General features: G+C 54.8%; 50 protein-coding genes and 2 tRNA genes (2 of these 52 running past the window's edge). 27 read left to right on the top strand and 25 right to left on the bottom strand.

What is annotated here, in order from left to right; genetic code table 11:
• The 4 genes in view from tilS to cysS are tightly spaced (at most 46 nt apart) and all read right to left on the bottom strand, a layout consistent with a single transcriptional unit that may run on beyond the window.
• Window positions 1-1,048, bottom strand: partial view of a tRNA lysidine(34) synthetase TilS gene (gene tilS, locus INT32_RS04310; RefSeq protein ID WP_193087484.1) — the 5' portion only. It extends 41 nt beyond the left edge of the window; the window shows 1,048 of its 1,089 coding nt (coding positions 1-1,048); it begins with the start codon at window positions 1,046-1,048; its stop codon lies beyond the left edge, outside the window.
• Window positions 987-1,946, bottom strand: a complete 960-nt coding sequence (locus INT32_RS04305) for an acetyl-CoA carboxylase carboxyltransferase subunit alpha (RefSeq protein ID WP_193087483.1) — start codon at window positions 1,944-1,946, stop codon at window positions 987-989. The genes tilS and INT32_RS04305 overlap by 62 nt, the downstream gene beginning before the upstream one ends.
• 46 nt (window positions 1,947-1,992) lie before the next feature.
• Window positions 1,993-2,616 carry a DNA-3-methyladenine glycosylase gene (locus tag INT32_RS04300; RefSeq protein WP_193087482.1) on the bottom strand — a complete coding sequence of 208 codons (624 nt, stop codon included), beginning with the start codon at window positions 2,614-2,616 and terminating at the stop codon, window positions 1,993-1,995.
• An 11-nt stretch (window positions 2,617-2,627) separates the two neighbouring features.
• Complete coding sequence (gene cysS / locus INT32_RS04295; protein WP_193087481.1) at window positions 2,628-4,079, bottom strand: cysteine--tRNA ligase; 1,452 nt, start codon at window positions 4,077-4,079, stop codon at window positions 2,628-2,630.
• A gap of 196 nt (window positions 4,080-4,275) precedes the next feature.
• On the opposite strand from cysS, the gene INT32_RS04290 reads away from it, so the two are divergent.
• The 3 genes from INT32_RS04290 (at window position 4,276) to INT32_RS04280 (ending at window position 6,411) form a co-directional block, all read left to right on the top strand.
• The gene (locus INT32_RS04290; RefSeq protein WP_193087480.1) at window positions 4,276-4,989 is read left to right on the top strand and encodes a tetratricopeptide repeat protein; all 714 of its coding nucleotides are present in this window, start codon (window positions 4,276-4,278) and stop codon (window positions 4,987-4,989) included.
• A 122-nt stretch (window positions 4,990-5,111) separates the two neighbouring features.
• Window positions 5,112-5,621 carry a peptidylprolyl isomerase gene (locus INT32_RS04285; protein WP_193087479.1) on the top strand — a complete coding sequence of 170 codons (510 nt, stop codon included), beginning with the start codon at window positions 5,112-5,114 and terminating at the stop codon, window positions 5,619-5,621.
• Window positions 5,608-6,411 carry a UDP-2,3-diacylglucosamine diphosphatase gene (locus tag INT32_RS04280; protein WP_226816494.1) on the top strand — a complete coding sequence of 268 codons (804 nt, stop codon included), beginning with the start codon at window positions 5,608-5,610 and terminating at the stop codon, window positions 6,409-6,411. Before INT32_RS04285 ends, INT32_RS04280 begins: the two co-directional genes overlap by 14 nt.
• Before the next feature lie 88 nt (window positions 6,412-6,499).
• Here the strand turns inward: INT32_RS04280 and INT32_RS04275 are convergent, their stop codons facing one another.
• The gene (locus tag INT32_RS04275) at window positions 6,500-7,300 is read right to left on the bottom strand and encodes an enoyl-CoA hydratase (RefSeq protein WP_193087477.1); all 801 of its coding nucleotides are present in this window, start codon (window positions 7,298-7,300) and stop codon (window positions 6,500-6,502) included.
• A 316-nt stretch (window positions 7,301-7,616) separates the two neighbouring features.
• Here INT32_RS04275 and INT32_RS04270 point away from each other — a divergent pair, with 316 nt between their 5' ends.
• The 6 genes from INT32_RS04270 to INT32_RS04245 all read left to right on the top strand — a co-directional run bounded on the left by INT32_RS04270 (window position 7,617) and on the right by INT32_RS04245 (window position 12,979).
• Window positions 7,617-8,015: a Zn-ribbon domain-containing OB-fold protein gene (locus INT32_RS04270; RefSeq protein ID WP_193087476.1), complete on the top strand. Its 399-nt coding sequence runs from the start codon at window positions 7,617-7,619 to the stop codon at window positions 8,013-8,015.
• Window positions 8,012-9,184: a thiolase gene (locus INT32_RS04265; RefSeq protein ID WP_193087475.1), complete on the top strand. Its 1,173-nt coding sequence runs from the start codon at window positions 8,012-8,014 to the stop codon at window positions 9,182-9,184. Before INT32_RS04270 ends, INT32_RS04265 begins: the two co-directional genes overlap by 4 nt.
• A gap of 168 nt (window positions 9,185-9,352) precedes the next feature.
• Window positions 9,353-10,027 carry a 3-oxoacid CoA-transferase subunit A gene (locus tag INT32_RS04260; protein WP_193087474.1) on the top strand — a complete coding sequence of 225 codons (675 nt, stop codon included), beginning with the start codon at window positions 9,353-9,355 and terminating at the stop codon, window positions 10,025-10,027.
• Window positions 10,020-10,718 (top strand): 3-oxoacid CoA-transferase subunit B, encoded by a 699-nt coding sequence (locus INT32_RS04255; protein WP_193087473.1) that lies wholly within the window; start codon window positions 10,020-10,022, stop codon window positions 10,716-10,718. The genes INT32_RS04260 and INT32_RS04255 overlap by 8 nt, the downstream gene beginning before the upstream one ends.
• Before the next feature lie 223 nt (window positions 10,719-10,941).
• On the top strand, window positions 10,942-11,925 hold the full coding sequence (locus INT32_RS04250; protein WP_370540168.1) for a Bug family tripartite tricarboxylate transporter substrate binding protein: 984 nt from the start codon (window positions 10,942-10,944) through the stop codon (window positions 11,923-11,925).
• 79 nt (window positions 11,926-12,004) lie between these two features.
• Window positions 12,005-12,979, top strand: coding sequence for a tripartite tricarboxylate transporter substrate binding protein (locus INT32_RS04245; protein WP_193087471.1), 975 nt, complete (start codon window positions 12,005-12,007; stop codon window positions 12,977-12,979).
• A 104-nt stretch (window positions 12,980-13,083) separates the two neighbouring features.
• On the opposite strand, the gene INT32_RS04240 is transcribed toward INT32_RS04245, so the two are convergent.
• From INT32_RS04240 to INT32_RS04230, 3 genes are all read right to left on the bottom strand, one after another.
• Window positions 13,084-14,082 carry a tripartite tricarboxylate transporter substrate binding protein gene (locus INT32_RS04240; protein ID WP_226816492.1) on the bottom strand — a complete coding sequence of 333 codons (999 nt, stop codon included), beginning with the start codon at window positions 14,080-14,082 and terminating at the stop codon, window positions 13,084-13,086.
• Window positions 14,083-14,287: 205 nt separating this feature from the next.
• Entirely contained in the window at window positions 14,288-14,509 is a 222-nt protein-coding gene (locus tag INT32_RS04235; protein ID WP_193087470.1) for a hypothetical protein, read from the bottom strand.
• 293 nt (window positions 14,510-14,802) lie between these two features.
• Window positions 14,803-15,711 carry a LysR family transcriptional regulator gene (locus INT32_RS04230; RefSeq protein WP_193087469.1) on the bottom strand — a complete coding sequence of 303 codons (909 nt, stop codon included), beginning with the start codon at window positions 15,709-15,711 and terminating at the stop codon, window positions 14,803-14,805.
• A gap of 154 nt (window positions 15,712-15,865) precedes the next feature.
• Here INT32_RS04230 and INT32_RS04225 point away from each other — a divergent pair, with 154 nt between their 5' ends.
• The gene (locus INT32_RS04225; RefSeq protein ID WP_193087468.1) at window positions 15,866-16,780 is read left to right on the top strand and encodes an SDR family NAD(P)-dependent oxidoreductase; all 915 of its coding nucleotides are present in this window, start codon (window positions 15,866-15,868) and stop codon (window positions 16,778-16,780) included.
• Between the two features lie 17 nt (window positions 16,781-16,797).
• Window positions 16,798-17,664 carry a MaoC/PaaZ C-terminal domain-containing protein gene (locus tag INT32_RS04220; RefSeq protein WP_193087467.1) on the top strand — a complete coding sequence of 289 codons (867 nt, stop codon included), beginning with the start codon at window positions 16,798-16,800 and terminating at the stop codon, window positions 17,662-17,664.
• A gap of 122 nt (window positions 17,665-17,786) precedes the next feature.
• On the opposite strand, the gene INT32_RS04215 is transcribed toward INT32_RS04220, so the two are convergent.
• Together INT32_RS04215 and INT32_RS04210 are read right to left on the bottom strand one after the other, a co-directional pair.
• Window positions 17,787-18,644, bottom strand: coding sequence for an undecaprenyl-diphosphate phosphatase (locus INT32_RS04215; RefSeq protein WP_370540171.1), 858 nt, complete (start codon window positions 18,642-18,644; stop codon window positions 17,787-17,789).
• 25 nt (window positions 18,645-18,669) lie between these two features.
• On the bottom strand, window positions 18,670-19,464 hold the full coding sequence (locus INT32_RS04210) for an inositol monophosphatase family protein (RefSeq protein WP_193087465.1): 795 nt from the start codon (window positions 19,462-19,464) through the stop codon (window positions 18,670-18,672).
• A gap of 111 nt (window positions 19,465-19,575) precedes the next feature.
• Here INT32_RS04210 and INT32_RS04205 point away from each other — a divergent pair, with 111 nt between their 5' ends.
• Complete coding sequence (locus tag INT32_RS04205) at window positions 19,576-20,436, top strand: RNA methyltransferase (RefSeq protein WP_193087464.1); 861 nt, start codon at window positions 19,576-19,578, stop codon at window positions 20,434-20,436.
• 225 nt (window positions 20,437-20,661) lie between these two features.
• Here the strand turns inward: INT32_RS04205 and INT32_RS04200 are convergent, their stop codons facing one another.
• Window positions 20,662-21,501 carry a mechanosensitive ion channel family protein gene (locus tag INT32_RS04200; RefSeq protein ID WP_193087463.1) on the bottom strand — a complete coding sequence of 280 codons (840 nt, stop codon included), beginning with the start codon at window positions 21,499-21,501 and terminating at the stop codon, window positions 20,662-20,664.
• A 254-nt stretch (window positions 21,502-21,755) separates the two neighbouring features.
• On the opposite strand from INT32_RS04200, the gene INT32_RS04195 reads away from it, so the two are divergent.
• The 4 genes from INT32_RS04195 to INT32_RS04180 all read left to right on the top strand — a co-directional run bounded on the left by INT32_RS04195 (window position 21,756) and on the right by INT32_RS04180 (window position 25,946).
• A complete protein-coding gene (locus INT32_RS04195) occupies window positions 21,756-23,249 on the top strand; it encodes an AMP nucleosidase (RefSeq protein ID WP_193087462.1) in 1,494 nt (497 codons plus the stop codon).
• Window positions 23,250-23,257: 8 nt separating this feature from the next.
• The gene (locus tag INT32_RS04190) at window positions 23,258-24,187 is read left to right on the top strand and encodes an AEC family transporter (RefSeq protein WP_193087461.1); all 930 of its coding nucleotides are present in this window, start codon (window positions 23,258-23,260) and stop codon (window positions 24,185-24,187) included.
• A gap of 149 nt (window positions 24,188-24,336) precedes the next feature.
• Window positions 24,337-25,290 carry a D-2-hydroxyacid dehydrogenase family protein gene (locus tag INT32_RS04185; protein WP_226816490.1) on the top strand — a complete coding sequence of 318 codons (954 nt, stop codon included), beginning with the start codon at window positions 24,337-24,339 and terminating at the stop codon, window positions 25,288-25,290.
• Window positions 25,290-25,946, top strand: coding sequence for a nicotinamidase (locus INT32_RS04180; RefSeq protein WP_193087459.1), 657 nt, complete (start codon window positions 25,290-25,292; stop codon window positions 25,944-25,946). The genes INT32_RS04185 and INT32_RS04180 overlap by 1 nt, the downstream gene beginning before the upstream one ends.
• A 160-nt stretch (window positions 25,947-26,106) precedes the next feature.
• Here INT32_RS04180 and ehuA read toward each other — a convergent pair whose 3' ends face one another.
• From ehuA to ehuB, 4 genes are all read right to left on the bottom strand, one after another.
• Window positions 26,107-26,970 carry an ectoine/hydroxyectoine ABC transporter ATP-binding protein EhuA gene (gene ehuA, locus INT32_RS04175; RefSeq protein ID WP_226816488.1) on the bottom strand — a complete coding sequence of 288 codons (864 nt, stop codon included), beginning with the start codon at window positions 26,968-26,970 and terminating at the stop codon, window positions 26,107-26,109.
• A gap of 8 nt (window positions 26,971-26,978) precedes the next feature.
• On the bottom strand, window positions 26,979-27,671 hold the full coding sequence (gene ehuD / locus INT32_RS04170; protein ID WP_193087458.1) for an ectoine/hydroxyectoine ABC transporter permease subunit EhuD: 693 nt from the start codon (window positions 27,669-27,671) through the stop codon (window positions 26,979-26,981).
• A gap of 2 nt (window positions 27,672-27,673) precedes the next feature.
• A complete protein-coding gene (gene ehuC / locus INT32_RS04165; RefSeq protein ID WP_193087457.1) occupies window positions 27,674-28,345 on the bottom strand; it encodes an ectoine/hydroxyectoine ABC transporter permease subunit EhuC in 672 nt (223 codons plus the stop codon).
• A gap of 177 nt (window positions 28,346-28,522) precedes the next feature.
• Window positions 28,523-29,386, bottom strand: coding sequence for an ectoine/hydroxyectoine ABC transporter substrate-binding protein EhuB (ehuB, locus tag INT32_RS04160; RefSeq protein WP_193087456.1), 864 nt, complete (start codon window positions 29,384-29,386; stop codon window positions 28,523-28,525).
• Window positions 29,387-30,505: 1,119 nt separating this feature from the next.
• Between ehuB and mutS the strand changes: the two genes are divergently transcribed.
• Window positions 30,506-33,139, top strand: coding sequence for a DNA mismatch repair protein MutS (mutS, locus tag INT32_RS04155; protein ID WP_226816486.1), 2,634 nt, complete (start codon window positions 30,506-30,508; stop codon window positions 33,137-33,139).
• Window positions 33,136-34,323: a JmjC domain-containing protein gene (locus INT32_RS04150; protein WP_226816484.1), complete on the top strand. Its 1,188-nt coding sequence runs from the start codon at window positions 33,136-33,138 to the stop codon at window positions 34,321-34,323. The genes mutS and INT32_RS04150 overlap by 4 nt, the downstream gene beginning before the upstream one ends.
• 75 nt (window positions 34,324-34,398) lie before the next feature.
• On the opposite strand, the gene bamC is transcribed toward INT32_RS04150, so the two are convergent.
• The 3 genes from bamC to INT32_RS04135 all read right to left on the bottom strand — a co-directional run bounded on the left by bamC (window position 34,399) and on the right by INT32_RS04135 (window position 37,274).
• On the bottom strand, window positions 34,399-35,520 hold the full coding sequence (bamC, locus tag INT32_RS04145) for an outer membrane protein assembly factor BamC (protein WP_193087454.1): 1,122 nt from the start codon (window positions 35,518-35,520) through the stop codon (window positions 34,399-34,401).
• Between the two features lie 15 nt (window positions 35,521-35,535).
• Complete coding sequence (gene dapA / locus INT32_RS04140; RefSeq protein WP_193087453.1) at window positions 35,536-36,441, bottom strand: 4-hydroxy-tetrahydrodipicolinate synthase; 906 nt, start codon at window positions 36,439-36,441, stop codon at window positions 35,536-35,538.
• Window positions 36,442-36,644: 203 nt separating this feature from the next.
• Window positions 36,645-37,274 carry an L-threonylcarbamoyladenylate synthase gene (locus tag INT32_RS04135; RefSeq protein WP_193087452.1) on the bottom strand — a complete coding sequence of 210 codons (630 nt, stop codon included), beginning with the start codon at window positions 37,272-37,274 and terminating at the stop codon, window positions 36,645-36,647.
• 93 nt (window positions 37,275-37,367) lie between these two features.
• Between INT32_RS04135 and INT32_RS04130 the strand changes: the two genes are divergently transcribed.
• A tRNA-Arg gene (locus tag INT32_RS04130) sits at window positions 37,368-37,444 on the top strand.
• Between the two features lie 382 nt (window positions 37,445-37,826).
• On the opposite strand, the gene INT32_RS04125 is transcribed toward INT32_RS04130, so the two are convergent.
• Together INT32_RS04125 and INT32_RS04120 are read right to left on the bottom strand one after the other, a co-directional pair.
• The gene (locus INT32_RS04125; RefSeq protein WP_193087451.1) at window positions 37,827-39,347 is read right to left on the bottom strand and encodes a tripartite tricarboxylate transporter permease; all 1,521 of its coding nucleotides are present in this window, start codon (window positions 39,345-39,347) and stop codon (window positions 37,827-37,829) included.
• Window positions 39,348-39,350: 3 nt separating this feature from the next.
• Complete coding sequence (locus INT32_RS04120) at window positions 39,351-39,806, bottom strand: tripartite tricarboxylate transporter TctB family protein (protein WP_193087450.1); 456 nt, start codon at window positions 39,804-39,806, stop codon at window positions 39,351-39,353.
• 246 nt (window positions 39,807-40,052) lie between these two features.
• On the opposite strand from INT32_RS04120, the gene INT32_RS04115 reads away from it, so the two are divergent.
• The 3 genes from INT32_RS04115 (at window position 40,053) to INT32_RS04105 (ending at window position 42,857) form a co-directional block, all read left to right on the top strand.
• Window positions 40,053-40,739 (top strand): response regulator transcription factor, encoded by a 687-nt coding sequence (locus tag INT32_RS04115; protein WP_193087449.1) that lies wholly within the window; start codon window positions 40,053-40,055, stop codon window positions 40,737-40,739.
• Between the two features lie 372 nt (window positions 40,740-41,111).
• Window positions 41,112-42,269: an SMP-30/gluconolactonase/LRE family protein gene (locus INT32_RS04110; RefSeq protein ID WP_226816482.1), complete on the top strand. Its 1,158-nt coding sequence runs from the start codon at window positions 41,112-41,114 to the stop codon at window positions 42,267-42,269.
• A gap of 195 nt (window positions 42,270-42,464) precedes the next feature.
• Entirely contained in the window at window positions 42,465-42,857 is a 393-nt protein-coding gene (locus tag INT32_RS04105; RefSeq protein WP_193087448.1) for a VOC family protein, read from the top strand.
• 183 nt (window positions 42,858-43,040) lie between these two features.
• Here the strand turns inward: INT32_RS04105 and INT32_RS04100 are convergent, their stop codons facing one another.
• Window positions 43,041-43,943: a LysR substrate-binding domain-containing protein gene (locus INT32_RS04100; protein ID WP_193087447.1), complete on the bottom strand. Its 903-nt coding sequence runs from the start codon at window positions 43,941-43,943 to the stop codon at window positions 43,041-43,043.
• 105 nt (window positions 43,944-44,048) lie between these two features.
• Here INT32_RS04100 and INT32_RS04095 point away from each other — a divergent pair, with 105 nt between their 5' ends.
• The gene (locus INT32_RS04095) at window positions 44,049-44,687 is read left to right on the top strand and encodes an FMN-dependent NADH-azoreductase (RefSeq protein ID WP_193087446.1); all 639 of its coding nucleotides are present in this window, start codon (window positions 44,049-44,051) and stop codon (window positions 44,685-44,687) included.
• A 109-nt stretch (window positions 44,688-44,796) separates the two neighbouring features.
• Here the strand turns inward: INT32_RS04095 and INT32_RS04090 are convergent, their stop codons facing one another.
• Together INT32_RS04090 and INT32_RS04085 are read right to left on the bottom strand one after the other, a co-directional pair.
• Window positions 44,797-46,788, bottom strand: a complete 1,992-nt coding sequence (locus INT32_RS04090; protein WP_193087445.1) for a BCCT family transporter — start codon at window positions 46,786-46,788, stop codon at window positions 44,797-44,799.
• 258 nt (window positions 46,789-47,046) lie between these two features.
• Window positions 47,047-48,501, bottom strand: a complete 1,455-nt coding sequence (locus tag INT32_RS04085) for a phospholipase D-like domain-containing protein (protein WP_193087444.1) — start codon at window positions 48,499-48,501, stop codon at window positions 47,047-47,049.
• A gap of 117 nt (window positions 48,502-48,618) precedes the next feature.
• Between INT32_RS04085 and INT32_RS04080 the strand changes: the two genes are divergently transcribed.
• Window positions 48,619-48,694, top strand: a tRNA-His gene (locus INT32_RS04080).
• Window positions 48,695-48,971: 277 nt separating this feature from the next.
• Here INT32_RS04080 and INT32_RS04075 read toward each other — a convergent pair.
• A complete protein-coding gene (locus tag INT32_RS04075) occupies window positions 48,972-49,175 on the bottom strand; it encodes a hypothetical protein (protein WP_193087443.1) in 204 nt (67 codons plus the stop codon).
• 364 nt (window positions 49,176-49,539) lie between these two features.
• Between INT32_RS04075 and INT32_RS04070 the strand changes: the two genes are divergently transcribed.
• The 3 genes from INT32_RS04070 to gdhA all read left to right on the top strand — a co-directional run bounded on the left by INT32_RS04070 (window position 49,540) and on the right by gdhA (window position 55,524).
• Window positions 49,540-53,100 (top strand): indolepyruvate ferredoxin oxidoreductase family protein, encoded by a 3,561-nt coding sequence (locus INT32_RS04070; RefSeq protein ID WP_193087442.1) that lies wholly within the window; start codon window positions 49,540-49,542, stop codon window positions 53,098-53,100.
• Between the two features lie 296 nt (window positions 53,101-53,396).
• Entirely contained in the window at window positions 53,397-53,804 is a 408-nt protein-coding gene (locus INT32_RS04065) for a heme-binding protein (RefSeq protein ID WP_193087441.1), read from the top strand.
• 367 nt (window positions 53,805-54,171) lie between these two features.
• Window positions 54,172-55,524, top strand: coding sequence for an NADP-specific glutamate dehydrogenase (gdhA, locus tag INT32_RS04060; protein ID WP_193087440.1), 1,353 nt, complete (start codon window positions 54,172-54,174; stop codon window positions 55,522-55,524).
• Between the two features lie 204 nt (window positions 55,525-55,728).
• Here the strand turns inward: gdhA and pnp are convergent, their stop codons facing one another.
• Window positions 55,729-57,671: the 3' portion of a polyribonucleotide nucleotidyltransferase gene (gene pnp / locus INT32_RS04055; RefSeq protein WP_193087439.1), read on the bottom strand. Its footprint extends 220 nt past the window's final position; 1,943 of the gene's 2,163 nt are visible here — the last part of the coding sequence; its start codon lies off the right edge, out of view; its stop codon occupies window positions 55,729-55,731.

Raw genomic sequence — 57,671 nt, 5'->3', positions numbered from 1 at the left:
GGCATACGATATGGCACCCCTGGTGCTTCAGCAGAATGTTGCGATCGTGTCCAAGCGCATGCACTTGCCGCAGTTGCAGCAGCCACTGGTTCAGTCGCGCTTCAGTAGGCATGGCAATATGCAGGCGATGCAACCACTGGCGCAGCACGTTGGCCTGGCGATGTTGCGGCAGTTCGCGCCAACGGGCCAGAGAAAAGCCAAGTCCGTCTTCAGAAAGCAGACAATGCTGCAGATCCATATCGCCCAGGTCTTGCAGCAGCAAGGTGCTTTCTGCCATCACGCGCGCATGACGCAGCAGATTCCCCTGCCACTGGGGCCAGCGCTTATTCAGGACCGGTGTAAGCAGGGTGCGCACGGCGGCTCGGGTATATTTTTCATCCCGATTGGTCGGGTCCTGCACGGCCATCCATCCGGTCTGCGCTTCATAACGGGCAGCGGCGTCCAGGATCCGGTTGCGCCCCACAGCCAGCCATGGACGGGATAACCGCAGGGACCCGCGCCGGGTCTGGGCCGCCATCCCTGACATGCCCTGCACGCCGGCTCCGCGTAACAGGCGCAGCAGCATGGTTTCGGCCTGATCGTCACGATGATGGGCAAGCAGCATATGATGGCAATCGTGATTTAACGACCAGTGTTCGAATGCGTTATAGCGCGCCAGTCGAGCCGCCGCTTCAATACCTTTGCCTGAATCGGATGCGACCTGCACCGGCAGCAAATGAAATGCCACGCCAACCTGTTGTGCCAGTTGTGCCGTATGCGCGGCCCAGGCGTCAGCCGCCGCCACCAACCCGTGGTGTACATGAACAGCATGTATGGTTTTTTTTTGCTGCGTGGCAATCTGGGCTGCGGCAACCAGCAGCATGGCCGAATCGGCGCCGCCGCTTACCCCAATTGCAATATTGCCTGCGTCTATCGTGCAAAGAACAGCATGCAAGGGCTCAAGAAGCGTGGTGTCTTCAAGCCAGCCCGGCTGCTGCAAGAAAGAATTATTTGTCCTGGACACGACCATAAGACATGAGTCGCTCCAGTCTTCTATCCAGAAGCTCATCAACGTCCATACCAGACACCTGCCGCAGCGCTTCGGAAAGCGAGCGCTTCAGGGTTTTGGCCATGGTCACGGCATCGCGTTGCGCGCCACCCACCGGCTCGGGTACAACTTTATCGATCAGACCAAACTCCAGCAGCCGTGGCGCGGTAATGCCCAGTGCTTCGGCCGCCACAGGTGCCTTGTCGGCACTGCGCCAGAGAATGGAGGCACAGCCTTCAGGGGAAATGACACCATAGGTGGAGTATTGCAGCATCTGCACGACATCACCTACTGCGATGGCAAGCGCGCCACCCGAGCCGCCTTCGCCAATTATCGTGGCAATAATGGGAACGCGCAATTCTGCCATGGCATACAAATTGTGCCCGATGGCTTCAGATTGCCCGCGCTCTTCGGCGCCAATACCAGGATAGGCGCCCGGTGTATCCACAAAAGTGAATATCGGCAATTGGAATTTTTCTGCCAGACGCATCAGACGCCGCGCCTTGCGATAGCCTTCGGGGCGTGGCATGCCGAAATTGCGCTTGGCGCGCTCTTTGGTGTCGCGCCCTTTCTGGTGGCCGATAACCATGCAGGCTTCGCCAGAGAATCGGGCCAGGCCCCCCACGATGGACAGATCGTCTTCATACATGCGATCGCCATGCAGTTCGTGAAAATCGGTGAAGATTTCACGGACATAGTCCATGGTATACGGTCTTTGCGGATGCCTGGCAACCAGTGCGGTCTGCCAGGGCGTGAGTTTGGAATAGATACTGTTGGTCAGACTCTCGCTTTTTTGCTGCAGTTTGGTGATTTCTTCGGAAATGTCGACTGCCGAATCAGAGGAAACATGGCGCAACTGCTCGATCTTCTGTTCGAGCTCTGCTATAGGTCCTTCAAATTCTAAAAAAGTAAATTTCATAGTTGTCTTGTCATGAATGGTTGTTCACGCGCACCCGGCTACGCCTTTAAAGGCTGCGCCATAAGTACCATGTCGCCACTGTTCGCCACGGTTGCCATGATTGTGCTACTTCGCGTACCTCGTACCGTGATACAGGTTCACCGCTAAAATAGTGCGCCGAGATTGCCTTGAGCAGCCCCTGGTCATCGATTGGCAGAATATCTGGTCTGTGCAAATTAAAAATAAGGAACATTTCCGCCGTCCAGCGGCTGATGCCCCGAATTGCACATAATTCGGTAATGATATCTTCGTCATCCATTTTAGACCATTTCAGCGGATTTACTTTACGCTCGTTGAAATGATTCGCCAAATCCAGAATGTATTCCGTTTTTCGCCTGGACAACCCCGCTTCCCGCCATTGCGCCTCATTGTATTCAAGAACAGTGGCCGGCGATGGCCGATGACCGCAAAGCTGTGTGAAATTTTTCCAGTGCAGGTCTGCCGTCTTGGACGAAATCTGCTGGCCGATAATGGCCCGCGCCAATGTGACAAAGGCCGTTTTGTTGGTAGCCAGCCATAAATCGGGATTGGCCGGAATGATTTTGCGAAGAATGCGATCTTTCTTGATCAGAAATGTAACGGCCTCGTCCCAATATTCGGGCTTTACCGGCGCAGGTGCTGCAGATGACATGTCTTCCCCTATCAGGCGCGACGCCATTGCGTCAGGCCACCTGGTTTATCCTCAAGTTCCACGCCCTGCTCCTTGAGCTGTGCACGGATCTGATCGGCCTTGCCGAAATCACGGTCCTGCTTGGCCTGGCGACGCTGCTCGATCAGTGCTTCGATATCAGGCTCGCTCAAGGCCGTTGCGGCTACAGACTGACCTTCACGCTTGATATAGCGTGTCGGCGACTGCAGGTAATGCTGCGGATCCTGTTGCAACAGGCCCAATACCCCGCCCAGTGCCCGGATCCGGCCGCTGAGCGTTGCGCTGTTGCGCCGGTTTGCTTCGGTAACCATATCAAACAGGACAGCAATGGCCACAGCGGTATTGAAGTCGTCATCCATGGCGGCTTTGAACGCCTGTTCAAAATCCAGCGACCAATCGATGGATGCAGTATCGGTCACCCCGGTATTGTTGAACGTCTGATAAATTCGATCCAGCGCAGCCTGTGCATTGTACAGGTTATCTGGCGTAAAGTTCTGCGGGCTCCGGTAATGGTTGCGCACCACAAAAAACCGCAGCATTTCCGCTTCGCGCATGTTGATCCGGTAATCGGCCGATGCGCTATCGGGCTCTGAGCTGACAGTATCACGGATTGTCCTGAAATTGCCCAATGATTTGGACATTTTTTCATCATCCACCATCAGCGGGCCACAATGCATCCACCAATTGGCCAGCGTACCGCCGTAGGCGCCTTCGGACTGCGCGATTTCGTTCTCATGATGCGGAAACTTCAGATCAGGGCCGCCGCCATGGATATCCAGAGGCTGGCCAAGCAGTTCCCGGCTCATGGCCGAACATTCAATGTGCCAACCGGGACGACCGCGCCCGAAAGGCGAATCCCAGATGGAGTCTTTGGGTTCGTTGGGTTTAGCCTGCTTCCACAGAACGAAATCGAACGGGTCACGCTTGCCGTCGGAGACGGCAACCCGGTTGCCCGCGCGCAGATCATCCAGCACTTTGCCCGATAGCTTGCCGTAACCAGGAAAACTGCGTACCGCATAGTTAACGTCCCCATCGGGGGTCTGGTACGCCAGGTCCTTGTCCTGCAAGTCCTTGATAATTTGCAGCATACCGGGTATATACATGGTGGCGCGAGGCTCCCGATCGGGAGGCTGTACGTTCAGCGCCCGCTCATCGGCATGCATGGCGTCGGTATAGAAAGACGTAACGGCATGTAAAGGCTGGTTCAGCGACACGGCCTTATTGATGATTTTGTCGTCGATATCGGTGATATTGCGTACATAGTCGACCTGATAGCCGCTTTGGCGCAGCCAGCGCTGAACCACGTCGAAGCTGACCAGCATACGGGCATGGCCCAGGTGACAGAAATCATAGACCGTCATGCCGCAAACGTACATCCGCACTTTGCCGGGCTCTACCGTAACAAAAGGCGCTTTGGCGCGGGAAAGGGTATTGAATATTTGCATGGCGGAAATAAAAAACCAGACGTGCCAACGGTCGGGATTGACCGGTGCAACAAAGAAAAAAAAAGCCGTAGCAGGTTAGGGTTTATACGCCGCACGCTCAACTAAGGCTAAAATACGAAGGAGTAAGTATAGCAAGTCCTCACCAGAGGCTGCATGTACTTGAAGGTTTTCTTTCACGATTTTCTGGATAAGCGCTGTGAAACTTAATGTTATTCACCGTTCGCTGTTAGTGTGCTCCCTGTGCCTGTTGCCAGCGCTGCAGGCAATGGCCCAGCAGGCGACAACCCCGTATCAGGCCGGCTCGACGCCTTCAGGCGGCGCCGCCGATGGCATCCCCTCGCCAATGTACGCCCAGGACAACGGCGCCAACGCGCGCGAGCCCGGCTGGCAGGGGCTGGCAAACGTTCTGAAAAAGCTGGAACCGTCGGTTGACACGTCCATTCCGGAAACGGCTTCGGGCGCGGCAAGCCGTCTGAGCGCAATGATCACGCAGGGCCAGGCAGCCAAGGCGCTGCAGGAGATAGAACGGCGCCAGAATGCCAATGACCGTATTATCGCGCCGGCAACAGATGTTCAATTGCTGTTTCTGAAAGGGCGCGCGCTGGCAGCGCTGGACCGCAAGCCGCAGGCGCTGGAGGTCTATCGCAGCATGACGTCCAGCTACCCGGAGCTGGCCGAACCATGGAACAATATGGCCGCGCTCTATCTGCAAGCGGGGCTTACGGACCCGGCCTATGAGGCGCTCAAAACCGCTCTATCAATTAATCCCCGCTATGGGGTTGCATTGCGCAACATGGGTATGGTGCAATTGATGCTGTCCCAGAAAGCGTTTGCCGATGCCTCCCGTCATGGCATCCCCGGGGCGGCAGCCCAGGCGCAGGCCATCGGGCGCATCATTGAAGGTAACTGAACGTGATATCACACTTTGCATTTTCACGCCGCATCGCCGGCTTCGCTCTGGGGGCCGTTCTGTCGGTCGCCGCGCTACAGGCGGCACACGCCGCAGATTCTTCAACTAAAAAGGAAACATCCATGAGTCAGCCACAGGTCAAACTGCAAACCAATCAGGGCGATTTCGTCCTGGAACTGGATGCTGAGAAAGCACCGGTTACCACAGAAAACTTTCTGAAATATGTCAATAATGGTTTCTTCGACAACCTGATCTTTCACCGCGTGATCAAAGGATTCATGATCCAAGGTGGCGGTTTTGACGTTGACATGAAACAGAAAGAGACCGAAGCGCCGATCAAAAATGAAGCCGATAACGGCTTGAAAAACGACAAATACACCATTGCCATGGCTCGCACCAACGATCCGCAATCGGCCACTGCCCAGTTTTTCATTAATGCCAAGGACAACGATTTCCTGAACTTCTCGGCTCCTACTGCCCAAGGCTGGGGCTATGCCGTATTTGGTAAAGTTGTCCAGGGTCAGGACGTGATCGACAAAATCGAGGGCGTAAAAACCGGTAACCGTGGTTTCCATCAAGATGTGCCGGTTGAACCCATCATCATTGAAAAAGCCAGCGTTGTCGAAAACTGATTTTACGCTGCCCGGAACAGTCTGGGTCGCCTCGGATATTCATCTGGCGCGGCAGGTTCCCGAAACCTGCCGCGTTTTCTATGCTTTTCTGACAGAGGCGGCAGCGCATGCCAACGGGCTTATACTGGCAGGTGATATTTTTGACGCCTGGATTGGCGACGATGCCGCGCTCAATGGTCCCGAACCATGGCTGCAGGAAGCCATCGGGCATCTGGCCGAAACGGCCAAAAAAATCCCGCTGTTCATAGGCCATGGCAATCGTGATTTTCTGATGGGTCCGGATCTGGCCCGTGCGCTGGGCGCGACGCTCATGCCCGATTCGACCCTGTTTCACACCGATGCCGGCCCCATCCATATCAGCCACGGCGACGAGCTATGTACACACGACGTGTCCTTCCAGCGTTTCCGTAAACTGTCGCGCCATCCATTGATACGACGGCTGTTTCTGGCCCTGCCATTGCAAGTACGACGGGCGATCGCGCGTCGCGCCCGCAAGACCAGCATGCATGCGCATGGCACAAAACCAATGTATCTGATGGATGTCGCCCATGAGGCGATATCGGACATATTCCGCGATCATCCCGCGCTGATTCATATGGTCCATGGCCATACACACAAACCCAAGTGCCATCAATTCGAAGACTATGGGACGCAACGGTGTCGCTGGGTGTTACCCGACTGGGAATGGGATCACCCGCCTTTTCGGGGCGGCTATCTATCGATCAGCGCAGCTGGGATCACCATGCACGGCTATACGGCGCCAGACGCCGGTCAAACAGCACAACAATAAGCCCGCGCGGCACGGCCGGATCGGACCGCAGCTCCCCGCTTGAGTCCGCCACAGTCCGCGCCGTATACCCCTGACAGTCGCCTGCGCGCTAGCGGCCCTGAAATAGCGGCTTGCGCTTTTCCCGAAACGCTTTGCTGCCCTCCCGATAATCCTCGCTCATTCCCATCTCGCGCTGCAGTTCAATTTCCAGTTCGAGTTGTTCGGGCAGGCTGTTATCGGCGCTCGCGTACAGTGCGTGTTTGGTTGCCGCCAGCGCGCGCGTCGCGCCGGTGGTCAGTTGCGTATGGACGGTTTGCATTTGCGATTGCAGTTGATCATCGGCAATGCACTTCCAGATCATGCCCCATTGTTCGGCCTGTTCGCCAGATATCGGTTCTGCCAGCATGGCTGCGCCCATGGCGCGCTGGGTGCCGATCAGACGCGGCAGAAAATGAGTGGACCCGGCGTCCGGCACCAGACTGATTTTGGCAAATGCCTGAATAAATTTGGCAGATTTGACCGCAAAAACCAGATCGCAGGCCAGCGCCAGGCTCATGCCTGCCCCGGCTGCCACGCCATTGACGAAACAAACAATCGGTGCCGGCAAGGCACGCATCCGCAAAATCAGTGGTTTGTAATTTTTCTCCAGCGCTTCGCCCAGGTCACGAAACTGGCCCGGCTCCAGCGGCTGGCGCTCACCCAGGTCCTGACCCGCACAAAACCCGCGCCCTGCCCCGGTCAGAATGACCCCGCGTAAATCCGCCCGCGACTCAAGAAAGTCCAGGACGTCGCGCAACTCGCTGTGCATCTGCCCCGTAAAGCTGTTGAGTTTGTCCGGCCTGTTGAGCGTGATATATCCCACGCTGTCGCGATACTCAAACAAAATCGTCTCATAGTCTTTTTTTTCCACAGCTGCACTCCCCTGAAAATTCCAAACTGACCGACGCAAGCATGGCTATCGGCTTCAATAAACCCGTCATCATAACCAATCTGACAATAAGTCATTGGCAAACAATCGGTACAGACCCTATCTCACTACAAATTTCCGGGGATCGCAATTCTGTATTCCGGAAGCCCCCGTTCGCCTGTTTTTGAGCCTGGCATCGCTTGAGGGAAAACGTGAGTTAAGTGTGTCTGAAGTTATCCTTCGGGAAAAACAGATTGCCAATCGGGGACCCCGAATCAATACTGTACGACATATGCAATTTTAGATACAGGAATAGCCCATGACCGTGAGCAACCAGGCGCTGGACACCGGCGCAGACAAGTACTACCACACCCAGCTACAGGCCGGCGTGTTTACCATTCAGCGCTGTGGCCAATGTAACAACAGCATCTTCTACCCGCGCATGATCTGTCCCCACTGCGGCAGCGACGACCTGCAATGGTACGAACCCTCAGGCAAGGGCACGGTGTATTCCACCACCGTCGTTCGCAACAAACCGGAAAAAGGCGGCGACTATAATGTAGCCCTGATCGACCTGGAGGAAGGCCCCCGCATGATGAGCCGGGTAGAACAGATCACGCCTGACGAGGTGAAAATCGGCCTGGCGGTCAGCGCCCGCATCAAGCAGACAGACGACAGCACGTTGCTGGTCTTTGTTCCAGCAGGAGATCAAGCATGATAGACGCGAAACTGCGCGGTGCAACCGCAATTGTCGGTGTCGGACATGCAGGGCTGGGGCTGGCAGAGGGCTATACCGAAATGGAAATTCTGGTTCAGGCCGCCACGCGTGCCGTGCACGACGCCGGCCTGACCATGCAGGATATCGACGGCATTGCCACGGCCAGCGTCGCCTCGACCATGTGGGCGATGCCGGTGATCGAGCACCTGGGCATCAAACCGACCTTTATTGATAACACGATGGTGGGCGGCTCCAGTTTTGTTGCGCACCTGATGCCGGCCATGCAGGCATTAGCCTCCGGCCAGTGCAATGCCGTGCTCGTCTGTTACGGCAGTACGCAACGCAGCTCCACACTGAATCGGGCCGCGATCGGCAACATGCGCAAGGTCATGGACCCGCAGCCTTACGAAAACCCTTATCAACCCTTGAGCCCGCTAAGCTCCTATGCACTGGCTGCCGCCCGGCACATGCATCAATACGGCACGACTCGCGAACATCTGGCCGAGGTAGCCGTTGCCGCCCGACAATGGGCCCAGCTCAATCCCGAGGCTTCCATGCGCGATCCGCTCACGATTGATCAGGTGCTCTCGGCACGCATGGTGTCTGATCCGCTGACCGTGCGCGATTGTTGCCTGGTGAGCGATGGCGCCGGCGCCTATGTGCTGGTGCGAGCCGACCGGGCCAAAACGCTCAAGCAGAAACCCGTTTACGTCCTGGGTAACTCCACGGCCGTGTGGAATCGCCAGATTTCCTCCATGGGCGATCTGACCGTGACCGCAGCCAAACAGTCCGGGAAAATTGCGTTTGAAATGGCCGGCGTCAAGCCCTCGGATATTGACGTCGCCGAGGTATATGACGCGTTTACCATCAATACGATTCTGTTCATGGAAGACCTGGGTTTTTGCCGCAAGGGCGAAGGCGGGGATTTTGTAAGCAAAGGCGGCATCGCCCCCGGCGGACACTTGCCGGTCAACACTAACGGCGGAGGCCTCTCTTGCGTGCATCCGGGCATGTACGGGATTTTTATTCTGATCGAAGCGGTCAGGCAGTTAAGAGGACAATGCGATGCCCGCCAGGTTGCCAACGCCCAACTTGCTGTCGTCCATGGCAACGGTGGCACGCTCTCGAGCCAATCGACTGCGATATTGGGTACCGAAGCGGCACTTTGAGAATCATTAACTGTCGCCCAGGGAACAAATCATACGGACCTGGACAAGGGACAACGTCAGGCTTGGCGCAATGACGGTAGATGAAGATCTGCCGGCAGGCTGCCGTAAAGACGCCAGGCAGGCGCATACACAACAATAGCCGGGCAAGCTGCCCTACATTGGAATGAGATGATAAACAAGATTCTAGAAACACACGAAGCAGCATTGAGCCAGATCCCCGAAGGGGCGTCCATCATGGTGGGCGGCTTTGGCGACGCAGGCATTCCATTTGAAATGCTGGCCAGTCTTGCAAAAATGGGGACTCGCAATTTAACGATCATCAGCAATAACGCCGGCACGCGCGAGGTCGGTATTGCCCGTCTGATCAAAAATGGCCAGGTCAGAAAAATCATCTGCTCTCATCCCCGCCCTCCGCAATCGGATGTGTTCGCGCAGGCGTTTCGTGCCGGCACGATTGAGCTCGAATGCACTCCACAAGGCACCCTGGCCGAAAGAATGCGTGCAGCCGGCGCGGGACTCGGTCCGTTTTTTACGCCTACCGGCTATGGCACGCGCGTATCGGAAAACAAGGAAGAACGCGTCGTCAACGGTGTTGGCTATGTGCTGGAAGAACCCCTGCATGCCGATTTTGCGCTGGTGCGTGCCCATCTGGGAGATCGTTGGGGCAATCTGACCTATCGCTGGGCAGCCAGAAACTTCAATCCCGTCATGTGTACTGCCGCCAAACACACCATCGCGCAAGTCGATAAAGTGGTCGAACTGGGCAGTATTCATCCCGAACAGGTCATGACCCCGGGAATTTTTGTGAAACATATCGTACTTGCAGGAGCGCAGCATGACTGACTACATCCGTCTTGACAGGGAACAGATTGCCAGACTGGTAGCCAACAGCCTGCCCGATGGCGCCTATGTCAATCTTGGTATCGGCATGCCTACGTCTGTCGCAGACTACCTGCCGCCAGACAGGGAAATTATCCTGCACAGCGAGAACGGCATTCTGGGCATGGGACGCAGCGCGATTAATGACGAAATCGATACCGACATCATCAACGCCAGCCGTAAACCCATTGTCCTGTTGCAGGGCGCCTCTATTACCGAACACACCAATTCATTTGCCATGATGCGTGGCGGACATCTGGACTACTCGATCCTGGGCGGCTTTCAGGTTGCCGAAAACGGGGACCTGGCAAACTGGATCACCGATGCGCCCAATGCGATTGCAGCGATTGGCGGCGCGATGGACCTGGCCGTAGGAGCAAAGCAGGTGCTGGTCATGATGGAACATACAACCAAGACCGGTGCAGCCAAATTATTGCATCATTGCACCTACCCGCTGACAGGCGCCGGCGTGGTCGATTATGTTTACACCGATCTGGCCATCGTCCAGGTGTGCGAGGGCCGCTTTATTATACGTGCCATGGTGCAAGGACTGACACAGCAACAGTTGCAGGACCTGAGCGAGGCGACGCTGCACATGGATGGCCCATGCCAGACAATCCGGGTGGACAGTGCAGGACTACCCTATCTGGATTGAACAGCAGATTGGCAGTGTAATGTAGCGGGTGGCGCGCAAGTGCCAGGAGGAACCCGAAACATGCCCTACCATTGAGCATCAAAAAGGTTGCGCTACCTTGCCCTATCCTGAAAAACGCCCGCAACCGGCGATTACAAGTGTGATTGATTACACGGCGACAAAGCACCACTGGCAGGCATCTATTGTCTGCCATCAAGAGCAATATAAAATCCAAGGAGACATCATGAAGACAAGATTCAACAGACTGCGGCATCTGATGCTGCACGCAAGCGTGCTGGCATTCGGGCTGGCGCTAAGCGCAGGCGCTCAGGCCTTTCCCGACAAACCCATTACGCTGCTGATTCCTTATCCACCGGGCGGCAGCGCCGATATGCTGGCCCGGCCGATTGCCGCGCAGATGCAGAAAACAATCAAACAACCGGTTGTTCTTGAATACCGTCCCGGCGCCGGTGGCACCATCGCTACGGCACAACTGGCACGATCCAAACCCGATGGCTATACCGTGCTAATGGTGCTGGCTGCGCACGCGATCAACCCCAGCATGTATAAATCGCTGCCCTACGATACCGAGAAGGATTTCGCGCCGGTGTCGGTCCTGGCTACCTTGCCCATGCTGGTCACCGCCGCCAAGCAGACACCGGCAAATACGACGCAGGAGTTGATCGACTATGCCAAGGCCAACCCGGACAAGCTCACGTTTGCCTCTGCTGGTAATGGCAACACCAGTCATCTGGCGGCAGAACTGTTCAAAAGCGCCACCGACACCAAAATGATCCATGTGCCCTACAAAGGTAGCGGACCCGCCGTGGTGGCCATGCTCTCCGGCGAAGTCTCGCTGATGTTTGACAGCATTTCCACCTCCCTGCCCCATGTGAAGGCGGGCAAACTCAAAGGCCTTGCCGTTACAGGAGCAAAGCGTTCGGCTGTCCTGCCCGATGTTCCTACTGTGGCTGAATCCGGTGTGCCAGGCTTTGAGGTCAATGGCTGGTACGGTATCCTGGCGCCGGCGGGCACCCCTGAGGACGCACTCATGCAACTGAACAAGGCATTCAATGATGCAGCCCAAACGCCTGCAGTCAGGCAGCAACTGACCCAATACGGCTACGAAATAGAGGGTTCAACACCCGGGCAATTTGCCGATCTCATTACAGCTGAAATAAAAAAATGGAAAACCGCAGTCGACCAGTCAGGCGCCCGCATCGAATAACGCCGGGCCTGCAGCTGTGTATTGCGAAAGGCGCGTTTCCTATGCGCCTTTCGACCACGAACTGACCAATGGAGACATCATGTCAAAACGTTCCCTGCGTTTCACTCCCCTGCTGTTGCTGCTGTCCCCCGCCCTCGTCTGGGCAAGCGATCACTGGCCTGACAAGCCCGTCAAACTGGTGGTCGGCTATGCAGCCGGCGGACCGGTAGACACGGCCGCCCGGCAATTTGCCAAATTTCTGGGCGACCAGGTCGGACAGCCTGTCGTTATCGAAAACAAAACCGGCGCCAGTGGCATCATCGCTGCGGAAAATGTAGCACGGGCTCCGGCCGACGGCAGCGTGCTGTATTTTCTGGCCAGCCCGACGCTGACCATCACACCGCATATTCAAAAAGGAATCCAGATCGACAAGGATAGGGATTTCCGCTACCTGGGCAACCTGGTCGAATATACCAATGTGCTGGTCGTCAATAACAAACTGCCTGTTAAAAACATCAGTGAACTGGTTGCCTACGCCAAAGCCAATCCTGGCGCCTTATCCTTTGGTTCGGCAGGGGTAGGATCATCCAACCAACTATCTGCCGAACTGCTCAAGCAGCGAACCGACACAGAAATGCTGCACGTTCCCTATCGCGGCAATGCGCCGGCCATGATCGATGTGATTGGCGGGAAGACGTCAATGATGTTTGACATCACCGGTACGGCGATCAATTACATCAACAGTGGCAAGGTGCGGGCCCTGGCGGTCACCTCCAAAGAACGTAATCGCGCTTTACCCGACGTTCCATCTATGTCCGAAGCGGGCATTGACGACTATGATGTAACCGGCTGGTACGGTGTTGTCGGTCCCGCAAAACTGGACGACGCTACCGCCGGGCAGATTGAAAAAGCCTTGAAGACGGTCTCTGAATTGCCCGAGTACCGCAAGCAGATGGAAAAAGTGGGCTACACCATTTCGCTGCGCAGTGGCAAGCAACTGAAGTCACGTATCGATAACGAATACCGGTTGTGGGGCGAGGTCACTGCAAAAGCCGGCATCCAGGCAGACAAATAGAACCGGCCATCGCCCGACGCTTCAGCTAACGCAATCAGGCAGTACGCGCTATCTCACTGTAGAGGGAGCCGCGTACGGCCTGATTGTCCTTGTTGCGTGCTACGTCAGCCCTGGATGGTAATGTTGGCATCGGTAATGGTCTTGTGCCACTTGGCAATTTCATCGCTCAGAAATTTGCCGAACTCTTCCGGCGTCATAGGCATCGCCTCCGATCCGCTGCCCTGCATTTTCGCAATGACGCTCTTGTCGTTCAACTGCGCGTTGAGATTTTGATTGAACTGTTTCACAATATCGGCCGGCGTGCCCGCGGGCGCAAACAGACCACTCCAGGAATAGGCTTCGTAGCCTGGCAAGCCTTCATCGGCAATGGGGGGCACATCCGGCGCCAGGTCCGATCGCTGAGGATTGCCTACACCCAGCGGAATCACCTTGCCTGATTTAATGAAAGGCAAGGCGGACGTAGCATCGGCAAACATCAACTGCACCTGCCCGCCCACCAGGTCCTGAACTGCCGGCGCACTACCCTTGTAGGGCACGTGTTGCAGCTCAATGCCGGCCATGCTGGCGAACAAGGCGCCGGCCAAATGCGTGCCGCCGCCCGTTCCCGAGGAACTATAGGCAATTTTACCGGGCTGTTCTTTTGCCAGCGTGATCAGCTCCTTGACAGACTTGACCTTCAGGGACGGATGGGCAATCAGTATGATCGGGAACCGGGCAACCGCGCCTACCGGTACAAAATCCTTCTGAATGTCGTAATCCAGGGATTTATTCAGGCTGGGTAAAATAGCGTGATGAATGGCGGCAAAAAAATAATTGTACCCGTCTGATTTAGCCTGAGCCGACAGCCTGGCCCCCAGAATTCCACCGGCGCCCGCGCGATTTTCAATAATGGCCGTCTGCTGCCATTGCTGCGTCAGACCGTTAGTCACGATGCGCGCGACCGTGTCTACCGGCCCGCCCGGCGCAAAAGGAACAATAAAACTGACCGCCTTTGCCGGCCACTGCGCAGCAAAAGCCATGGCCGGTCGCAGGCCGTATACGGCGGCAGCGCCATAAAGCGCGGATTTGAGCAGTTGCCTGCGTTGCATCATCAGGGTTTTCAAAACAGTCTCCTTATTGTCATGTTCGCAATGACATGACGTTCTTGTGGGTTCTTCACCCTCCAATTATGCCGCGAGAACCTTCCATTTCCTGTTTTTTATACGTGAAGGATCCCCTCAGCGCTGCCTAAGACCGGTTGCCACAGTTCATGTGGGTGTTCGCGACTCCGAGTACTATTCACAAGATGCGAGAAGCCAACTTGACAAGCTATTTAGCGTTTTGCTGCCGGTACATATCGCAAAGCATCTGTAAAGTGGCCGGTCGGCTCAAGCCGCGCTCATGGGCAATGGCGTCAAACTCATTTGCCAGATCCGATTTAAGCCGAAAGGTGACCAGCTTAATCAAGCCAGCAGCAACCAATCGTTTGTTCGTCTCTGTTGCGTTTTTTGCTCTCAGTCTGCGACTGTGTTCAGTGTTGCTGTTTGCCATAGGGAACACTCCTTCCTGAAATTGACAATGTCGATAAACGCCGGCTCGTCCAGGTCCGTATGGGCTGCGTGTCAGTCCATCGCGTTTATTATAGAATCTCCTATAATTATACGAATTGAGGCAAATCAAGTAATCGTGCCACATCACAATTATTTTTTATTTTCCTGATGTATCAGACGTATATAGTCCGACAATCCATTCAGTTATCGAATTGCCGGATCCCCGTTCACCCTACTCCGATAAGATCTTAGCGATTCCATTGAACGAATCAGCCCATTTCAAGACCCCCACCACTAGCGATCATGCATCCGATGCGATACATCAAGCAGATGGCCGATGAATTTTTCTGCATACGCGGGCAGGTCCCGCCCAGCCAGACGACAGACATTGCGTTCGCGATCGGCCCATTCATCTGTGAGTTTGAGTATATGCAAGCGCGGAGCCCTGCTGTAGGCGCGGGCGCATTCGACCGGTACGATAGCCAGCCCAATGCCGGCGTCAACCATGCGGCAGACCGCTTCGAAACTGCCAACATGCACGCGCTGATGCAAGCGCTTGCCCAGTTTGTAGGCTTTGTCATCCAGAAACGTCTGGATCGCACTTTCGGGGTTAATACCGATAAACTGGTACTGGTCGATCAGGGTTTCAAATGAAATTTCTTTCTGATCTTTCAACGGGTGCGCCAAATGGGTAACGGCCACCAGCTCGTCCCGAAACAGCGGCACCACATCCAGGCCATCCAGGTTGACATTGCTGGAGACAATGCCAATGTCTACTGACCCACCACGGATGGCAGAGACAATTTCCTTGGATAGTTTCTCTTCCAGTTCAATATCAATATCGGGATTTTCGGCCAGAAACGTCGACAACGCTTCGGACATGAAGGAGTGGGTGGCAGCGGTGTTGGCCATGATCCGCAGCTTGCCCTTGATGCCGGTGGAAAACGGCTGAAGCTCGGCATGCATGCATTCCAGTTGCTGGAACACCCCCTTGGCATACTTCAGAAATACTTCTCCGGCGGGGGTGACGCTCACGCCGGTAACCTGGCGGATCAGCAGCCGCACCTTGAGGGAGTCTTCCAGATTCTTGATACGGGCGCTGGCAGCCGGCAGCGACAGAAAGGTTTTTTCTGCAGCCTTGGTCAGGTTTGAGACTTCACCAATATTGATGAACAGTTTGAGGTCTGTCAGGTCATAACGCATCTTAAGCTTACACGAAGGGGGGGGTTGAGAAATACGAACAATGCCGTCCGCCATTATGGCCTATCATGAAATCGAACAACAATAGATAGTAATCCCTAACTGGATCGACCGGCCATGCTGGCGAGCGGATGAATGAAATTTACAGGAGAAGCCGATGGGCTCAATTGCAGAAGGAAAAGTAGTGATTGTTACCGGGGCCGGAGGTGGTATCGGCCGGGACATTGCAATCGCCTATGCCAAGGCCGGCGCAAAAGTGGTTGTGAACGATATCGGGGTGTCTTTGAGCGGTCAGGGGGGAACTGATGGCCCCGCGCACGCTGTGGTCGACGAAATCACCGCAGCTGGCGGCACCGCAGTCGCCAATACCGACAGTGTCGCCGGCTATGAGTCGGCCAGCCAGATTGTGCAGACGGCCATGGACCATTTCGGTCGTATTGATATCGTCGTCAACAATGCCGGCAATCTGCGCGACCGCCTGTTTCATAAAATGAACGAAGAAGAATGGCGCCAGGTCATTGACGTGCACCTGCATGGAACATTTTTTGTCAGTCGCGCTGCTGCTCCCTATTTTCGAGAACAAGAGTCGGGCGCTTATGTACACATGACGTCAACATCGGGGCTCATCGGCAATTTCGGCCAGTCCAACTACTCCGCAGCCAAGCTGGGTATCGCCGCCTTATCCAAGTCGATTGCACTTGACATGGCCCGGTATAACGTCAGATCCAATTGCATTGCGCCGTTTGCCTGGAGCCGCATGACCAGTTCGATTCCCGCCGAAACGCCTGAAGAAAAAGCGCGGGTGCAGAAACTGCAGAAAATGGAAACGCATAAAGTCGCGCCGATGGCTGTCTATCTGGGCAGCGATGCCGGCGCAGACGTAACCGGTCAGATTTTCGGGGTACGGGCCAATGAAATTCTCCTCTTTAGCCAGCCTCGTCCGGTACGCTCCGTGCACATGTCCGATGGCTGGACGCCCGAGTTGATCGCTCAGATCGCCATCCCGGCCATGCAGGGCCAGTTCCATAAACTGGAGCGCTCTCCCGACGTGATCAACTGGGATCCCATCTGATTACAAGGAGCAGCCGCATGCCACTGGATTACGAACGGATCAAGAACTGGCGTTTTGCCGATACCCGCCACAGCTATACGCAGCGCGACAGCATACTGTACGCGCTGGGTATCGGCCTGGGCTCGGACCCGCTGGATCCATCACAACTGCAATTTGTATATGAAAAACAGCTGCAGGCGTTTCCTACGATGAGCAGCATTCTGTGCTATCCAGGCTTCTGGATGCAAGACCCGGCAACCGGGATCAACTGGGTCAAACTGGTGCATGGTGAGCAACGCAGCATCTGGCACAGACCACTGGCCGCCGAAGGCGTACTGACCGGCAAGACACATATTTCGCATGTAATCGACAAGGGCGCCGACAAGGGCGCACTGGTCATTGCCGAACGCAATATGTACGATGTAAACAATACGCTTGTGGCCACAATCCAGCAGACCACATTTTGCCGTGCTGACGGCGGGTTCGGCCAAGGAAATGCCCCCGTGGCTGCCCTGCCAAGGGTGCCTGAACGTGCACCTGATTATCGGCGCAGGATTCCGGTGGCGCCCAATGCCGCTATTCTCTACCGACTGAATGCAGATCCGAATCCGCTGCATATTGACCCGCAGACAGCTGCCGCGGCCGGGTTCGAACGGCCGATTTTGCACGGACTGTGCACCTACGGGCACGCCGCAAGAGCGGTTGTACAGGACTGCTGCGACAACGACCCTGCCGTGCTATACCGTTTCGATGCCCGTTTTTCGGCGCCGGTGTATCCGGGTGAAACACTGCTTTGCGACATCTGGCGCGAAGGCGCGGATCAGATTCACTTTCAGGTCAGCGTCCAGGAACGCAACGTTGTTGTGCTCAGTAACGGCTATGCCGCCCTGCGCGGCACGCAGTAACCGGCGAAGATCACGCATGCAATAGGCAGCATCGTCGTGCATCACAGCGGATCACAGACAACGAAATGAGAAAATGCCGGGCAATGCCGGCATTTTCTCATTTTCTGCTGGTTCGATAAAAACTAGGCGACCTGGTTCCAAGCCCATAGTGCAACGACAATACCAAAGACGATACGGTACCAGCCAAAAGGACGATAGGATGCACTGGACAGGAATCGCATCAGGGCGCGCACCACAACCAATGCACTAATATAGGCGGCAACAAAGCCCAGCAGGACCGCGAGCAAATTGCTCTCGCTCAGCTGGCCACCATGCCTGTACAAGCTCAATACCGTGGCGGCGATCATGGTTGGCATGGCCAGGAAAAAGGAAAACTCGGTGGCCGTCTTGCGATGAATACCAGCCATCATGCCGGAAATAATCGTTGCGCCCGAACGCGACGTCCCCGGAATCATGGCCAGACATTGAGCGAACCCCACAACCAGCGCCTGCTTCCAGGTGATATCTTCCAGGCTTCTTGTCTGATGAGCCAGTTCATGCTCCTGCAGGGTAGTGTGCTTGGCCATTGAAGGACGCCGTTCCACCCACAGCATAATGATGCCGCCCACTACGAGCGTAAAAGCGTAAATCATGAACTTGCCATCGAGCAGTTGACTGATATGTTTGATCAGCAGCAGGCCGATAATGGCCGCCGGCAAAAAGGCAATGATCAAATTCATGGTAAAGCGCTGCTCGGTCCGGTTACCGGTGAAGGTGCCGACAATAATCTCGCGCAGGCGCTGCCGATACAACCACATCACCGCCAGAATGGATCCGAGCTGGATCACGATTTCATACACCTTGAATTGCCCGGAGTCAAAGCCGATCCAGTCCCCCAGGATCAGCAAATGGGCGGTGCTGGAAATCGGCAAAAATTCGGTTATCCCTTCGACAATACCCAGAACAACGGCTTTAAACAGGTACCACACTTGATCCATAATGACGGGCTCCGAACCGGACAACAATTTACTGCTTCAGCGAAATAAGCATTTGAGTGAAGATTTTGGGGCTGGCTGCCAGCACATTGCCGGTTTTGAGCCAGGTCTGTTCGCCTTCGAAATCGGCAATAAGCCCGCCTGCTTCCTGGATCAGCAGGCTACCTGCTGCCAGGTCCCAGGGTTTGAGGTGAACCCCGCAATAGCCATCGAAACGACCGGCTGCAACATACGCCAGTTCCAGTACGGTCGCGCCAAGGCGGCGAAAGCCGGAACAGTCGTCGACCAGCCCGTAGTAGCGCTCGGCGCCGGTACGGTTGGAGCCGGAAACAGAAGGGAAACGGCCAGAGATCAGTGCGTCGGAAAAGCGGGTCCGGCTGCCGACACGCACCCGGCGGTCGTTCAGAAAGGCGCCACCACCACGGGTGGCAGTAAACATTTCATTGCGGGCCGGATCATAGACTACGGCCTGAGTGACGACACCCTTGTGCAACAGGGCGATGGACACGGCGTAATTGGGGAACCCGTGTACGAAATTGGTGGTGCCATCCAGGGGATCGATCACCCACTGATACTCCGGCACTTCGTTTTCCTTATCCCTCGCGCCCGGGATGTGGCCGGATTCCTCGCCCAGAAAAGCGTGGTCCGGATAAGCGTCGCGTAACACCTCGATCACTGCCTGTTCTGCGTTCCGATCAATTTCGGTAACGTAATCGTTGGGGCCTTTGCGTGCAATCTGGACTTTATCCAGATCGAGACTGCCACGATTGATAATGGCGCCGGCACGGCGGGCAGCACGTACGGCGATGGTGAGCATGGGGTGCATAGCTTTCCAGACTTCGGTTGAGTAGTAAAATACGCATTTTAATGGACAATAAAGCAGACTTCTGCAAATCCCATCATTTCTGTCCATATTCATGCCGTTCGAAGGAATTTTATGTCACCGCTACATACCCGGGTCCGCTTTATCATGGTGTCGCCGACCCACCCTGGCAATGTGGGTTCTGCCGCAAGAGCAATCAAAAACATGGGATTTGGCGATCTGGTTCTGGTCAATCCGAAAGATAGCGGCATCCTGGCCCATGAAGAGGCCCTGGCGCTGGCCAGCGGGGCCACCGACATCCTGCAAGCGGCACATCTTGCGCCCGACCTTGACGCGGCCCTGGCCGGCATTACCCTGGCCTTTGCCCTGACTGCCCGTACCCGCGACATGGGCCCGCCTTCGCTGGACATCCGCCAGACAGCGCAGCTATCGCGAACGCATCTGAATAATCATGCCGATACGCGTATTGCGATTGTGTTGGGAACAGAAAGAACGGGGCTGGACAATGACGATATCAGCCGCTGCCATCGCATATGCCATATTCCCGCCAACCCTTCGTACAGCTCCCTGAACGTTTCACAAGCCCTGCTGCTGGCGGCCTGGGAGCTAAACTACGCCATGCAGGCGCCGCCGGCAGTCCGGCACACCGGCGCAACGGCCCCGGCTCAGTCCGGCAATCCGCTTTCCACAGGAACGCAGACATCAGCTGGCCGCCCCGACCTGTTGCTAGCGAGGCCCGCCCATGCCTATACAGACATGGTCGATCGCGACTATGCCCCCGCCGAAAAGGTCGAAGCGTTCATCAATCACTGGGAAAGCGCGTTGATCGGGATCGATTTTCTCAATCCCAATTATCCGAAAAAGCTGATGCCACGCATGCGCTATATGTTTACACGCATCCATATGACCCAGGAGGAAGTGGATATGATGCGTGGGGTGTGTACCAACATTCTGAAAACTGTCTATCGGCCATAAGCTGTCTGATCGGCCGGGCTGGCCCAGAACCTGAGGCTCAGCGCAGACCCGCCGCAGCCCCGACAGCCCCTAATTCAGCGGTAATGGTGAATGCGGACGCCGATCCACCCTCTTGAGCGGGCGCGAACGCGACCGTAACGCCCTGGCTGGCCGACAGTAGCGCGCCCCGCTGCCGCGCACCGCCTGGCATTTTTGCTGCACCAGCGTCGGGAGATTGAATAATGGCTATTTGGCGCTGGCCTGATTATTGACACCCACTTCCTGCACGGCCACCCGCAATGGACTCGGGCTTTCAAACCCTTCTTCTTTCAATCGCATCGGCACCTCACGATTCAAATCATTCTGCAGATTGAAGAAATTGTCTGCACTGGCCCAGACCCGCAATGTGAGGGTAATGATGCCGTCCTTGCGATCGCCTACGAAAACCGACGGCGCTGGCATTTTCAAGGCGCTGCGCTGTTCGCCGATCAGTTTGAGCAGCACTTCGATCGCCCGGTTGACGTCATCGCCATAACGGATATATGCCGGTACATCCATGCGGCGGTTGTGGTTACGGCTCAGATTGATGATCGTTCCATTCCAGACCGTACTATTGGGTACCGTTACCTGCACGCCGTCGGCCTGCACAATCCGCGTCAGAAACAGCCCGACTTCGTCGACGGTGCCCGAAATGCCCGCAGCCACTGTCACGCTCTCCCCCACTCGCAGGGGCCGCAAGCCCAGCAACATGATGCCGGCTGCAATATTTTGCAGCGTGCCCTGCAAAGCCAGGCCGATAGCCAGGCCGGCGGCGCCCAGTACGGCAATCAGGCTGGCCGTTTGTACACCGAATTGCGACAGCACGGCAATAATGGTAAATATCCGCACACTCCAGATCACGACCGTGCGGAACATGGGAATGATCGTGGGATCGATTTTTTCTGATCTAGCGCTCAGGCGCTGCACCATATTGCCCAGCCACCTGGAAATGGTCCAGCCAATGCCCAGAATAATGAAAGCGACCACCAGGTCAACGGCGAAGCGCTGCAAAAATGGCCAGAAACTTTCGATTTGTTGAATATCCATATAAATCACTCTCTTGCGGGTTTTTTCAAAAAACGGAAAGGCTCGCGCCGGCTGACGCTACCGGACAGGCCCACACCGATAGCGGGCATTCGCTACGGCAGAATTTTAACGTGTCATAATGACAGAATATACTTCAGGACAGCAAAGCGACACCACTTTCCGGCACCATATTACAGGACAGCAAAGCTTTCGTATGGGATCAGATTGCAATATGGCCCGCTTTCGTTAACGACCATAACAATCAGCGCTTATCCATGACCACACAGCAAAGTACGCCCTCTACCTTTCATTCTCCACAAAGAATCGGTTTTTCCAGTTTCCGCGACCCGGCCCTGGCTTTCGAAGAACTGCTGCGCATCTACGAGCGCAATACACTGTTCATCCGTGAGTCCTTTTACCGCTACATCAGCGGCGAGAGCCGGTCTGATCAGCGCACACGCGCCTGCTACCCCGCCATTCGCCTGCATGTGCCCGACCATCAGGAAGTCGATTCACGTCTGTCATACGGGCATACTACGGAGCCCGGCCTATATCAGACAACCATCACCCAGCCCCTGCAGTTCAAGAGCTACTTGCTTGAGCAAATCGGGCTGATCATGAAAAACCATCAATTGCCTGTAGAGATCGGCGAATCCGATATCCCTATCCCGCTGCATTTTGCATTTACCGGCGGCCAGTATGTTGAAGGCGTCTATGCGGACACGATCGGCTCTTCATTGCGCAATTTCTTCGATGTCCCTGATCTGGCCGTCATGGACGATGCCATCGTCAATGGCACTTTGCGTGAAGAGCCCGGGCTGCCAGGACCGCTGGCCCCCTTTACCGCGCCACGCATTGATTATTCATTGCACCGGCTGCAGCACTACACGGCAACCGCGCCGGAGCATTTTCAGAATTTCGTCCTGTTTACCAACTACCAGTTTTACGTTGACGAATTTATTGAGCGGGCCACCCAATTGATCGAGGACGAATCATCGGGCTATACGGCATTGGTCGAGCCGGGCAACCACGTTACGCGCAAGGGTCAGCCGGATCCGTCCCAAAAGCTGCAACGGTTGCCGCAAATGCCCGCCTATCACCTGAAGCGCGAGGATGGCAACGGCATCACACTTGTCAATATTGGCGTGGGGCCGTCAAATGCCAAGACTATTACCGACCACATCGCAACGCTGCGGCCATCGGCCTGGATCATGCTGGGCCATTGCGCCGGGCTGCGCAACACGCAGCGCTTGGGCGACTATGTGCTGGCGCATGGCTATGTGCGGGAAGATCACGTCCTGGATGCCGACCTGCCACTATGGGTGCCGGTGCCGCCGCTGGCGGAAATCCAGATCGCCCTGGAACATGCAGTAGAGGAAATATCCGGGCTGTCAGACTGGGAGCTTAAACGCATCATGCGTACCGGAACCGTGGCCACCATTGATAACCGTAACTGGGAGTTGCGGGACCAGCATGAACCGGTGCAGCGTTTCTCGCAATCGCGGGCCATTGCACTTGACATGGAATCGGCAACCATCGCTGCCAATGGTTTTCGCTTCCGCGTCCCGTACGGCACGCTGCTATGTGTGTCGGACAAGCCCCTGCATGGCGAATTGAAGCTGCCCGGCATGGCCTCGGACTTCTATCGCAAGCAGGTCAGCCAGCATTTGCGCATCGGCATGCGGGCGCTGGAAAAACTGCGTGAAATGCCCCGGGAGCGACTGCATTCGCGTAAACTGCGCAGCTTTATCGAAACCGCTTTTAAATAACCCGTATTTTGAATTCCGTTATCAATGCCGCTTTTCCGGTTTTTGCGCTGATTCTGACCGGTTATGTCGCCGCTCGACGACGGATCCTGTCGGATCAGGCAAGCCAGCACCTCAATAGCTATGTGGTCTGGCTGGCATTGCCGGCGCTGTTGTTTCATGCCATGGCCACGGTCAGTTGGGAAGAACTGAACCAGATTCCGTTCATTCTGGCCAGTACCGGCGGCATGCTGGCCACCTTTTTCATTTTCATGGTTTGGCAGCGGCGCCGCTTCAGCCTGCCAGACAATAGTGTGGCAAGCCTGTCCGCGTCCTATAGCAACGCCGGCTATATGGGCCTGCCGCTATGTATGCTGGCCTACGGTCAGGCCGGTATCATACCCGTCATTATTACCATGATACTGACCGCCTGCGTCCTGTTTGCCCTGTCCATCGTCTGTCTGGAAACCGGGTTGAAAAAACATGGCAGTGTATGGACCAGCCTGCGGCATACCGGTGCGGCATTGGCAAAAAATCCGCTGATTGTCTCGCCCCTGGCGGGCATGGCCTTGTCAGGTCTGGGCATTGCATTGCCGGCGCCCCTAGCGGAACTGACGCGCCTGCTGGGCAGTTCGGCCAGCCCCTGTGCCCTGGTTACCATTGGCCTGTTTCTGGCGCAAACGCGCAGTATCCGTCCACACCCGGCACTGGGCGCGGTTCTTTTCATGAAAATGCTGTTTCTACCGGCTGCCACCGCATTCCTGGCCTTTATCGTCTTTGACATGCCGCCGGTGCAACGCGAAGCGGCGGTACTGCTTGCCGCCCTGCCCATCGGCACCGGCCCCTTCATGCTGGCCACCATGTACCAGCGTGACACGCATCTGGTCTCGCAATCCATCTTTATCTCAACCGTGCTCTCGGTCATCAGTGTCTCTATGCTGCTGGCCTGGTTTCAGGGCTAGGCGCCTGGCGGCCGAATTATCGTTCCCACACCGTGCATATGCAAGGTGCCGGCCTGCGAGGTAATATACTGTTTTTCACTGACCGAAAAAGTTATGGTTGCCGCTCGCTCGGGCAACGCATGCATCACTGCCTTTTTGCGGAGCATTACATGAAACCTTCAATAGTCATACTGGATGACTGGGAACACGGGCTTGCCCGCCTGGTAGACTGGTCCGATATAGAAAACCGCAGCCGTCTGACAATCCATCACGACCGCTTGCGCGACGAGCAATTGCTGGCCGCAGTGGCCCAGGCGCAATGCATTGTATTGATGCGCGACCGCACGCCTTTTCCCAAGTCGCTGATCGCGCAATTGCCCAATCTGAAACGCATCATTTTTACAGGCACCCGCAACAACACGCTTGATCAGCAGGCAGCCGAAACGGTCGGCATCAAGGTCACGGCGACCGAATTCGGTCCGTCCAAAGCCAGCACCTGCGAGCTGGCCTGGTCGCTGATTCTTGCGTCTGCAAAAAAACTGCCGGACCTGCTTGTCAGCCCGCAACAGCCGCTGTGGCGTACGCCCGCAATCTGCCAGCATCTGCCCGAAGTACTGGAAGGCAAGCGTTTGGGGCTGATCGGTCTTGGACACATCGGCAAGCGCATGGCTGCTGTCGCTCGCGCCTTCGGCATGCAAGTGCAGGCATGGAGTCCGCACATGACACCAGAACGGGCCCGCGAAGAGCAGGCAAGCAGCGTATCACTGGAAACCCTGCTGTCGACTTCCGACGTGGTATCACTGCATATTGTGGTCTCCGATGCCACGCGCAAGCTGCTCAACAGCGACACGCTGGCGCTGATGCAACCGGGTAGCCTGCTGGTCAATACCTCGCGATCCAGCCTGATTGACACGCCGGCCCTGGTCAAGGCCCTGCAACAAGGCCGCCCGGGGTTTGCCGCGCTGGATGTCTTTGATGATGAACCAGGCATCAATCCCGAGCTGCAGGCGCTGCCCAATATATTGCTAACCCCGCATATGGGCTTTGTCAGTGAACAGGTATACCGCAAATTTTCGATCAATGTACAACAACAATTGATCCAATGGCTGGACGAAAACGTGTAATGACAAACAGCATCTTGCCTCACAGCGCGCTTATTCTGGTCGATATCCAGCCAGACTTCATGCCGGGCGGCCCGCTCGCATGCGAACAGGCCGATGCCATTGTCGCGCCCGTACAGACCATACTGGCGCAGGATCGTTTTGCCCATTATGTCGCCACCCAGGATTGGCATCCAGGCGGCCATATTTCCTTTGCGTCCTCGCACAGCGGCAGCAAACCCTTTGACAGCATTGCGCTTTACGGCCATCCTCAGGTGCTATGGCCGGATCACTGCCTGCAGGGAACAAACGGTGCGGCACTGCATGAGGCCATCGACTGGAACAGGATGAATGTCATCGTACGCAAAGGCACCGATCCGGTTGTTGACTCGTACAGTGCGTTTTGCGAAAACTACAACCCCGCAGGCGAGCGCCCCTTGACCGGTCTTGCCGGCTGGCTAAGGGATCGTCAGGTTCGGGATGTGTATATTGGCGGCCTGGCAAGAGATGTGTGCGTACTATGGACCGCGCAGGACGCGCGGGCTGCCGGATTCAATACATTTGTCATCTGGGATGCAACCGCCCCGGTTACCGTGCAAACGGATACAAACACGCGCAAGACACTGCTGGAACAAGGCATCCGGATCGTGTACAGCGACAACCTGGCCGGCACTCCTTAAGATCTGCGGTGCAAGAATCAGTCTCGCATTTTGCGACTTCTGTCATGAAGCGCCAGCATTGGTGGCTGCCCTAGCAATGCCGCATTTTCTCTGCAACATCACACCATCAATGGCAACCGCCATATGCGCATCAGGGCACGTTGTCGTGCCCTGCGTGATATCAATGCTGCTCGATAAAGCTCTTGAGAAATTCCTGCGTTCGCGGCTCCTGAGGGTGAACCAGTACCTCATCAGGTGTGCCCTGTTCTACAATCTTGCCCTTGTCAAAAAAACAGACCCGATCGGAAATTTGCTTGGCAAACTGCATTTCATGCGTGACCAGCAACATCGTCAGATCATGCTCTTCTGCCAGCCGCTGAATCACGTTAAGTACTTCGCCCACCAGTTCAGGATCCAATGACGATGTCGGCTCGTCAAACAGCATAATGTTGGGCCGCATCGCCAGCGCGCGTGCAATGGCCACGCGCTGCTGCTGACCGCCGGAGAGCTGGCTAGGAAACTTGTCGCTCTGATCAGACAAGCCCACCAGTTCGAGATACTTGTCGGCACGCTCGTTGGCTTCCTCTTTGGACAGCTTGAGCACCTGCACCGGCGCTTCGGTCACGTTGCGACGCACCGTCATATGCGGAAACAGATTGAACTGCTGAAATACCATACCCATTTCCTTGCGCATTTCACGCAAGTGCTCTTCAGCAGCGGGTACCAGTTCGCCATTTTTCTCTTCATGCCATAACGGCCTGCCGGTCACGTAAATCACACCATCATTGATGTTTTCAAGTGTCATCAGGATACGCAGCACCGTGGATTTGCCGGAACCGGACGGGCCGATAATGGTCACTTTTTCGCCTTTGCGAACCTCGAAATCCAGTTCATCCAGCACGGTCACATCACCAAATTTCTTGATGACCTTTTCGAAGCGGATAATCGGCTCGTCAGTAGCCGGGCGAGCAGCAGCACCATTGGCATTCGCAACATCTTCGCCCTGCGGTTTATCCAGGGCCGTATTCGAATTATCATTATTCATCGGATTATTCATCGTAAAGGTATTCCTCGTTTTGGCAGGTGGGTGTCCAGATATCGCACCCCATAGGACGCGACGATCGTCAGGATCAGGTAAATGATCCCCACCATGGATAGCGGTATCAGATAATTGAAGGTACGATCACCTATGATTTTTGCAACATTGAGCATTTCCAGCACGGTAACGACCGACAGCACCGGCACATCCTTCATGATGGAGACCAGATAGTTCCCCATTGCGGGAATAATGCGCGGGATCGCCTGCGGCAGAATGATGAAGCCGAACGTGCGCACAGGCGCCAAGTCCAATGCCCGCGACGCCTCGGTCTGTCCGCGCGGGATGGACTCGATGCCAGCCCGGTAGACCTCGGACAGGTAGGCGCTGTACTGCACCCCCAATGCCAGTGCCCCGGTCATAAAAGCAGGCAAAACAATGCCGTGCTCGGGCAACACATAATAAAGAAAGAAAAGCTGGACCAGTAACGGCGTATCGCGGATAAATTCAGTGATGAATTTTGCAGGCCACGAGATGATGGCCAGCCGGGCACTTTTAAGTCCGGCCAGAATCAGGCCCAGCACCATGGCTACGAGAAAGCCCAGCACGGTCGCTTGCAGCGTAACCACCAGGCCTTTGAGCAGTATCGGAAAAATCGAAACAGCAAAAGCCCAATTGCTGCTGGTATCCCATTCAATACCAAAAAACATGATCAGGCCCTCCCCGCGCGCCAGCGCCCGACAGATCGCTCCAGCAGCTTCATGATTCCGGTCAGAATCAGTGCCATGCCAAAATACATGAATAGCAAAATGGTGTATACCGTCGTGCTGTCCTGTGTGTAATTGCGGATCTGTTCGGCACGAAACGCCATATCGCCCAGGCTGATCAACGATACCAATGCAGTATCTTTAAGATTTTGCACCGCCAGGTTACCAAAGCTGGGCATCATTTCCGGGATGGCCTGTGGCAGGCAAATAAACCGTAATGTCTGGCGGGGTGTAAAGTCCAGCGCCTTGGCCGCCTCAAATTGCGAGCGAGGTACTGCCTGGAGGGCGCCGCGCACGACCTCGGCACCATAGGCACCGATATTAAAACCCAGGGCCAGCGTCCCGGCGACCAGCGGCGCCATGCGAAAGTCCAGGCCCAGGGCCTGGCCCAATAGCGGCAGCGCAAAGAACAGCCAAAACAGCTGCACCAGCAGGGACGTTCCACGAAAAATCTCGACAAAGCAGATCGAGAATCCGCGATAAAACCAGTTGCTTGAAAGCTTGCCGACACCGAATACAAAAGCGGTGATCGCACCCAGTATGGTCGAATAGACTGTCAGTTGAACGGTCACCCACGCACCCTGCAACAGGGGCGTCAGATATATATTCCAATCCATCGGTCACCTTATATTTTTTGGAAATGAAATGAAGGATGCAAGCGGCAGCCTGCACGAGCCGGTGAGTTTGAGCCTGGCTGATGTCGCCAAACCAAGGATGGGTCTGCAATTGCCTTGCAGACCCATGTGCGCACGCCATACGGCTTGCGCATAACCCTCAAAAGAGCTACAACCTGATTACTTTGCTGCGCAAAGTTGTTCTGTCGTTTGCTTGGTAGACTCTTCCAAATCATGTTCGGAAAAGCCATAAGTAGTCAGAATCTTTTTCCACTCGGGTGTTTTCTTGAACTTGGTCAGCTCTTCGTTAACTGCTTTACGCAGATCATCCGAGCCCTGATCAAAGGTGAAACCACCCCAGCTGCGTGCAGGTTTTCCATCGATCACCGGGTCTTCAAATTTTTCTGCTGGCTCGACTTTGTCACTCTTGTTGGCCAGTTCACTGACCGTCAGACTGGTTGCTGCATAGGCTGCGGCACGACCGGTAGACACTGTCGAAATCGCATCTGCATTATTGGAGATAGTCACCATACGGCTGTCGTCAACACCAAGCTTTTGCAGCATTTCGAGCTGGTCGGCACCCGCCATGATGGCGATTTTCTTGTCTGACTTGCTAAAGTCTTCATATTTATGCAGATTGTCCGGGTTGCCTTCGGCAACCAGCAGGCCCTCGCCATATGAGCTGTTAGGTTCAGAGAAAGCCACCTGCTGACAACGCTGGGGCAGGATAGCCATCTCTGCTGCCACCATGTCGAACTGATCGGCTTTCAAGCCCGGAATAAGTGAACTGAAACCAGTGGTGACCCATTTGATTTCCTTTACGCCAAGCTGCTCCATAATGTGCTTGGCCACTTCCGGTCCGGCGCCTTTGGCCTCGCCTGTGGGATCGACAAAGCCGTAGGGTATTTCGTTGGCAACTGCAATCCGTACCACGCCTTTGTCTTTAATTTCCTGCAACGTGGCAGCTGACGCAACTGTACTAAAAGCCGCAGCGGTTGCTACAGCGAGAGCCAGCAGGGTTCGAGTTTTGAGCACTCTATTCATCGTTCTACTCCCCTTGAAGTTGATTTATCCTGAAGTTTTTATCTGGAAATAGTCCTGATAAAAATTGCATTTGAAATAACTTTCAAACGCAGCATACAGCACATTTTCATGCATAAAATTCATCGCATAAAGAGTGTGTTTTCTGCGCTAGCGGTTATCGCTTCATCTATAGAAGTAACATAGATAAACGGTACTGCACAACCGCAATACATTAATTTCGATATATTCGTTACATTCGAAAATGCGTCATTTAGATGAAATATATGCATGGAAAACCCTAGGTTTATTTCAACTGAAATAAATTTTCTAAATGAAAACCCCATTGTCATGCAATTTTATAATCGTCATAAAAACAGGTTATTCTTGTCAATCAGACACCAGCCTGTACGGGTTATTTCGACCATTCACTAATCATTCGATAAGTGTTTTATCCTAATCCGAATCCATCCAATCATGGGGTAATCTGGGTCAATTGAAATTTTCTCATGTGACACAAATTGGAAATTTATTCATACAAAAAGTTACACCCATGCGATGCACAGAGCGACGCAATGACGTCTAATAAATTGAAACGCTATATCCCGGCGCGCCATCAATTTTTCTGCTGGAAGCACTAGTCAGCCATAAATATTTCATATGCAATGGCCGTGATGTTGGTAATGTTGGCGATAGGCGTGATGCTGGCGTAGCCCCCATAGATGCGCCAAAGGCGCCACACTTGCGGCCCCTGCTGTCACGACAGGAGAAGTTTATGCCGAACCGGGTCGTGTCATGCAATAAAAACAGGGACACCAGCCTCGGTCAGTCCTTGACCCTACCGATTGCTGCAGCCTGCTGCCAGGTTTTCAACAATTGCCTGAGCGTGTCAAGCGCCTGTGGATTCGTCGGCCATGCAGAGGGTGGTCGGGTCGCACCACAATGTTGGCCCAAAAGTTGCAATGCAGTCTTCACCACAGTCGCATTGGCGCCGTTATGTGCTTCCGCCCGCTATTGCTCGCAGGGCAGCATCTGCACTATCAGCTGATTTGCCGCTGGTAAATGATTCGCCGCCCAACCAGGTCCAGGATAATCGTAAAATAGCCGATTGAACGCCAGAATACTTTAGACAACCTATCACTCATGCCAGCAGAAACCAGTAAAAGTGCGACTCCCGGCCACACCCCCATGATGCAGCAGTACCTGCGCCTTAAGCTTGAGGCCGGGTCTGTACTGCTGTTCTATCGTATGGGAGATTTTTATGAAATGTTCTATGACGATGCCGAGCAGGCCGCCAGACTGCTGAATCTGACGCTCACCAAGCGGGGAAACTCAAATGGCCAGCCTATTCCCATGGCAGGCGTTCCGGTGCATGCCATGGAAACCTATCTGGCGCGCCTGGTGGCACTGGGTGAATCGGTGGCAATCTGCGAGCAGATCGGCGATCCGGCAACAAGCAAGGGACCCGTTGAACGCAAGATCGTGCGCATTGTTACGCCTGGCACGCTGACCGACGAAACCCTGTTGCCTTCTAAGCTGGACCGGCCGCTGCTGTCTATCTTTCTGCCGCCCAAAGGCAAGGCGCCAAAATACGGGCTGGCATGGCTCAACCTGGCCAGCGGTCAATTCAAAGTCACGCAATGCGACAAGGAAGCCCTGGACTCGGAAATCCACCGTATCGCTCCGGCGGAAATCGTGCACGCTGACTCCTTTGCCCTCGAAACCAAATTCGGCGGCTCGATCAGCCATACTGCCGACTGGCACTATGACCTGAATGACGCCAACGCCCTGCTTTGCCAGCATTTTCAGATCGACTCGCTTGGCAGCTTCGGCATGGCCGATATGCCTGCCGCCATTTGCGCGGCCGGCGCGCTGCTGCGCTACGTCGAACGCACGCAAACGCAATCGCTGTCGCACGTCCAGCACATCATGGTGGATCACGCGCTGGATTATCTGGTCCTTGACCCGGTCACACGCAAAAACCTGGAAATTACCGAAACCATCAGCGGAGAGAGCCGGCCCACCCTGTTCTCTTTGCTGGACCACTGCGAAACACCCATGGGCAGTCGCAAGCTGCGTCACTGGCTGCACCACCCCCTGCGCTCCAATAGCCAGATCAACGCACGCCAGACCGCTGTTGCGGCCATGCTGACCGGACGTCCCGACGGGCCCGTGCATCCCCATATCGCATTGGATAACCTGCGTACAGAACTCAATGCGTTTCCCGATCTTGAGCGTATCGCAACACGAATCGCCTTGCGTTCGGTGCGGCCCCGCGAGCTGGCCAGCCTGCGCGATGCGCTGGCCCGGCTGCCCCAGTTGCAGACTGTTTTGCGCGACCAGCATGCCAATGCAGAACGCCTTGACGTACTCAACGACGAACTGACCCTTGATGCGAGCTTGCACGCGGCGCTGCAGGCCGGCGTCGCGGCGGAACCGGCCGCGATGATCCGCGACGGCGGCGTGATCGCGCCCGGGTTTGACGCCGAGCTCGATGAGCTGCGTACCCTGGCCAGCGAGAGCGGCGCCTTTCTAGTAGAACTGGAGGCCAGGGAGCGCCAGCGCAGTGGCATTGCCAATCTACGCGTGGAGTTCAATCGTGTTCACGGATTTTTCATTGAAGTATCCAAGGGCCAGGTCGACAAAGTGCCCGAGGACTACCGCCGCCGCCAGACGCTCAAGAATGTCGAACGTTATATTACGCCGGAGCTAAAAGGATTCGAAGACAAGGTACTGTCGGCACGCGACCGGGCGTTATCGCGCGAAAAATGGCTATACGAGCAACTACTCGATACCATGCAGGCTTGGGTGACTCCCCTGCAGCGTTGCGCGCAGGCCATTGCCGAACTGGACGTCTATCTTGCGCTGGCCAGTCATGCCAGGGATAACGAATGGGTAGCGCCGCAACTGGTCGAACACCCGTTGATCGATATCGAGGCCGGCCGCCACCCGGTGGTCGAGCATACGATTGAGCAATTCACGCCCAACAGCTGTCTGATGGACAATGACAGACGCATGTTGCTCATTACCGGCCCCAATATGGGTGGTAAATCAACCTACATGCGCCAGACGGCCCTGATCGTACTGCTGGCGCGCATGGGCAGTTTTGTGCCGGCCGCTGCCGCCACAATCGGCGTGATTGACCGCATTTTCACCCGTATTGGTGCTGCCGACGATCTGGCAGGCGGCCAATCGACCTTCATGATGGAGATGACAGAGGCTGCCACCATCCTGGCTGCCAGCACACCCAACAGCCTCGTGCTGATGGATGAGATAGGCCGAGGCACGTCTACCTATGACGGTCTGTCGCTGGCATGGGCCATTGCCTGCCGGTTGCTGGACCACAATCATGCGCTGACACTGTTTGCCACCCATTATTTTGAAATTACCCGGCTGCCCGACCTGAACCCGTCAGCGATCAATGTGCATCTTGCCGCCACCGAAGCTGCCAGTGGCATTGTGTTTCTGCACGAAGTTCAGGAAGGACCGGCCAGTCGCAGCTACGGTATCCAGGTCGCGCAACGGGCAGGCCTGCCCGTTGCAGTCATTCGCCAAGCCAAGCGGGAACTGGATCGCCTGGAAAGCCAGGCAGGCGACATCTCACAGCTTAATCTTTTTACTGCCACGCACGAGACCGATGACCAGCAGAGCGACAATGCGCTTGAGCTTACCGCCTTTCGCGACGCCCTGCATGAACTGGATCCCGATAATATGAGTCCACGCGAAGCGCTGGACGCCCTGTACAAATTGCATAACCGCTTTGGCGGAGAATCATGACATCCATTGACATTCACGCACCCATGACATTGCTGGGTGGACGTAGCCCCGCCGAATTTATGCGGACTTACTGGCAAAAGAAACCGCTGCTGATCAGACAGGCCATTCCTGGTTTCAGTAGTCCCGTACCCCCTGCCGGGCTGAAGAAACTGGCAAAACGCGATGATGTCGAATCACGCCTGATCTGGCAGGAAAATGACGAATGGCACATGGAAAATGGTCCGTTCGCACGCTTTCCCAAGGTGGCAGAACCCAATTGGTCTATGCTGGTGCAAAGCGTGGATCTGCATGACGATGCAACCGCAGCACTGATGCAGCAGTTCCGTTTTATTCCCGACGCCAGGCTGGACGATATCATGATCAGCCTGGCCTCCCGCAACGGCGGTGTCGGCCCGCATTTTGACAGCTACGACGTTTTCCTGCTCCAGGGGCGCGGACAGCGACGCTGGCGCATCAGCCAGCAGAAAGACCTGTCGCTGGTTCCCGATATTGCCTGCAAGATTTTGCAGCATTTTGAACCTGAAGAAGCGTTTGTGCTGGAGCCGGGCGATATGCTCTATCTGCCACCGCATATTGCACACGATGGCATCTCGGAGTCGGACGAGTGCATTACTGTTTCTATCGGTTTTCGTGCCCCGTCCCTGGCCGTTCTTGCGCGCGGGCTGCTGGAGGTTGCCGCCGATCAGTTGAGCGCGCGTAATGGACTGGGCTTTGGCCCCTACTCCACGCCTGCATTACCGGGACCAGACCTCTCGGGCATATTCCAGGATAAACGTTTGGCACCCACCGCAGAACCGGCCGCCCTGCCTGATGAACTGATCGACAGCGCACTGGCTGCTGTACAGAAAATTGCGTTCACTGAGCGCATGGCGGCACGCTTTCTGGGCTGCTGGCTGACCGAACCAAACTCCCTCACTGTCTTTCCGATTGCCCAAGAGATGGTCGATCTTGAAGACGTGATCAACGGCAATGGCAACCTCGTGCTGGATCGCCGCAGCCGCATGGTCTATCGGGGCGCAGACTTGTTCATCAACGGCGAAGCCCTGGAATTGAGAACCAACGCCACGCTTAAAAAATTCGCCGACACGCGTGTATTGACCTGCGCCGACCTGAAAAAAGCCAATGCTGCAACGCTCACGCTATTGCAGGAATGGCTGGATGACGGCTGGGTTATTGCGCAATAGCCGGACAGAAAAAAACCCGGCAATCGCCTGCCGGGTCTTCTGAACTTCAAAACACTATTGTGGACTGCAGTCAGATTACATTCTCTCGGCCAGTACCGTCAGAATGCGACGCGCGGTCGCGCTGTTATCTGCCTGGCCCTGTTCGTTGCGTACAGTCACAACAGACTGGCTGGCTTCGGAAGTAACCACAATCGTGTAGGGCAACGGCGTCAGGTTGCCTTTATCGCCCCACAGCCGGCTGATAAAGTTGGATGCCTGGCGCTTCTCGCCGGTGTCGGTATCCAGGTAACGGACTGCATAGGTGCCGGCCTGCGGGTCACTATTATCCACTGTGAAACCGGCAGAATTGATCGCAGCGCCCACCTGATTGTAGGCCTGGCTTTGGCCCATTTGCAGTGGCAATGCGGCAACATCGGCCATCACGACCGGATGGGTTGGCGCGGCAGCCGCTGCAGCGCTTTGACGCACCTGTGCTTCAGCCTGCTGCTTGGTCGCCCCCAGGAAAACCATCAGGCGCGACAGCATCGCGGCGTTCAGACCCGGATCTTCCTTGGCAGGCAGCCATTTGAATGTTGTACCATCGCGATCCATGGGTGTTTCGACCATGCGTTCGTGATTGATGAACACCAACGTTTTGCCATTTGAGCGTTCCAGACGCGTACGGAAGCGTTCACGCTCGCCGCTGTCTTCAACCATATTGATAATGGCGCCCAATGCCCGGTTAAGCAGATTGCCAGGAATTTTTGCACGATTTTCGGCCCAGTCGGTTTCAATCAGTCCGGCTTGAGGATTATCGCGATTGATCGTAAAGCCTGAATCGACCCAGAAGTCGATCAGTTTAGGATAGACACTCCCCGCTTCCTGGCTCACTTCCAGCCAGCGGTTGGCGCCGGAACTCTGGATTTTCAGTCCGGGGGTTTCAGGCAAGACCGACGCACCGGATGCAGCATTGCGATTGGCCTGGGCCACTGCCTTATTATATTCGTTGGCCGATGCATAGCCGCCTGGTGACTTGTACGCCGGATTAATCTGTGACGACGACAGATCAGGCGGCAGGCTTAGCGGGTCACCTCTTACGGTACTTTTGTAGTCGACCTGTTCGGTCTCACCCATGACTTCGTCCATGACATTACATCCCGCCAGAAGGGTGAGTGACAGTAAACCAGATACTGCAAGAAAGCGTGCATTCATACGCATATTCTCAATCCTATATTATTTGACCAGCCCGAGATCTTTCAGGGCAGTCAGAACAGTTTCATGATGCTGGGCGCCCAGATCACACATTGGGAGCCGATACCCGGCCTGGATCAGGCCCATTTGCACAAGCGCCCACTTGACCGGAATGGGGTTGGCTTCGACAAATAGCACTTTATTGACACCTGCCAGTTTCGCATTAAGTTCACGAGTCCGCGGCACATCGCCAGACCGTGCGGCTACACAAAGTTCGTGCATCAGCGCGGGAGCTATGTTGGCCGTGACCGAAATATTTCCATTACCACCCAACAGAATCAGTGCCGCTGCAGTGGGGTCATCGCCACTGAAAACCTGAAAGTACTCTGGTTTGTCCCGAAGCAAGAGGCCCAGACGGGCAATATCAGCAGTGGCATCCTTGATGCCGATAATTCCCTGCACTTGCGCCAGTCGCAATATCGTATCGTTGGACAAATCCGCAACGGTGCGACCGGGCACATTGTACAGCATGATGGGCAGGCCGCCTTCGCGGGCAATAGCCTCAAAATGACGGAACAGGCCTTCCTGGGTGGGCTTGTTGTAGTAGGGCACAACCGACAGACCCGCATCAGCCCCCACTTCCCTGGCTTTTTTGGTCAGATGAATGGCTTCTGCAGTAGAGTTTGCGCCTACCCCGGCAATCACCGGGATTCGTCCGGCCGTATGCTCTACCGCCACCCGGATAAGATCGGTGTGTTCGCTCACATCTACTGTGGGCGATTCGCCGGAAGTGCCCACAACAACCAGACCGTCAGATCCTTCCTGGATATGCCAGTCGATCAGCTTCTTGTATGCGTCGTAATCTATATCCCCATTGGGTTGCATTGGAGTCACAAGGGCAGGAAAACTGCCGGTGAATACAGGATACGAAGAACTGTCGACCGCCATGATAGAAACGTCCAGAAAAGGTTGATATTAAATGCCTAGCATATAGCTAATTCGGTAGTTTAATTGAAATGCATAAAATTAAGAGAAAATTTAATGACAATCCCGTAAAACACGTTTCAATCGGCATCTGTCGCTGGCAGGCAGTCAGATTCGACCGGGCCGTTTGGCCGGTAGCGTGGCAGTTTACATCCGGATACGCAAACTCACTCAGGCAGGCCAATGGTTGTCGGATCCCCTGAGCCCCTGCGGAGAATGGTGGGCGTCGCCGTCGTCAGATCAATGACCGTGGTCGGCTGGGTCGGGCAGGCACCGCTGGCAATCACCCCGGCCAACGCGTGGCCGTAACGATCGGTAATTTCATCCGGATCGTTTAGCGGCATGTCTTCGCCTTCGGGAATCAGGGAGGTTGACAGCAACGGCGTGCCCAGCTCCTCAATCAGCATCAAGGTGACCGGATGGTCTGGCACACGAATGCCAATGGTTTTCCGGGAAGGATGCGAGACCCGCCGCGGCACGTCCTTGGTGGCCTCCAGAATGAATGTCCAGGGGCCGGGGGTCGCGTTTTTCAGCAAACGATATTGCGCATTGTCGACTTTGGCGAATTTGGCGATTTCCGCCAGATCGCGCACCAGCAGCGTTAGATGATGGCGTTCGTCCAGACCGCGCAGGCGGCGCAAGCCATCGGCCGCCGTCTTGTCGTCCAGACGAGCCACCAGTGCATAACTGGAATCGGTGGGTATGGCCAGTAACCGGCCGTTATCCAGCAATTGTGCGGCCTGTTTGAGCAGGCGTGGCTGCGGGTTAACCGGGTGTACATCAAAAAGTATGGACATAATTATTATTTCACTCTGTGGCTGGCTGTGCACCTATTGTAGCGAATTGAGTGACACATGGTGCGGGTTCGGGTTAGAATCACGGGCTGGATTGTCTCCGTAGCTCAACTGGATAGAGCACCCGCCTTCTAAGCGGGTGGTTGTGGGTTCAAGTCCCGCCGGAGGCACCATATTTGCCTGGCTAGCTTAAAAATTCCAGCATAAACCTGCACGCCCATAATTTTCAAGCCATTGCGCGGTGCCACTGCGGTGCCCAACAATGTCCAAATAATAACCTCATATGGGTACAACGCAATACGCAAAATGACACAATTTTGCACCTGGATGCCAAATTTGAGCGCCCTGGCGCATATCTGGTGCGCGTGGCCCCTGTTGCCATACTTAAACAAAAAAGAACGTTTGGCAAAGACCATTGCTCAGCCGATGCAATAAGCCGTTAGGCCAATGGCGTAAAAAAAGATCGTGGCAGGCTCGCAATTGCGCCGGACCACGATCTATAGACAAAAACAGTGTCGTTCTGAGTCGAACTGCGCTGCTACCTGCGTTTTCCTGTCATTCGGAAGCGCGCAATGCCTTCGCAGATCCGCCTGCGACCGTTGATTTGACACGTTTATAAACAATGAAGGCGATGATCACGAATATGATTGACATACACACCGAACTGATCGGCCTTGTCATAAAGGTGCTCATATCACCGCGTGACAACAATAACGCACGTCGGAAGTTCTCTTCCAGCATAGGGCCCAGTACAAAGCCAAGCAACAAAGGAGCAGGTTGGAATTTGAGCCGGGCGAGCAAATACCCAAACATGCCAATAACAAGCACGGCCACAACATCAAAAAGATTATTGTTGGTACTGTACACACCAATACTGATCAGGAAAAGCACGGTCGGATAGATCAGACGGTAAGGCACGGAAAGCAGCTTTACCCATACGCCGATAAGTGGAATGTTCAAGATCAAAAGCAGCAGATTTCCTGTGGCAAAGCTGATCAGCAGACCCCAGAACAACTCCGGATGCTCGACCATCATTTGTGGCCCCGGCTGAATGTTCTGAATCATTAAGGCTCCAAGCATCAGAGCCATCACGGCATCTCCAGGAATCCCCAATGTCAGGGTAGGAATAAATGCTGTGATCGCCGCAGAACTATTGGCCGCCTCAGGTCCGGCGACGCCTTCGATAGCGCCTTTGCCAAACCTCTGCGGGGTCTTCGATGATTTTTTTTCAATGGCGTAGGACATGAACGAAGCAATTGTCCCCCCCGCGCCGGGAAGAATGCCCAGAACGCCACCCAGCACCGAACCGCGCCCAATAGCAGGCATGGATTGTTTGATCTCACCTTTGGCTGGCCGTATGGCGCTGCCAGTAATCTTTGATTCTGAAATGACGGACCCCTGGCCAATCTTGCCTGCATTTGCCAGAACATCTGTGATACCAAATAGCCCCATGGCCAGCGTAACCAACGCAATTCCGTCCTGCAGTTCGGGAATGCCGAAATCAAATCGCGCAACCCCGCTATTGACATCAGTGCCGATGACGCCAATAGCCAGACCAATCACCACCGAAGCAATACCTTTGACGGGAGACCCGGTCGACAAGGTCGCCGCAGCCAATAATCCCAATGCCATGAGAGAAAAATACTCAGCAGGACCGAATAGAAAGGCAACATCAGTCAACATCGGGCTGAAAAACAGCATCAGAACAATGCCGGTCATGACGCCAATGAATGAAGCAAACATGGCGATGAACAAGGCAGACCCACCACGTCCCTGTTTTGCCATTGGGTTGCCGTCCACACACACGACTGCGTGAGAAGCCGTGCCAGGCAAATTAAGCAAGATCGAGGTTGCGGCACCACCAAAACTGGTGCCGTAATAAATTCCTGCCAGCATCATTAATGCAGCGGCTGGCTCCAAAGTATACGTCAGTGGCAACAGCATGGAAATCGCAGCCAGTGCTCCGATACCAGGCAATACGCCTATCAGATTACCAACGAAGACGCCAAGAAAGGAATACAGTAAATTGTGCAGGGAAAAAGCGGTGGTAATACCCAGAATTAAGTTATCTAACATCCGTTAACCCCACACAAATAATGGAAACTGTATTTGCATTCCATAATAGAATATGCCCACCGCAGCGATCGTCACGCAGGCCGCAAGTGCGAGCGCAACCTGTATGGAATTGTTCCTGTCACCTAATGCTGAAATAAAAATCAGCGCGAACGTTGCCGGCACCAGTCCGCCATATTGGCCAAGAATAATAAAACACAGCACTCCTCCTACGACGCATAACCATGGCCGCACCGCAAGCCCGGACATTGACGCCCCATCACCGGAAGTATCTGAAGATGACGGCGTGGCCGCGATCAGCACCCCTATTCCGATAAGCAATAGGCCGAGCAGCAGTGGAAAGTAACCAGGACCCATTCGGGCCAGGGACCCGATCCCATATTGCATCCCTCCCAAAGCAACGCCTATGCCCAGCAAAAGCAAAAGCCCCGCCGAAAGCAAATCACTCCTATTTTGTTTCATGACTTTTCACCTTGATCATTGTCTTCTCTCGTATTCATATGTCTGCCAAGCTGGCCGCTGTTTTTGTAAAGAGCAATACTAAACTGGCTAAAAATATTTTTCATGACCAGGTTCTGACCATTTGGTCATACTACTGTTCAGCGATCGATTTGTTGGACATAATGGATCAAGCGAAAAGGGACCACGACGACAATACGTTCCCAAAAAAACCTGCCTCCTGAATCAGTTTTCCATGAAAGGTAAAAAATGTTGCGCTGCTTGATTATTGAAGATGATCACGAAATTGCTCACTATATTGCCAATACTCTGCGTGAACAAAACCACCTGGCTTTCATCTGTGATAACGGATTGGACGGACTGCTTACCGCGCAGCAAAAAACCTGGGATATTATCCTTCTTGATTTGACTTTACCCAATGGAATCAATGGCCTGTCGATTCTTACAAGCTTAAGGCAAGCGGGAGATAAAACGCCGGTGATCGTACAGAGCTCGCTGGCGCTTATAAATCACCGTGTTGAAGGACTAAAGGCGGGGGCCGACGACTATTTAGCAAAGCCATTTTCCATGACCGAATTGATCGCTCGGATAGACGCGATCGTTCGTCGCGTACACTGCGACTCAACTCAGTTTGATCTATCAGTAGGCGATATCAAGATAAACCTGCAAACCATGCAAGTTGAAAAGTCAGGAAAAAAAATCAATCTTCCCTCATTTGAATTCAAACTGCTTTCGTATTTGATAATAAACGCAGAGAACGTCGTAACAATAGGCATGTTAAGCCAGGCTATTTGGCCATATTCTTTTTCGCCACCCCCCAACTTGATCGATCAGCACGTAAACCACTTGCGGGACCGGCTCGAGGACCACTCGGCCAATCCGCTCATAAGAAAAAGCGGCGATCAGGGTTACCTGCTGACCACCAGACAGGACTGAGCAAATGCCAAGCCATTGCCGATATTTTGTCAATGCGCTATCCTGCCTGTCCATCATGATGGTAACAACAATAGACTAAACAACGCACCCGTTCGCAATAAGCCGAACCAGCTTGACGCTGGTCGTTCCTCGTTGAGCGCCGGGCATGCCGTCGGAGCAAGGTTTACCCGTTTCGTCCTGCCGATCAGGATCATCAGAACGTACCAATGGCTAACTGTCCAAATATTTAGAATTTACGCCATTTGCAAAAGCCAATAGCGACGACGGCCTGATTGCCGATACACTACAGACGCGAACAGCGCAAGCAATCCGAGTACCGTCACACGACAATTACAATTCGTAAATCATATCCAGACACAAAGGAGCACGCATATGGGACCGAAACAACAGCATGATTTAACTGATCTGAAAACCAATCAACGTACCAGCTTGTCTGTGGGCAAGGCGGCCAATCGCCGGAACTTTCTTGTCGCTGCCTCAGCAACTGCAGCCACCTTGCTCACCTCTACCATTGCCCTGAAGCCAGCCGCGGCCCGAGAATTTGGGCGGCATACAGCGCCCATTCGTTATCCGGACCCAGATATTGTGGTGCTCGACAAACGCTTCAAATACAAACTGGGCAATGCGGCCATTATGCGCTTGCATACCGGCATGCAGTGGGCCGAAGGCCCAGCCTGGAATGCGGTCGGCCGCTATCTGGTATGGAGCGATATTCCCAATAATGAACAATTGCGCTGGTCCGAAGAGGACGGGCATGTAGGCCGTCGCTTTCGCTCGCCTTCAGGCAATTCGAACGGCAACACCTTCGACTTCCAGGGTCGGCAGCTGTCCTGCGAACATGATACGCGTCGCGTTGTACGTTACGAGCACAATGGCCAGGTGACTGTGCTTGCAGACAGTTTCGATAATAAAGAACTGAATGCACCGAACGATATCGTGGTGCATCCGAATGACGGTTCGATCTGGTTTACCGACCCGGGCTATGGCGCCCTGATGGAATATGAAGGCAACCGGCATCCGGCCAGCGCCGATTCGGCCAGCCCGATCCAGAAGGAAGCCGTCTATCGGATTGACGCGCAAACCGGCGCCATCACCAAAGTAGCCGATCAGCCGTTCAAACCCAACGGACTGTGCTTCAGTCAGGACTACCGCAAGCTTTATGTCGCCGATACGGGAAACTCACACTATCCCTCGGCAAAGAATCAGATCTGGGTCTTTGATATAGACGGCGCCAAACTGACGAACCCGCGCACCTTTGCGACCATGGAATTCGAAGGCAAGTCAGGCTCGGCTGACGGGATCCGCTGCGATGAGGACGGCAATATCTGGGCCAGCGCCGGCTGGGGCGGCGACGGTTACGACGGCGTGCATATTTTTGCGCCTGATGGCGTGCGCATCGGACAAATCCGGCTGCCGGAAATCTGCTCCAACGTATGTTTTGGCGGCGCCAAGCGCAATCGCCTTTTCATGACGGCCAGCCAGTCGCTGTACGCCGTTTATGTGGAGACACGGGGCGCGCATATTACATAAAACCCCATCGAGCGCAACGGGCCGGCAATGCTTCAGAAATGTAAAAAAAACCGCAAGCCATTGAAGCGCAACGCCGGACCGACTATTGTTATTGCGACCCACTTGGCATGGCATCAGGCGAAAACGGCGCGACTGCCTGATGCATCTTTGCGCGGATGACTGATTTGCGCTTGATACTACTTACCGGAGATTGAAATGATCAGCTATACCATGGTAGGAACCAATGACCTGGAACTATCTATCCGCTTCTATGACCCCCTGTTTGCTCAAATGGGGTTGGAACAATGTTTCAGGGATGACAGTTGTGTTTCCTGGGGTAAAAGATCGGATATTACTTTCCCACGTTTTTTTACCGGCTATCCCTATGATGGAGAAAAAGCCCACGCAGGCAATGGCGTCATGACGGCCTTCGAATTTGATAATTCGGAAATAATCGACCAGTTGTACGCCATTGCTATAGAAAAAGGGGGCTCCAGCGAAGGCGAGCCCGGTTTTCGGCCACGTTACGCAGAGGGATTCTATGCCGCATATGTCCGCGATCCGGATAACAATAAAATTGCTTTTGTGGGGCGCCTTGCTTTAACCTAGTTTTTTTATCGAAGACATGTGTGATTAGCCGCCACAACGATCATGGAAAAACGGTGAGCCAGCAGGCCTTGAAGCACCAGCCACCATTACACATCATGGATTTTTGATTTGGGGGTGGAATACGCTTAAGGATAGCCCCCTACTTCCAGTAGCCCAATGCAGCAAAGGCACCGCTTTTTCCTTTCAACAGCCCCTTTTCTCGTTCGCTATTATGTCTGCATCAACACGGGAGCCTGAAACCGGCTTGATGTCGCTGATCCATTCGACCAGCGTCTCCAACAACGGCGATTGCACCGAATCTGCAGTAAACAGACTGAAGCGAACCGTCGGCAACGGCGGCAAACCCAGCGCGTCGTCCGCCATGACCAGATCGGCTGTCATCTGGCTTTGCGTCATGGGTGCGATTGCAAAGCCAGATCGCACAGCACAACGCATACTCTCAAAACTGCTGCACACCATCGCAATTTTCGAAGCCATCCCAACCCTGGCCAGCTCGGCGAGCGCTACCTGCCGATAGGGACACGGCTCAGGAAAAAACGCAAGCGGCACCGCTTTAGACCCAGTGAGCGGCAACTGTATGTGCGGGCCACAAGCCCATACCAGCGGTTCCTGCCACATTAAACGCCCACTACGGGCCGATTCACAGTGTGAACCCAGGACGATATCCAGAGCGCCATCCTGCAACTGGCCCAGCAACGTTCCCGGAATGCCCACTGTCACCGCGATATCCAATAATGGATGCAACAACAGAAAGCTGCTCAATCTGTTCAATAGCGTTGATTGAGCAAAGTCTTCTGCAATGCCTAATCTGATTCGGCCCGACGCTTTATGCCGACCCACTTCAACCAGGGCATCCCTGCCCAAGGCAAGAATGGCCCGGGCGTACACCAGCAATTTTTTTCCATCTGCTGTCAATGTCATGGACCGGGTTGTGCGTTGCATTAACTCCACCCCCAGCTGTGCCTCAAGGCGGCGAAGGTGCCCGCTGATTGCCGATTGCGTTAAATTGAGTCGACTTGCGGCGCGGCCAAACCCGCCCTCGTCGATGACGGCAACAAATGTTCTGAGTAGTACATGATCAAGCATATATTGTAATTTATTATGAATATTACAAAATTAATCAATTTGTACACTAAGTTCAATTGTGCTGCAATGGCGTTTGTTTCCCTGGCCACAAAAAACGGACTCACCATGACAAATCTATTGCATATTGCAGCATCGCCACGCACCGAGCGCTCCGCCTCTCGGGAGGTTGCCCAACACTTTATTACCAGTTATATGGATACCAACCCAGAGGCCACGGTGCATACAATCGATCTATGGCAGACTGCCCTGCCCGAATTCGATGAACAGGCCATGGCGGCAAAATATGCGGGATTGAGCGGCACGCCATTGAGTGCCTCACAGCAGGCAGCCTGGGATGGCCTGCGGGCATTAGCCTCGCATCTGCATCAGGCCGATATTGTGGTGCTCTCTGTCCCGCTTTGGAATTTCGGCATTCCCTATAAACTCAAACAACTCATTGATCTGGTTACGCAAAAAGATATTCTTTTTACCTTTGACCACAATGGTTTCAATGGAATGCTTGCCAACAAGCAAGCAGTGGTGGTTTACGCGCGCGGACTGGACTACGGCGCAGACTCCGCCACGCCGTCCAGTCGTTTTGATCTGCAAAAGCCTTATATGGAAATGTGGTTGAACTTCATTGGGATTACCGACACGCATTCGATCGTTGTCGAAAAAACCCTGTTCGGCAATGAAATCGATCACGCTGCCCGACATGCGGCGGCGACGCAAGCGGCACAACTAGGCCAGCAATTGCGAAGGTAAAACTGCGAAACAAATGTACGGGCGGCGCGCCTTGCTCCGAATGCCGACTGGAGCAAGGCGCTGACCCGCGTGCGTTGAGGATCAAATCACTGACTGCAATTGACCGCCCCTACAGGGCCGGATCCGGTGAACCCGCATACAGGGCTGTGTTCGTTGAGGTAACCAGCATTTGATATCGTTCGAACTGTGCAAGAATATCGTTGATGACCTGCGCAGAAGTCAGCCCAAGAATGTCATAACCACGACTGCCATCGGCAAACACCGTACGCGCCTGCCATTCGTGCGGATGCACCGTTTCATTACGAGCCGCGGCAGCGGTAAATGCTGCCATTTTCCTGGCCTCAGGCTGCACGCCATAGACAAAATTGCGCTTATCCGTGGCAACAACCGTAAGCCTGATCGTTTCGTCGATCGTAGTGATATCAACATCGAGCCCGCGTTTTTTGAACTCCTCGGCAACTTCATGCATTGCAGGACTGGCAACTTGTGAGATGAACCGTTGTGCATCCTCTTTTCTGGGCGTATGCATGATTGCAGACAGGCGGGTACGCCAGGAAACCTCGGAGCCGGGCGCAGGTGTCGCAATGGTCCGCCGTCGATCCAGACGATACATATCGGCTTTCATTCCTTTGAGGAGCCCCAGAACCAGCAATAGCATAATGACCGCAAAAGGCAGCGCGCTCATCAAGGTGACCGTCTGCAGCGCAGTCAATCCACCCGCAAGCAGCAGCAAGGCGGCAGTGGCACCTTCGAGAACGCACCAGTAAATCCGCTGCCAGACAGGCGAATCTTCCCTGCCTCCGGCAGCCAGTGTGTCAATGACCAAGGACCCGGAATCGGACGATGTGACGAAAAATACGGCCACAAGAATCACAGCCAAGGTTGAAGTCAGGCCAGACCAGGGCAGGAAATCAAAGAACTGAAACAACGCAACCGAGGCATCGGCGGCGACATCACGTGACAATTGGCCAGCAGCGACACCCATATCAAGGAATATGGCCGTATTGCCAAAGACGGTCATCCAGAGGAAAGTGAACGCGCTTGGCACGAGCAGCACCCCAAGGACAAACTCACGAACAGTGCGTCCCCTGGAGATGCGGGCGATAAACATCCCAACAAAAGGCGACCATGCAATCCACCAAGCCCAATAAAACAGGGTCCAGGCTTGCATCCAGTCCTGCGTGCGAAATGCCTGGGTGGTAAATGAACGGGCAAAGAAGTTGTCCAGATAGGCACCGATATTCTGCACAAAAGCATTCATCAGAAAGCTGGTCGGTCCGACAAACAACACGAACAGCATCAGCACAACGGCAACGACAAGATTGAATTCAGATAGTCTTCTGATGCCCACGTCCAATCCGCTTACAACAGACAGTGTAGCCAACGCCGTTACCACCGTAATCAGAAGAATCTGAAACCACGGCTCTTGCGGCGCCCCCAGCAGATGAGCCAGGCCGGAGTTGATCTGCAATACACCAAGGCCCATGGAGGTGGCGATACCGAAAAGTGTGCCGCATATGGCAAAGATATCCACGGCGTCGCCCATCCAGCCATTGATCCGTTTGCCAAGCAAGGGATAAAGGCCGGAGCGGACAGTGAGCGGCAGGTTATAGCGAAAGCAGAAATAGGCTAGCGATAACCCGACAACAGCATAGACTGCCCAGGCATGTAGCCCCCAGTGAAAAAAAGTAATGACTTGGGACTCTCTGGCAGCAGCGGCAGCGTCACCCACACCGGAAGGCGGGGCGGAAAAGTGCTGCATGGGCTCGGCAACGGCAAAAAACATTAGGCCGATACCCATGCCGGCTGCAAACAACATGGCCATCCAGGTCAGATAAGGGTAATCCGGTTCCGAGTCATCCGGACCCAGCTTCAAGTTACCATAACGACTGAGTGCAAGATAGGCGATAGCAAAAAAGAACAAGGCTACGGCCAGAATATAGAACCAGCCAAAACTCTCGATCACAACACTTTGCATCCTGCCGAAAATTTCCTGCGCATCGGTCGGGAACAGAATTCCGATCAATAGAAACAGGGCCACGATGATCGTTGACCCCCAGAAAACTCTCGGATGTATCGTACTCTTGATTCGGAACCTCATTATCACTCTCCCTTGTACGTGCTCTGCCCAAAAGTGTAACACTTCGCCGCTGCACTTTCTTGCGCTTGTTTAAAAAACGGCTTCCTTCTTTCATCGAAGCCTGCGCTTGACGCATCGGCAATAACGTCTCCAGGCCATGAGTAGGACCCGGCGGGATGAATCTGAATCCGCTTGCCTGGCTGGATACGAATCGGCCAGACGCAGCCATCGCCGCGACAGATTGCAAATGCAGAGCAGAGGTGTCGCCCTGTGCTTGCGCTACAAATAGGGCGACGCCAGCCAGATCAGTTTATTTCGGAGCGTCGCCAGCAAGCCCTGCTTGCGCAAGGACTCAAAGGTCACTCGCTCGCCATGCGCAATTTCATTATCGATGGCCTCGTTGATCCACCCTGCCAGGCGCCGGTCGTACACCTCGATATCGATCTCGAAATTAAGTCGCAGGCTGCGTGAATCCCAATTGGACGAGCCGATCAGCGACCAGCTGTCGTCCACGGTCATTAACTTGGAGTGATCGAAATTGCCGGACCCTTTCCACACCCGGCAACCGGTCTCGATGATCTGATCGATCTGGGCCATCATGGCGTACTGAATCAGACGCAGATTATTCCTGCCGGGGATCACAATATCCACTTGTACACCGCGTCTGGCTGCAGTGGTCAGGGCCCCGATCAAGACCTGGTCTGGCAGAAAATACGGCGACTGGATCCGGATATGCTGTTGCGCAACGGCGCAGGCGGCCAGCAAAACCTTGTGCGTGCTTTCGATTTCACGATCCGGGCCGGAAGGGACGCAGCGCGCGGCCATATCGGCGGGCATGAACGCCGGTTCGGCCGCGACCCAGTCACCCAGTTTCAGTTGCTCACCGGTAGAAAATAGCCAGTCGTGACAAAAAACGACCAGCAACTGGGCCACAATCGGACCTCGCATCTGAAAATGAATATCGCGTGCCGTATTGTCATGGGCAATTTCCGTCAGAAACTCTTCACGGATATTCATCCCCCCGGCAAACCCCTGCGCGCCGTCCACAACCAGAATTTTACGGTGGCAGCGCATGTTGGCGTATGGCATGCGCCAGGTGACGGCGTTGGTTTCGAAAAGCTCCACCATTACGCCTTGCTCTCTTAGCCGATGCACAATGGTTGGATGGGAATAGCGCACCCCGATAGAGTCGATCAGCACCCGGACGCGAACACCGCGCAGGAACGCGGCGATCAGGCTGTCGGCAAAACGATGCCCGACAATATCATTATCGAAAATATAAGTTTGCAGCAATACCGAGTCGACCGAGGCATCAATGGCGGCAAGCATGGCCGGATAGGTCTGGTCTCCACCGTTGAGCGGGACGATTTCATTGCCACCGCACAGGGTGAAACGGGTCACCGTGTCGCTGGCTTTTTTCAGTGACAGACACTGGGCGGCGGCGTGGCGTGTCAGATCACTGACTGTGACACTGGTATGATCAGCGCCCTCCTTGAGCAGCCTGTCCCGGTGGGATTTGATCCGGGTTTGCCGAATGCGATTGATACCCACGACAAAATACAGAACCGGCCCCAGAAATGGAGAAAACAGCACAACACCAACCCATGCAATAGCAGCGCGAACATCGCGCTTGGTCAGCGCGATATGCATCGCTGCCGCAACGCTCAACACCACACTTGCTGCGAAAATCAGATGGGTTTGATATTCAACCAGAAATTTCCACAGAGAAGCCATCACAAAGACACCCGCTTACCTTCATAACCACTAAAAAGACAACATAATAGTGTGTTGCGCCAGTTTTTTCTTGTGCGCTGAATATATACTTGCTATACTCTTACGCTTACTCAGATGGTGACTGTAGCTCAGTTGGTAGAGTCCCGGATTGTGATTCCGGTTGTCGTGGGTTCGAGCCCCATCAGTCACCCCAAGTTTTCTAATAAAAACAGAAGCTTATCACAGCCCCCATGTAACTGCACTAGTTACATCGGAACAAAACAATCAATCAATTCTGATCCAAGGGTCGTGTAACAGACCACGCGTCTGGTTCCTCCTACCTCATCGTATCTTCTCTAACTGGCTCTGCCCCATAAAAGGGGATGGCTATTTACAAAACACGATTTAAGCGCAGCACCTCACCACATGCTGCAGCCCGTTAACAAACGTTGGGCATTCCCACACACGCAACACCCGGTCCATAAGCAACACTACTTGTCGCGCGGGCGACGATTCAATTTCCACACCGAAACTGCCGCGGCAATAAAAAAAGACACCAACAAGCCGGCGAAGGCAGCCACCACAAAATTGCCAAGCAATATCCAGAATATAACGGTCAGCAGCAACCCGACCGACAGCGGCCTGGCCGCCACGGCAGACACTATATTTCCCAGTTTTGACAATACACCTTTCACTTTTCTTTCCTGATTCTTGCGCTTTGTTGCGCACACGACTAACATGATTCTAGGATATACCCTAATGCGGGTTATTTTTGTTTCGCTGTAGCTGAAAATGCCTTAACTTTACGTTAACGTCAATTAAAGAATTTGCCTTCCGATTTTCGTGGCCTGTGACTCCGCTGCAACTCCGGGTTCACATCGGCAGGCAATCATGATGAGTTGCAGCAAAGAATCGGCTGCCATTCATCAGGACGATATAGCATCGCCCCGAAAGGCGGTGAACATTCCAGACCGTTGTTCATACCGTTCACAAGACGACTATGACAATGTCAGGGAATCATGCGCTTATATGCATATGGACCATATCGGAGACAAAAGTATGAATGCCCCACTACCTAAAGTGGCACAGGATGCCCTGAAGAATACCACCATTGACGACAAATATAGCCTGGAAAGAGGCCGCGTCTATATGAGTGGCACCCAGGCGCTGGTGCGCCTGCCCATGCTGCAGAAAGACCGGGACCGGCGCGCCGGGCTGGATACCGGCGGATTCATTTCCGGGTACCGTGGCTCGCCCCTGGGAAATCTGGACTTGAGTCTGTGGAAGGCAAAAAAATACCTCGCCGAACATGAGATCTCGTTCCAGCCCGGCGTCAACGAAGAGCTTGGCGCCACCGCGGTTTGGGGTTCACAGCAGGTCAATCTGTTTCCCGGCGCAACCAAACAGGGTGTATTTGCCATGTGGTATGGCAAAGGACCGGGCCTGGACCGCTCTATGGATGTATTCAAACACGCCAACTCGGCCGGCTCCAGCCAGTTTGGTGGCGTGTTGCTGCTGGCAGGCGATGACCATGCCGCCAAATCATCCACGGTGGCCTATCAGTCCGAGCATAACCTGCAATCGGCCGGCATCCCCGTTCTATACCCCAGTAATGTGCAGGAATATCTGGACTTTGGCGTACACGGCTGGGCCATGAGCCGGTATTCGGGCCTGTGGGTTGCCATGAAATGCGTTACCGACGTGATCGAATCGAGCTCGTCGGTCGAACTGGATCCGGACCGCGTCCAGACCATTACGCCGCCGGACTTTGACATGTCCGAGGGTGGTTTGTCCATTCGCTGGCCCGATCCACCGCTGGACCAGGAAGCCCGGCTGAACAATTACAAATTCTACGCAGCGCTGGCCTATGTGCGCGCCAATAAGCTGGACAAGATCATTTTTGATTCGCCCAAGGCCCGGTTCGGCATCATGACTGCCGGCAAGGCCTATCTGGACGTGCGACAGGCGCTGACCGATCTGGGCCTGGACGAAGCGACCTGTACGGACATTGGCATTCGGCTGTACAAAGTGGGCTGCGTCTGGCCGCTTGAAGCGCAAGGTGCCCGACACTTTGCCGAAGGCCTAGATGAGATCCTGGTGGTCGAAGAAAAACGCCAGATCATGGAATACGCCCTGAAGGAAGAACTGTATAACTGGCGCGACGACGTCCGTCCCGATGTCTACGGTAAATTTGATGCGCGCGACGATGGCGGCGGCGAATGGTCAGTACCCCGCGGCAACTGGTTGCTGCCGGCCAATTACGAACTATCGCCTGCCATTATCGCCAAGGCCATTGCCAAGCGCCTGGAAAAGCACGCGCTTCCCGACGAGGTGCGCGCCCGCATTCAGGCCCGCATTGCAATTATCCATGCCAAGGAACAGGATGCCAAACGGCCGGTCGTCGTGCAGGAGCGCAAGCCCTGGTTCTGTTCCGGCTGCCCTCACAATACGTCGACTCGCGTGCCCGAAGGCTCGCGTGCAGTGGCCGGTATTGGCTGTCACTATATGACCATCTGGATGGATCGCAACACCGATACCTTTACCCAGATGGGCGGAGAAGGCGTCCCCTGGATCGGACAGAAGGACTTTACGACCACCAAGCATATTTTTGCCAATCTGGGTGACGGTACTTATTTCCATTCAGGCATTCTGGCGATCCGCGCCTCAATCGCAGCCAAAGTCAACATCACCTACAAAATTCTATACAACGATGCAGTTGCCATGACAGGCGGGCAACCTGTGGATGGCACGCTAACGGTGCCACAAATCAATGCCCAACTGCATGCAGAAGGCGCTGTCCGCATCGTGATTGTCAGCGACGAGCCTGAAAAATACAAAGGGGTCAGCCTGATTGGCAACCCCGACGTATTCCATCGCGATTCGCTGGATGATGTACAACTGGAACTGCGCGATACCGAAGGCACGACAATCCTGATCTACGATCAGACCTGCGCGACCGAAAAACGCCGACGTCGCAAACGCAATGCCTACCCCGATCCCGACCGGCGCGTCTTCATCAACGAAGCGGTGTGCGAGGGTTGCGGCGACTGCGGCGTCAAATCGAACTGCCTTTCCGTGGAGCCGGTGGACACGCCGATGGGCAGCAAACGCCGCATCAACCAGTCCTCCTGCAACAAGGACTACTCCTGCCTTAACGGCTTTTGCCCCAGCTTTGTGACCGCTGAGGGCGCCAAAGTGCGCAAGCCCCAGACCGCCACGCTATCATTTGAAAAAATAGAAGCGGACATTCCAGCGCCTTCGACGCCCTTGATCGAACGCTCGTACAACATTCTGGTGCCTGGCGTAGGCGGCACCGGGGTGGTCACCATCGGCGCCCTGCTTGGCATGGCGGCACACCTGGAAGAAAAAGGCGTCAACGTACTGGACATTACCGGACTAGCGCAGAAAGGCGGCGCCGTCGTGAGCCATGTACAGATCGGCAACCGGCCGGCAGACCTGCATTCGACCCGCATAGGCATGGGCGAAGCCGATCTGATTATCGGTTGCGACGCCATTGTGGCAGCGTCCCGCGAGATTACATCCAAAACCCGCAAGGGCATAACGGTAGCGGCTATCAACAGCGCCAAGGTGCCGACCGCAGAAATTTTCCAGAACCCGAAATGGCAGTTCCCTTCTGCCATTACCGAGCACGATATGCTGGATCTGCTAGGCCGGGAAAAATGTGATTTTCTGGATGCCAATGGCTATGCGGTTGCGCTGCTGGGCGATGCCATTTTCGCCAACCCGCTGATGATGGGCTACGCATGGCAAAAAGGATGGATTCCCCTTCACCACGAAAGCCTGGAACGCGCCATCGAACTCAATGGCGTTGCCGTTGACAAGAACCTGGCCGCCTTCGAATGGGGTCGCTATCTGGCGCATCATGGCCTGCAGTCTGTACCGCTTGGCAACAGCAAGCGCACGACGCGCCACGAGAACCTGATCAGCATGCCGGAAAGCACCGACGCGCTGATCAAGCGCCTTGAGCAACATCTGACGAAATACCAGAACGAGCGGTACGCACGACGCTTTACGCAGGCGGTCGCGCGCATCCGCGAGACCGAAAAAGAACGTGGCTTCAGCGGCCATATCCTGACCGAGGCGGTGGCCCGCAACCTGGCCAAGCTAATGAGCTACAAGGATGAATACGAGGTGGCTCGCCTATACACGGACCCCGCCTATTTTGACAAACTGCGTGAGCAGTTCGAAGGCGAGCCGGGTCGCGACTATGCACTGCATGTTCATCTCGCGCCGCCCGCGTTCAGCAAAAAAGATAAAAAAGGGCATCTGATCAAGAAGAAATATGGCCCGTGGGTGATGAAGACCTTCGCTATTCTGGCGCACCTCAAACCCCTGCGCGGCACCGCGCTTGATCCCTTTGGCCGCACCGAAGAGCGACGCGCCGAGCGCGCCCTGATCGAAGAGTATTTCGCCTTACTGGATGAAATCGATCAGAGCCTGAATGACGCCAACTACGATACGGCTGTGGAGCTGGCCCGCCTGCCCGACGATATCCGTGGCTATGGTCATATCAAAGAGGCCAATATGCAAAAAGCTGCGGCGCGGCGAGCGCAATTGCTTGAAGCCTATCGTCGTACTGCATTAAGCAAGGCAGCATGATGGTATTGGCAGCGGCGCCCCGTTGCGCCGCTGCCAATCGCCGTCGTCGGTCGCATCCGGCCAGTCGATGCCACATAGGGTCCCGTCGCCTGCGTTTACAAGACGCTGACACGGTTATGCATCCAGCCAGCGAAGCGGGCATTGTTCTCATCCTGGGCCGACCAGATAGACACCAGCGCCGCTTGCCTGCGCATTGATTCGAAACTTTGGTGCACACTGCTTTATCATCAGAAGTTACAAACCCGGCATGGTTCCTCACTATAATAGGCGGTTTGACAACCCATTTCGGAGCCATTATGAAAACCAAGCCCGTTCTCGTCCAGGAAGACGTACAGAAAATCATCGATGCAGCGGCCGCGCACGCCAGCAAAAACAACTGGGCCGTGACCATCGCCGTGACTGACGATGGCGGCCATCTGCTGGCCCTGAAACGCCTTGATGGCGCTGCGCCGGTTTCCGCCCATATTGCGCCGGCCAAAGCCCATGCAGCAGCGCTGGGCCGCCGCGAAACCAAAGGCTACGAAGAAATGATCAACAATGGTCGCTACGCATTTCTGTCGGCACCAGCCATTTCAGGCATGCTCGAAGGTGGCGTGCCTGTTGTGGTTGATGGCCAGACCATTGGCGCTGTCGGCGTATCAGGTGTCCAGGCCAGCCAGGACGCTGAAACAGCCATAGCCGGTATCACCGCAATTACAGGCTGATCCACCAGCCCATCGCACCGCCCGGGGTTGCCGTGATCCACACGGCGCCTGCCTGGCGGGCCTCATGGCTGAGTACTTCCGAGAATGGTCGCCCTGCCCCGGAATGTAGCAGGCAACAAGGAAAAGCGCACCAATTGGATCCAATATACTTATATATTCATCAAAATGCGCCAAAATAAATCAGGGCAATCACCTAGATAGTGCATTTTTCGCTGCACTGCACACAATATAGCGGTATTATATTTACCCCTCGCATAACAATCATTGTGCATCCCGCCGTTTTCACCCTGCAGCCCTACGCGTTGGGTACGCCCGGCGTGCATACGTTTGCCTGTAACCCTTAATCTGATCATTACATTCAATTCATATGACATATATTGATACGACGCTGGCCCGACTGGCCAAATCCAGCCCATCGCAATCGGAGTTCTATCAGGCTGTCCTGGAAGTACTCGAATCACTTTCTCCGCTGTTCGAAAAAGAAAAGCATTATCTGGATCAGAACATCATAGAACGTATCGTTGAGCCTGAGCGTCAGATCATGTTTCGGGTTACCTGGGTAGATGACAAAGGTAAAATTAACGTCAACAAGGGCTACAGGGTCGAGTTCAACTCCGCCATCGGTCCATACAAGGGCGGCTTGCGTTTTCACCCCAGCGTCTCGTCCAGCATTATTAAATTTCTTGGCTTTGAGCAGACGTTCAAGAACTCGCTCACCGGCCTGGCTATCGGCGGCGGCAAAGGCGGCAGTGATTTCGATCCCAAAGGCAAGTCAGACAATGAAATCATGAGTTTCTGCCAGGCCTTTATGTCAGAACTCTACCGACACATCGGCCCCACCATCGACGTGCCGGCCGGCGACATTGGTGTCGGCGGCCGCGAAATAGGCTACCTTTTCGGCCAATACAAACGCCTGACTGGACGCTACGAGGGTGTGCTTACCGGCAAACGCATTCCATGGGGTGGTTCGCTGGTGCGCACCGAAGCGACCGGCTATGGCGCGGTCTACTTTGCCCAGAATATGCTGCAAAACAAAGGCGACCATCTGGATGGCAAAATCTGCGCCGTATCGGGCGCCGGCAACGTGGCCATCTACACGATCGAAAAACTGTATCAACTGGGTGCAACGCCAGTGACCTGCAGCGATTCGCGCGGCATGATATACCACAAATCCGGTATTAATCTGGAAACGCTCAAGCAGCTCAAGGAAAAGCAGCAGGCGCCTCTGCAGAACTATCTGCAAGCGCATCCCGATGCCGTTTACAAGGCTGCAGCCGACTATGCGCCTGGCCGCAACGAGGTATGGTCCGTTCCCTGCGATCTGGCCTTCCCCAGCGCAACACAAAACGAACTGAACCAGGCCGACGCATTGGCCTTGCTCGCCAACGGCTGCAAACTGGTGGCAGAAGGCGCCAATATGCCTTCCACGCCTGAAGCCGTCGAGGAATTTCTCAAGGCCCGCATCCATTACGCGCCTGGCAAAGCAGCCAACGCCGGTGGCGTTGCCACCAGTCAACTCGAAATGGCGCAGAACGCCTCCATGATTCAGTGGAGTTTTGACGAAGTTGACCTGCGCCTGAAAAACATCATGAAGAATATTTTCACCAACGCATGGGAAACGGCAGACGAATTCAACCAGCCAGGCAACCTGGTGCTTGGCGCCAATATCGCCGGCTTTCGCAAGGTCGCTGATGCCATGATCGATCAGGGCGCGGTCTGATCTACGATTGCCGCCAACCGATTGTCGCGCTCGCTGCAATCGATTGGCCTGAGACACAATAAAAAAACTCCTGGTCATTTCTGATCAGGAGTTTTTTTTGCACGGCCTTTACGTTTACCAGTGATACATCAACTGCCAACACCGCAACGGCCTGCGGTACCAGAGTATTGCTTCTGACGAAACAATACTCTTTGCCGGTATGGCTTACTCAGCAGGTTTTTCAGACGGCTCGCCGCCTTCTGCCGGCGCATTTTCCTGCGCACCTTCCAGCCCGCCCAATGCCTTGGCTGACAAACGCAAACGACCGCGATCATCAGCTTCAATAACCTTGACCTTGACCTTCTGTCCTACTGTCAGCACATCATTGATGTTGGCAATACGGTAGTTGGCGATTTCAGAAATATGCAACAGGCCATCACGACCAGGCAGAATCTGCACGATACCGCCAAAGTCCAGCAGACGCTGTACGGTACCCTCGTAGACCTGACCCACTTCAACCACGGCAGTCAGTTCAGCGATACGACGCTCGGCTTCCTTGGCTTTGTCCAGGTCGGCGCTGGAGATAGTGACCACGCCTTCGTCGCTGATATCGATATGGCAACCGGTTTCTTCTGTCAGCGCACGAATCGTGGCGCCACCCTTGCCAATCACATCACGGATTTTTTCCGGATTGATTTTCATGGACAACATGCGCGGCGCAAAGGTAGATAGTTCTTCACGCGAACCGGTCAGCGCCTCGGTCATTTTACCCAGAATATGCATGCGGCCTTCGCGGGCCTGAGCCAGTGCGACCTGCATAATTTCCTTGGTAATGCCCTGGATCTTGATATCCATCTGTAGCGCAGTGATACCATTTTTAGTGCCGGCCACTTTGAAATCCATATCGCCCAGGTGATCCTCGTCGCCCAGAATATCGGTCAGCACAGCAAACTTGCCACCGTCCTTGATCAGGCCCATGGCCACACCGGCCACGTGATCCTTGACAGGTACGCCCGCATCCATCATGGCCAGTGAGCCGCCGCAAACGGAAGCCATGGATGAAGAACCGTTAGATTCTGTAATTTCAGATACGACGCGAATGGTGTACTGGAAATCTTCGTGGGCAGGCAGCGTTGAAATCAGTGCGCGCTTGGCGAGGCGGCCATGGCCGATTTCACGGCGTTTCGGTACGCCGAAACGACCGGTCTCGCCGGTTGCATACGGAGGCATATTGTAGTGAAGCATGAAACGGTCGCGATGTTCGCCCATCACCGAGTCAATAATCTGCTCATCCTGCTTGGTGCCCAGCGTAGCGATAACCAGCGCCTGAGTTTCACCACGGGTGAACAGTGCGCTGCCATGGGTACGAGGCAACACGCCCAGACGGATAGAGATAGGACGTACCGTACGGGTGTCACGACCGTCAATGCGAGGCTCGCCAGCCAGGATCTGGCCACGCACGATTTTGGATTCCAGATCGAACAGAATATCGTCGACCGCAACCCCATCAGGTGCATCCTGACCAGCCTGCGCTGCCTGCTCAGCCAGCGTTTGCTTAACTCCGGCAATCACTTCACGCAGTTTGGCCGTCCGTTCCTGTTTCTGACGGATTTCGTAGGCGCTTTTCAAGCCCGATTCGGCAGCGGCGGTCACCGCAGCGATCAGCGCTTCGTTTTTGACTTCTGGCTGCCAGTCCCACTCGGGTTTACCGGCTTCGGCCACCAGGTCATGAATGGCATTGATTGCAACCTGCATTTGCTCATGGCCAAACACCACGCCACCCAGCATCACTTCTTCGGACAACTGTTTGGCTTCGGACTCAACCATCAGCACGGCATTTTCGGTACCGGCAACAACCAGGTTCATTTCTGAATCCACCAACTGGTCCTGTGTCGGATTCAGCAAATACTGACCATTGGTATAGCCCACGCGCGCAGCGCCGATAGGGCCGTCAAACGGAATGCCGGACACGGCCAGCGCAGCTGAACTACCGATCAGTGCCGCAATATCGGGATCAACCTGCGGATCGACCGACAGCACGTGAATAATGACCTGTACTTCATTATAGAAACCTTCAGGAAACAGCGGACGCAAAGGGCGATCGATGAGGCGGGACGTCAGTGTTTCTTTTTCGGAAGGCTTGCCTTCGCGTTTGAAAAAACCACCGG

This window comes from Advenella sp. FME57 (genome assembly GCF_014897675.1).
In the GTDB taxonomy this organism is placed as follows: Bacteria; Pseudomonadota; Gammaproteobacteria; order Burkholderiales; family Burkholderiaceae_B; genus Advenella.
Note: the sequence above shows the minus strand (reverse complement) of the source record. Positions and strands in the feature narration are given on the sequence as shown.

Excerpts from the sequence above, each read along its gene's own strand:
- INT32_RS04185 (WP_226816490.1), top strand. The coding sequence starts at position 24,337 with ATGAAACCTTCAATAGTCATACTGGATGACTGGGAACACGGGCTTGCC.
- INT32_RS04135 (WP_193087452.1), bottom strand. The coding sequence starts at position 37,274 with ATGTCCATACTTTTTGATGTACACCCGGTTAACCCGCAGCCACGCCTG.
- mutS (WP_226816486.1), top strand. The coding sequence starts at position 30,506 with ATGCCAGCAGAAACCAGTAAAAGTGCGACTCCCGGCCACACCCCCATG.
- INT32_RS04255 (WP_193087473.1), top strand. The coding sequence starts at position 10,020 with ATGACTGACTACATCCGTCTTGACAGGGAACAGATTGCCAGACTGGTA.
- INT32_RS04210 (WP_193087465.1), bottom strand. The coding sequence starts at position 19,464 with ATGCACCCCATGCTCACCATCGCCGTACGTGCTGCCCGCCGTGCCGGC.
- INT32_RS04090 (WP_193087445.1), bottom strand. The coding sequence starts at position 46,788 with ATGAGGTTCCGAATCAAGAGTACGATACATCCGAGAGTTTTCTGGGGG.
- INT32_RS04270 (WP_193087476.1), top strand. The coding sequence starts at position 7,617 with ATGACCGTGAGCAACCAGGCGCTGGACACCGGCGCAGACAAGTACTAC.
- INT32_RS04115 (WP_193087449.1), top strand. The coding sequence starts at position 40,053 with ATGTTGCGCTGCTTGATTATTGAAGATGATCACGAAATTGCTCACTAT.
- ehuC (WP_193087457.1), bottom strand. The coding sequence starts at position 28,345 with ATGGATTGGAATATATATCTGACGCCCCTGTTGCAGGGTGCGTGGGTG.
- INT32_RS04120 (WP_193087450.1), bottom strand. The coding sequence starts at position 39,806 with ATGAAACAAAATAGGAGTGATTTGCTTTCGGCGGGGCTTTTGCTTTTG.
- INT32_RS04105 (WP_193087448.1), top strand. The coding sequence starts at position 42,465 with ATGATCAGCTATACCATGGTAGGAACCAATGACCTGGAACTATCTATC.
- cysS (WP_193087481.1), bottom strand. The coding sequence starts at position 4,079 with ATGCAAATATTCAATACCCTTTCCCGCGCCAAAGCGCCTTTTGTTACG.
- INT32_RS04205 (WP_193087464.1), top strand. The coding sequence starts at position 19,576 with ATGTCACCGCTACATACCCGGGTCCGCTTTATCATGGTGTCGCCGACC.
- INT32_RS04110 (WP_226816482.1), top strand. The coding sequence starts at position 41,112 with ATGGGACCGAAACAACAGCATGATTTAACTGATCTGAAAACCAATCAA.
- INT32_RS04150 (WP_226816484.1), top strand. The coding sequence starts at position 33,136 with ATGACATCCATTGACATTCACGCACCCATGACATTGCTGGGTGGACGT.
- INT32_RS04220 (WP_193087467.1), top strand. The coding sequence starts at position 16,798 with ATGCCACTGGATTACGAACGGATCAAGAACTGGCGTTTTGCCGATACC.
- INT32_RS04065 (WP_193087441.1), top strand. The coding sequence starts at position 53,397 with ATGAAAACCAAGCCCGTTCTCGTCCAGGAAGACGTACAGAAAATCATC.
- gdhA (WP_193087440.1), top strand. The coding sequence starts at position 54,172 with ATGACATATATTGATACGACGCTGGCCCGACTGGCCAAATCCAGCCCA.
- INT32_RS04230 (WP_193087469.1), bottom strand. The coding sequence starts at position 15,711 with ATGCGTTATGACCTGACAGACCTCAAACTGTTCATCAATATTGGTGAA.
- INT32_RS04200 (WP_193087463.1), bottom strand. The coding sequence starts at position 21,501 with ATGGATATTCAACAAATCGAAAGTTTCTGGCCATTTTTGCAGCGCTTC.
- ehuB (WP_193087456.1), bottom strand. The coding sequence starts at position 29,386 with ATGAATAGAGTGCTCAAAACTCGAACCCTGCTGGCTCTCGCTGTAGCA.
- INT32_RS04305 (WP_193087483.1), bottom strand. The coding sequence starts at position 1,946 with ATGAAATTTACTTTTTTAGAATTTGAAGGACCTATAGCAGAGCTCGAA.
- INT32_RS04195 (WP_193087462.1), top strand. The coding sequence starts at position 21,756 with ATGACCACACAGCAAAGTACGCCCTCTACCTTTCATTCTCCACAAAGA.
- INT32_RS04235 (WP_193087470.1), bottom strand. The coding sequence starts at position 14,509 with ATGGCAAACAGCAACACTGAACACAGTCGCAGACTGAGAGCAAAAAAC.
- INT32_RS04300 (WP_193087482.1), bottom strand. The coding sequence starts at position 2,616 with ATGTCATCTGCAGCACCTGCGCCGGTAAAGCCCGAATATTGGGACGAG.
- INT32_RS04095 (WP_193087446.1), top strand. The coding sequence starts at position 44,049 with ATGACAAATCTATTGCATATTGCAGCATCGCCACGCACCGAGCGCTCC.
- INT32_RS04180 (WP_193087459.1), top strand. The coding sequence starts at position 25,290 with ATGACAAACAGCATCTTGCCTCACAGCGCGCTTATTCTGGTCGATATC.
- INT32_RS04070 (WP_193087442.1), top strand. The coding sequence starts at position 49,540 with ATGAATGCCCCACTACCTAAAGTGGCACAGGATGCCCTGAAGAATACC.
- INT32_RS04285 (WP_193087479.1), top strand. The coding sequence starts at position 5,112 with ATGAGTCAGCCACAGGTCAAACTGCAAACCAATCAGGGCGATTTCGTC.
- INT32_RS04125 (WP_193087451.1), bottom strand. The coding sequence starts at position 39,347 with ATGTTAGATAACTTAATTCTGGGTATTACCACCGCTTTTTCCCTGCAC.
- INT32_RS04085 (WP_193087444.1), bottom strand. The coding sequence starts at position 48,501 with ATGGCTTCTCTGTGGAAATTTCTGGTTGAATATCAAACCCATCTGATT.
- ehuD (WP_193087458.1), bottom strand. The coding sequence starts at position 27,671 with ATGTTTTTTGGTATTGAATGGGATACCAGCAGCAATTGGGCTTTTGCT.
- dapA (WP_193087453.1), bottom strand. The coding sequence starts at position 36,441 with ATGGCGGTCGACAGTTCTTCGTATCCTGTATTCACCGGCAGTTTTCCT.
- bamC (WP_193087454.1), bottom strand. The coding sequence starts at position 35,520 with ATGCGTATGAATGCACGCTTTCTTGCAGTATCTGGTTTACTGTCACTC.
- INT32_RS04245 (WP_193087471.1), top strand. The coding sequence starts at position 12,005 with ATGTCAAAACGTTCCCTGCGTTTCACTCCCCTGCTGTTGCTGCTGTCC.
- INT32_RS04225 (WP_193087468.1), top strand. The coding sequence starts at position 15,866 with ATGGGCTCAATTGCAGAAGGAAAAGTAGTGATTGTTACCGGGGCCGGA.
- ehuA (WP_226816488.1), bottom strand. The coding sequence starts at position 26,970 with ATGAATAATGATAATTCGAATACGGCCCTGGATAAACCGCAGGGCGAA.
- INT32_RS04250 (WP_370540168.1), top strand. The coding sequence starts at position 10,942 with ATGAAGACAAGATTCAACAGACTGCGGCATCTGATGCTGCACGCAAGC.
- INT32_RS04260 (WP_193087474.1), top strand. The coding sequence starts at position 9,353 with ATGATAAACAAGATTCTAGAAACACACGAAGCAGCATTGAGCCAGATC.
- INT32_RS04100 (WP_193087447.1), bottom strand. The coding sequence starts at position 43,943 with ATGCTTGATCATGTACTACTCAGAACATTTGTTGCCGTCATCGACGAG.
- INT32_RS04265 (WP_193087475.1), top strand. The coding sequence starts at position 8,012 with ATGATAGACGCGAAACTGCGCGGTGCAACCGCAATTGTCGGTGTCGGA.